General features: G+C 42.7%; 44 protein-coding genes (1 of these 44 only partly in view). 26 read left to right on the forward strand and 18 right to left on the reverse strand.

Features of this window, described 5'->3' with window-relative positions:
- Positions 1–572: 572 nt before the first annotated feature.
- The 4 genes from ACYX4W_RS03845 to ACYX4W_RS03860 all read left to right on the forward strand — a co-directional run bounded on the left by ACYX4W_RS03845 (position 573) and on the right by ACYX4W_RS03860 (position 8,747).
- Positions 573–2,912, forward strand: coding sequence for a TonB-dependent receptor (locus ACYX4W_RS03845; RefSeq protein WP_476074717.1), 2,340 nt, complete (start codon positions 573–575; stop codon positions 2,910–2,912).
- A gap of 241 nt (positions 2,913–3,153) precedes the next feature.
- Complete coding sequence (locus ACYX4W_RS03850; RefSeq protein ID WP_476074718.1) at positions 3,154–5,445, forward strand: beta-glucosidase; 2,292 nt, start codon at positions 3,154–3,156, stop codon at positions 5,443–5,445.
- Between the two features lie 11 nt (positions 5,446–5,456).
- Positions 5,457–7,163, forward strand: coding sequence for a sulfatase family protein (locus ACYX4W_RS03855; RefSeq protein ID WP_476074719.1), 1,707 nt, complete (start codon positions 5,457–5,459; stop codon positions 7,161–7,163).
- A gap of 399 nt (positions 7,164–7,562) precedes the next feature.
- Positions 7,563–8,747, forward strand: coding sequence for an MFS transporter (locus ACYX4W_RS03860; protein ID WP_476074720.1), 1,185 nt, complete (start codon positions 7,563–7,565; stop codon positions 8,745–8,747).
- Between the two features lie 42 nt (positions 8,748–8,789).
- On the opposite strand, the gene ACYX4W_RS03865 is transcribed toward ACYX4W_RS03860, so the two are convergent.
- On the reverse strand, positions 8,790–9,500 hold the full coding sequence (locus ACYX4W_RS03865) for a GntR family transcriptional regulator (protein ID WP_474834267.1): 711 nt from the start codon (positions 9,498–9,500) through the stop codon (positions 8,790–8,792).
- 210 nt (positions 9,501–9,710) lie between these two features.
- On the opposite strand from ACYX4W_RS03865, the gene ACYX4W_RS03870 reads away from it, so the two are divergent.
- Entirely contained in the window at positions 9,711–10,754 is a 1,044-nt protein-coding gene (locus ACYX4W_RS03870) for a Rieske 2Fe-2S domain-containing protein (protein ID WP_476074721.1), read from the forward strand.
- A 19-nt stretch (positions 10,755–10,773) separates the two neighbouring features.
- Positions 10,774–11,727, forward strand: coding sequence for a PDR/VanB family oxidoreductase (locus ACYX4W_RS03875; RefSeq protein WP_476074722.1), 954 nt, complete (start codon positions 10,774–10,776; stop codon positions 11,725–11,727).
- Between the two features lie 86 nt (positions 11,728–11,813).
- Here the strand turns inward: ACYX4W_RS03875 and ACYX4W_RS03880 are convergent, their stop codons facing one another.
- Genes ACYX4W_RS03880 through ACYX4W_RS03905 form a run of 6 tightly spaced genes read right to left on the reverse strand, consistent with a single transcriptional unit; the run spans position 11,814 to position 17,233 of the window.
- On the reverse strand, positions 11,814–12,947 hold the full coding sequence (locus ACYX4W_RS03880; protein ID WP_476074723.1) for an FAD-dependent oxidoreductase: 1,134 nt from the start codon (positions 12,945–12,947) through the stop codon (positions 11,814–11,816).
- Positions 12,944–13,306 (reverse strand): Rieske (2Fe-2S) protein, encoded by a 363-nt coding sequence (locus ACYX4W_RS03885; RefSeq protein ID WP_476055342.1) that lies wholly within the window; start codon positions 13,304–13,306, stop codon positions 12,944–12,946. Before ACYX4W_RS03885 ends, ACYX4W_RS03880 begins: the two co-directional genes overlap by 4 nt.
- A gap of 9 nt (positions 13,307–13,315) precedes the next feature.
- Positions 13,316–14,239, reverse strand: a complete 924-nt coding sequence (locus ACYX4W_RS03890; RefSeq protein ID WP_476074724.1) for a VOC family protein — start codon at positions 14,237–14,239, stop codon at positions 13,316–13,318.
- A gap of 12 nt (positions 14,240–14,251) precedes the next feature.
- Positions 14,252–15,409 carry an alpha/beta hydrolase family protein gene (locus tag ACYX4W_RS03895; protein ID WP_476074725.1) on the reverse strand — a complete coding sequence of 386 codons (1,158 nt, stop codon included), beginning with the start codon at positions 15,407–15,409 and terminating at the stop codon, positions 14,252–14,254.
- Between the two features lie 53 nt (positions 15,410–15,462).
- The gene (locus ACYX4W_RS03900; RefSeq protein WP_474834255.1) at positions 15,463–16,251 is read right to left on the reverse strand and encodes a cyclase family protein; all 789 of its coding nucleotides are present in this window, start codon (positions 16,249–16,251) and stop codon (positions 15,463–15,465) included.
- Positions 16,244–17,233 (reverse strand): fumarylacetoacetate hydrolase family protein, encoded by a 990-nt coding sequence (locus tag ACYX4W_RS03905; RefSeq protein WP_476074726.1) that lies wholly within the window; start codon positions 17,231–17,233, stop codon positions 16,244–16,246. Before ACYX4W_RS03905 ends, ACYX4W_RS03900 begins: the two co-directional genes overlap by 8 nt.
- A 150-nt stretch (positions 17,234–17,383) precedes the next feature.
- Here ACYX4W_RS03905 and ACYX4W_RS03910 point away from each other — a divergent pair, with 150 nt between their 5' ends.
- The 3 genes from ACYX4W_RS03910 to ACYX4W_RS03920 all read left to right on the forward strand — a co-directional run bounded on the left by ACYX4W_RS03910 (position 17,384) and on the right by ACYX4W_RS03920 (position 19,766).
- Positions 17,384–18,283, forward strand: a complete 900-nt coding sequence (locus ACYX4W_RS03910; RefSeq protein ID WP_474803097.1) for a LysR family transcriptional regulator — start codon at positions 17,384–17,386, stop codon at positions 18,281–18,283.
- A gap of 249 nt (positions 18,284–18,532) precedes the next feature.
- Positions 18,533–18,934 carry a protocatechuate 4,5-dioxygenase subunit alpha gene (locus ACYX4W_RS03915; RefSeq protein WP_474803094.1) on the forward strand — a complete coding sequence of 134 codons (402 nt, stop codon included), beginning with the start codon at positions 18,533–18,535 and terminating at the stop codon, positions 18,932–18,934.
- On the forward strand, positions 18,927–19,766 hold the full coding sequence (locus ACYX4W_RS03920) for a class III extradiol dioxygenase family protein (protein ID WP_474803091.1): 840 nt from the start codon (positions 18,927–18,929) through the stop codon (positions 19,764–19,766). The genes ACYX4W_RS03915 and ACYX4W_RS03920 overlap by 8 nt, the downstream gene beginning before the upstream one ends.
- Positions 19,767–19,858: 92 nt before the next feature.
- Here ACYX4W_RS03920 and ACYX4W_RS03925 read toward each other — a convergent pair whose 3' ends face one another.
- From ACYX4W_RS03925 to ACYX4W_RS03950, 6 genes are read right to left on the reverse strand one after another with little or no spacing between them, the layout of a single operon-like run.
- Positions 19,859–20,815 (reverse strand): aldo/keto reductase, encoded by a 957-nt coding sequence (locus ACYX4W_RS03925; RefSeq protein WP_476074727.1) that lies wholly within the window; start codon positions 20,813–20,815, stop codon positions 19,859–19,861.
- 42 nt (positions 20,816–20,857) lie between these two features.
- Positions 20,858–21,796, reverse strand: coding sequence for a Gfo/Idh/MocA family oxidoreductase (locus ACYX4W_RS03930; RefSeq protein ID WP_476074728.1), 939 nt, complete (start codon positions 21,794–21,796; stop codon positions 20,858–20,860).
- A 35-nt stretch (positions 21,797–21,831) separates the two neighbouring features.
- Positions 21,832–22,722, reverse strand: a complete 891-nt coding sequence (locus tag ACYX4W_RS03935; protein WP_476074729.1) for an amidohydrolase family protein — start codon at positions 22,720–22,722, stop codon at positions 21,832–21,834.
- Positions 22,719–23,738, reverse strand: coding sequence for an amidohydrolase family protein (locus tag ACYX4W_RS03940; protein ID WP_474857220.1), 1,020 nt, complete (start codon positions 23,736–23,738; stop codon positions 22,719–22,721). The genes ACYX4W_RS03935 and ACYX4W_RS03940 overlap by 4 nt, the downstream gene beginning before the upstream one ends.
- Positions 23,739–23,759: 21 nt before the next feature.
- On the reverse strand, positions 23,760–24,878 hold the full coding sequence (locus ACYX4W_RS03945) for a 4-oxalomesaconate tautomerase (protein WP_476074730.1): 1,119 nt from the start codon (positions 24,876–24,878) through the stop codon (positions 23,760–23,762).
- Positions 24,879–24,883: 5 nt separating this feature from the next.
- On the reverse strand, positions 24,884–25,570 hold the full coding sequence (locus ACYX4W_RS03950) for a 4-carboxy-4-hydroxy-2-oxoadipate aldolase/oxaloacetate decarboxylase (protein WP_474803073.1): 687 nt from the start codon (positions 25,568–25,570) through the stop codon (positions 24,884–24,886).
- Between the two features lie 124 nt (positions 25,571–25,694).
- On the opposite strand from ACYX4W_RS03950, the gene ACYX4W_RS03955 reads away from it, so the two are divergent.
- Positions 25,695–26,891, forward strand: a complete 1,197-nt coding sequence (locus ACYX4W_RS03955; protein ID WP_474857222.1) for a LysR family transcriptional regulator — start codon at positions 25,695–25,697, stop codon at positions 26,889–26,891.
- 10 nt (positions 26,892–26,901) lie between these two features.
- On the opposite strand, the gene pobA is transcribed toward ACYX4W_RS03955, so the two are convergent.
- Positions 26,902–28,116 (reverse strand): 4-hydroxybenzoate 3-monooxygenase, encoded by a 1,215-nt coding sequence (pobA, locus tag ACYX4W_RS03960; protein WP_476074731.1) that lies wholly within the window; start codon positions 28,114–28,116, stop codon positions 26,902–26,904.
- 127 nt (positions 28,117–28,243) lie between these two features.
- On the opposite strand from pobA, the gene ACYX4W_RS03965 reads away from it, so the two are divergent.
- Together ACYX4W_RS03965 and nhaC are read left to right on the forward strand one after the other, a co-directional pair.
- Positions 28,244–29,155: a helix-turn-helix domain-containing protein gene (locus tag ACYX4W_RS03965; RefSeq protein ID WP_476074732.1), complete on the forward strand. Its 912-nt coding sequence runs from the start codon at positions 28,244–28,246 to the stop codon at positions 29,153–29,155.
- A gap of 88 nt (positions 29,156–29,243) precedes the next feature.
- Entirely contained in the window at positions 29,244–30,650 is a 1,407-nt protein-coding gene (nhaC, locus tag ACYX4W_RS03970; RefSeq protein ID WP_476074733.1) for a Na+/H+ antiporter NhaC, read from the forward strand.
- Positions 30,651–30,763: 113 nt separating this feature from the next.
- On the opposite strand, the gene ACYX4W_RS03975 is transcribed toward nhaC, so the two are convergent.
- The 3 genes from ACYX4W_RS03975 to ACYX4W_RS03985 all read right to left on the reverse strand — a co-directional run bounded on the left by ACYX4W_RS03975 (position 30,764) and on the right by ACYX4W_RS03985 (position 32,187).
- A complete protein-coding gene (locus ACYX4W_RS03975) occupies positions 30,764–31,183 on the reverse strand; it encodes a DUF6691 family protein (RefSeq protein ID WP_474857226.1) in 420 nt (139 codons plus the stop codon).
- Positions 31,184–31,203: 20 nt separating this feature from the next.
- On the reverse strand, positions 31,204–31,632 hold the full coding sequence (locus ACYX4W_RS03980; RefSeq protein WP_476074734.1) for a YeeE/YedE family protein: 429 nt from the start codon (positions 31,630–31,632) through the stop codon (positions 31,204–31,206).
- Between the two features lie 90 nt (positions 31,633–31,722).
- The gene (locus tag ACYX4W_RS03985) at positions 31,723–32,187 is read right to left on the reverse strand and encodes an RrF2 family transcriptional regulator (protein ID WP_476074735.1); all 465 of its coding nucleotides are present in this window, start codon (positions 32,185–32,187) and stop codon (positions 31,723–31,725) included.
- Positions 32,188–32,304: 117 nt separating this feature from the next.
- Between ACYX4W_RS03985 and ACYX4W_RS03990 the strand changes: the two genes are divergently transcribed.
- From ACYX4W_RS03990 to ACYX4W_RS04010, 5 genes are all read left to right on the forward strand, one after another.
- A complete protein-coding gene (locus tag ACYX4W_RS03990; protein WP_474834230.1) occupies positions 32,305–33,105 on the forward strand; it encodes a sulfite exporter TauE/SafE family protein in 801 nt (266 codons plus the stop codon).
- Positions 33,106–33,115: 10 nt separating this feature from the next.
- Positions 33,116–33,970 (forward strand): MBL fold metallo-hydrolase, encoded by an 855-nt coding sequence (locus ACYX4W_RS03995; RefSeq protein WP_474857231.1) that lies wholly within the window; start codon positions 33,116–33,118, stop codon positions 33,968–33,970.
- Between the two features lie 11 nt (positions 33,971–33,981).
- Positions 33,982–35,655: a bifunctional protein tyrosine phosphatase family protein/NAD(P)/FAD-dependent oxidoreductase gene (locus ACYX4W_RS04000; protein WP_476074736.1), complete on the forward strand. Its 1,674-nt coding sequence runs from the start codon at positions 33,982–33,984 to the stop codon at positions 35,653–35,655.
- Between the two features lie 231 nt (positions 35,656–35,886).
- Positions 35,887–37,656: a BCCT family transporter gene (locus tag ACYX4W_RS04005; protein ID WP_476074737.1), complete on the forward strand. Its 1,770-nt coding sequence runs from the start codon at positions 35,887–35,889 to the stop codon at positions 37,654–37,656.
- Between the two features lie 174 nt (positions 37,657–37,830).
- The gene (locus ACYX4W_RS04010) at positions 37,831–38,463 is read left to right on the forward strand and encodes a hypothetical protein (RefSeq protein ID WP_476074738.1); all 633 of its coding nucleotides are present in this window, start codon (positions 37,831–37,833) and stop codon (positions 38,461–38,463) included.
- Here ACYX4W_RS04010 and ACYX4W_RS04015 read toward each other — a convergent pair.
- Positions 38,454–38,702 (reverse strand): DUF2960 family protein, encoded by a 249-nt coding sequence (locus ACYX4W_RS04015; protein WP_476074739.1) that lies wholly within the window; start codon positions 38,700–38,702, stop codon positions 38,454–38,456. The two genes, ACYX4W_RS04010 and ACYX4W_RS04015, sit on opposite strands and share 10 nt — an antisense overlap.
- Before the next feature lie 321 nt (positions 38,703–39,023).
- Here ACYX4W_RS04015 and ACYX4W_RS04020 point away from each other — a divergent pair, with 321 nt between their 5' ends.
- The 9 genes from ACYX4W_RS04020 to dpdD all read left to right on the forward strand — a co-directional run.
- The gene (locus ACYX4W_RS04020) at positions 39,024–39,818 is read left to right on the forward strand and encodes a hypothetical protein (protein ID WP_476074740.1); all 795 of its coding nucleotides are present in this window, start codon (positions 39,024–39,026) and stop codon (positions 39,816–39,818) included.
- Positions 39,819–40,108: 290 nt separating this feature from the next.
- Positions 40,109–43,162: a protein DpdE gene (gene dpdE / locus ACYX4W_RS04025; protein WP_476074741.1), complete on the forward strand. Its 3,054-nt coding sequence runs from the start codon at positions 40,109–40,111 to the stop codon at positions 43,160–43,162.
- Positions 43,163–43,167: 5 nt separating this feature from the next.
- Positions 43,168–45,663, forward strand: a complete 2,496-nt coding sequence (gene dpdF, locus ACYX4W_RS04030; RefSeq protein WP_476074742.1) for a protein DpdF — start codon at positions 43,168–43,170, stop codon at positions 45,661–45,663.
- Positions 45,663–46,628, forward strand: coding sequence for a protein DpdG (gene dpdG / locus ACYX4W_RS04035; protein WP_476074743.1), 966 nt, complete (start codon positions 45,663–45,665; stop codon positions 46,626–46,628). The genes dpdF and dpdG overlap by 1 nt, the downstream gene beginning before the upstream one ends.
- Entirely contained in the window at positions 46,625–49,705 is a 3,081-nt protein-coding gene (gene dpdH / locus ACYX4W_RS04040) for a protein DpdH (RefSeq protein WP_476074744.1), read from the forward strand. Before dpdG ends, dpdH begins: the two co-directional genes overlap by 4 nt.
- Complete coding sequence (locus ACYX4W_RS04045) at positions 49,702–50,502, forward strand: hypothetical protein (protein ID WP_476074745.1); 801 nt, start codon at positions 49,702–49,704, stop codon at positions 50,500–50,502. The genes dpdH and ACYX4W_RS04045 overlap by 4 nt, the downstream gene beginning before the upstream one ends.
- An 18-nt stretch (positions 50,503–50,520) precedes the next feature.
- On the forward strand, positions 50,521–54,930 hold the full coding sequence (gene dpdJ, locus ACYX4W_RS04050) for a protein DpdJ (RefSeq protein ID WP_476074746.1): 4,410 nt from the start codon (positions 50,521–50,523) through the stop codon (positions 54,928–54,930).
- 23 nt (positions 54,931–54,953) lie between these two features.
- Complete coding sequence (dpdK, locus tag ACYX4W_RS04055; protein ID WP_476074747.1) at positions 54,954–55,538, forward strand: phospholipase D-like domain-containing protein DpdK; 585 nt, start codon at positions 54,954–54,956, stop codon at positions 55,536–55,538.
- Positions 55,519–57,671, forward strand: partial view of a protein DpdD gene (gene dpdD / locus ACYX4W_RS04060; protein ID WP_476074748.1) — the 5' portion only. The gene runs 55 nt beyond the window's last position; 2,153 of the gene's 2,208 nt are visible here — the first part of the coding sequence; its start codon is at positions 55,519–55,521; its stop codon lies off the right edge, out of view. The genes dpdK and dpdD overlap by 20 nt, the downstream gene beginning before the upstream one ends.

A 57,671-nucleotide genomic window follows, 5' to 3' on the forward strand; every position in this document is an offset into this window, starting at 1 on the left:
TGCGCCGCCTTAGCGGCTCACACTATTGCGAAACTTCACAGTCGTCTGATAATTCAAGCGAGATGTAATGTGATCATGTCGAGGTGAAGTAAGATATGGAAAAGTAATGCGTGCCCCAATCAAGCGCTGAGCTACCTGCAGTGAATGTAACCTACGGCGTGTATTTCGTCGCTGGTCATGAAACAAATTACTTTTAACATTTCAGTAACCACCGATCCTAGAAAAAGCCGCGTTAAGGTAAAAATCGAAATTACAGATACTAAATATCTCTATACTCGATAGACGTCGTTGACGTTATTTTTTTCGATGTTTACTCGGCTCAATAAAGGAACGAAGTCCACGGGTTTAGCTGCGTTTAGAGCTCAGGTGTTAAACGTTTTGCTAAGTATCATAGTTTGCGATAGGTGGGTATCACGAAATCGGAGTGTTCAAACGTTTCTATTTGGTTAAATTCTTGTAAACCGTTGGGTGGCTAGATTCAAAGACCGCTTTGTGAAACTAGCTAGCACATAACGCACTTTAATAACGCGGCACAAATAACACTCTCGAATGACTACTGAGAAGAGGGACACATGAAAAGCACATCAAAATTTAAACAGTCAGCGCTGGTAACCCTTATAGCAGCTGTTTTTGCTCAATCAGCCGTTGCGCAGAACGCTGAAACCGAAGCCAAGGACTCTGAAGGCTTTGAAGTTATTATGGTTAAAGCACAGCGTACTTCGCAAGATATTCAGAAAGTACCGGTAAGTGTACAAACATTATCTTCTGACGATTTACAAAAACAAAGCATCAATGAAATCACTCAACTTTCAACGCTGGCGCCTACACTACAACTAGGGCAAGACAACACCTTTGCCATTCGCGGTATTGGCACTCAAGTGTTTGCAGAAACCATTGACCCGAGTGTGGCGTTGGCAATTGACGGCGTAAGCTTAGGACGAAATGCGCTTGCTGGCCAACCATTCAACGACATTGCCTCTGTTGAAGTGCTTAACGGTCCTCAAGGCTTGTTATTTGGTAAAAACGCATCCGCAGGTTTGGTAAACATTACAACAAGAAGGCCTGAGTTTGATGAATTCTCAGGTAATGTCTCATTAGAATATAACTACAGAGATACCACGCCCACAGATGCCAAAGGGCACATTATCAGAGGGACGGTAAATGTTCCTGTTTCAGATAATTCAGCGCTTCGTGTAAATCTGCTCAAATCGTCTCAAGATCCGCTTATCAAAAACGTGTTTCCTAATGACGATGTAAGAACAGACTTAGGTCAGGACAAATCGGGGATTAAAGTTAAGTACCTTTATGAAGATGGCCCCTTTTCTTTATACGCGATTGCCGATTACAACGAAAACGAAGGCACGGCTGAGCGCTACAGCCGAACCTATCGAACCGTAGATCCAAACAGTGAGTTATTGGACTTTTTTGAGCCAGACAATATTGTTCCAGGCCCTGAAAATATGACCAACAATTCAGATGGTGCAATGTTTAGCGACGTAGAGACAGGTGGAGCGCAAGTTGAGTTGGCGTATGAGTTTGATAGCGGTATAGAGCTCATTAATATTGCTGCGTGGCGTTACTTCGAAAGCGATACTAATTTGCACAATGACTTTGCATCTAGAAGAGACATTGTTGATAACCCAAATACCAACGACTACGAGCAATATTCAAACGAAGTGCGACTCGTATTCCCAAAAAATGACGATTATTCAGGGCAGGTTGGACTTTTCTACTTTAATTCTACCTCTGATATGACCAACAGCTTAGACGTTGAAGGCCCTCCTCCATTTGTTGCAGTTGGGTTCCCATTTTGCGTTGGCGCAGAGATTTCAGGACCACCCCCAGAGTGCCCGTATAGCAATGACGTTTTCTTAGGGAACGACAGCGATACTGAGCTAAAACAGGAAAGCTATGCTGTTTTTGGTCAGTTCGACTTTTACTTGACCGATAAATTCACGGCTGTCGCAGGTGCTCGCGTTACGCAAGACGACATTTCAACAGACGTTTTACAAATGCAGCGTAATTACTTTGTTGGGATAGGTGGCCCGCGTGGTCGATTCCAAGAATCAGTCGATAATACCAACGTCAGTTGGAAGCTGGGCGCTAACTATGAGTACACCAATAAGGTCATGCTGTACGCATCGATTGGGCAAGGTTATAAAGCACCTGGATTTAATACAGATAACCAAGGTAACCCTGATATTCCATTTGCAGTTGAAGATGAAATATCGACCACGTTCGAGGCCGGTGTAAAGAGCAGACTGCTAGATAACAAGGTTATCTTGAACGTGTCTGTGTTCAACACTGATTTTGATAACTACCAAGCGCAGTCGTTTAATCTAGACGCTCAAGCGTTCATTATTCAAAATGCGGCAAGCGTAACGTCCCGAGGTGCTGAGATTTCATTAAAGGCCATGGCAACTGAAAACCTCACGCTCCAATGGGACACGTCATTACTAGACGCAACGTTTGATAGTTTTGAAGGTGCATCGTGTACGCCGGATTCTGAAGTTTGTGGTCCTGACGATGCATTCTTTGACGCCTCGGGTTATACGCTACCAATGGCACCTGACATTACTTCAACGCTGCAAGCAAACTATGAACAAGAGTTGACCGAAAACATGTACGGTTTTGTGAATGCAAACGTATATTACCGCTCGGAAACGTCTTATGGAATTGGTTCGCCTCAGAGGGAGCTTGATGCAATAACAACTTTAAATTTGAGTGCCGGTATCTCTACCTACGATGGTTTAAACGTCTCTGTTTTCTGCAACAACTGTACTGATGAAAAATATCCAGTTTCTATTGGTTTTGACGCAGGTGAAAACAATGCCGGGTTAGCCTCAACCGTACAGACATGGGGACTTAACTCAATGCGTACCATTGGTATAAGAGTATCTCAAGAGTTCTAATCAACTAAAGCGCTAGGCCTGCGCCTAGCGCACTTTTCACTCATTAAAGACCCAAAAAATTCGATATCCTGTAACTATCGTTTTTAACGATAGTTACATATCCAAATTATCAACTATTTCTCACTTTGTGATTCTTTTAGCATAATTTGTTAATTTTGTTTTAAAATTTTTCGACGATGTTGCGATTTACATGGCCTGGCAAACAGGGCAAAAGCGCGCATACTGCATGGAAAAAATTCATATGAAGTTTATAAAAAGATGCTCTGTTTTGATGGTTTTTCTTTCCGTACCCACTTTTTCTTCAGCTAATACGTCAGACGAGCTTAAACTTGGCAACGCGCCAGTGGAAGACATTGTTAAAGCAATGACGCTAGATGAAAAGGTAATGCTTGTTCGAGGAACTGGCATGGCCATGGAAACCGGTGGGCCGCAAGTCGGTGTAACTAAAGATAAAGTGCCTGGCGCCGCAGGAACAACTTATGCGATAGAGCGACTAGGTATTCCTTCCATCGTTTTTGCCGACGGACCTGCAGGTTTGCGTATCTCGCCCACTAGAGATGACCATGAAGCAACCTTTTACGCCACTGCTTTTCCTATCGCCACCTTAATCGGCTCAAGCTGGAACCTTCCTCTTGTTCAAAAATTTGGGCAAGCGGTAGGTAATGAGGCCAAAGCGTACGGCATTGATGTGATGCTAGCGCCTGCATTGAATATACATCGGCATGCCATGGGAGGGCGGAACTTTGAGTATTTTTCTGAAGATCCCGTTGTAAGTGGAATGATGTCTGCTGCGTATGTTGAAGGCCTGCAATACCAGGGGGTAGGTGCAACGCTAAAGCACTTTGTTGCTAACAACCACGAATGGAATCGTGATCAAATTGATGTAGAAGTGGATGAAAAAACGTTTAGGGAAATCTATTTAAAAGGGTTTGAAATTGCCGTGAAAGAGAGCGCACCATGGGCGTTAATGTCTTCGTACAATAAAGTTAATGGCGAATATACATCCGAAAGCAGTGCTATTTTAACGGACACCCTTCGTCACCAGTGGGGGTTCGACGGCATTGTAATGACGGATTGGTTTGGTGGCGATAATCCCGTAAAGCAAATGTCGGCGGGCAACGATTTACTGATGCCTGGTATGGATCATCAAAATGCTATCATCAAAGGTGCCGTTGAAAACGGTGCACTAGAAGAGTCTGTTTTAGATCGTAACGTTAGCAATATTTTGAATCTAATCGTCAAAACCCACTCGTTTAAGAAAAGCACGGTCACCAACAAACCACCCCTTCAAGAACATGCCAAACTCGCTCGCGAAATCGCTACAGAAGGGATGGTACTGCTTAAAAATGAACACCAGGCACTACCTTTACAGGCTGGTGCTTCAGTTGCGTTGCTTGGAAATAGTTCGTATCAAACAGCGATTGGCGGCACTGGCAGTGGCGATGTTCATGAAGCTTACAGTATTTCAATTGCGCAAGGGCTTAAGAACGCAGGAATACGTTTAAGCGAGGAATTATCATTACGTTACGATAAACACATCGCAACTGAAACTGCCAATTTGCCTGTATCCCACCACCCTTTAGCGGACATGATGCCAAGCCCTGCATTAGGTGAATTAGACATATCAACAACACTAGCTGAAGCGCTTGCACAAACCCACGATGTTGCCATCTTTACTTTAGGTCGCAATTCAGGAGAGTTCGTAGATAGAGAGCGTGAAGACTTTTATCTTACAGAACATGAACAGGCTCTTTTGACTGAGCTATCACGCGCTTTCTCGGCCAAAAACAAACCTTTTATCGTTCTTTTAAATGTTGGCGGTGTAATCGAGACGCAGAGCTGGAAAGAAAAAGCTGACGCCATATTGCTTACTCATCTACCTGGACAAGAAGCGGGTAATGCAGTGGCTGATATACTTACTGGTGAAGTAAGCCCGTCAGGCAAGCTTGCATCAACATGGCCACTTAAGCTTGAAGATTATCCATCAGATAAAGGCTTTCCTGGTTTTATCACCGATAAAGAAGCAGAACCAAATGGCATAACTGGCTCTCAACCATCTAAAGTTGTTTATCAAGAGGGGACACGAGTAGGCTACAGGTACTTTGATACGGCGAACGAAGCGGTAGCATTTCCTTTTGGCTTTGGCCTGTCATACGCTAACTTTAGCTATCAAAACGTGTCTTTAAGCAGTACGTCTTTTTCAGATGAGGTGAAAGTTAAGGTAACGGTTACTAATACCGGGGAGGTGCCAGCCAAAGACGTCGTTCAGCTTTATATTGGTGCACCACAAGGCCCACAATCCTTAATTAAAAAGCAGTTGAAGCATTTCGCTAAAACAACGCTGTTAGCGCCCAAGGCGTCAGAAGATGTAGTGTTTACCTTAACCGCAGAAGATCTCATGTCGTTTAATACAGAAAAGAACGCTTGGTACGCCGAGGCCGGGTTGTATGACGTGCATCTTGCTTCTTCATCTAAAAACATTTTCTCAACCCAGCCCCTTGAGTTGAAAAGCCCCATTTACCAGCCGCTTTAAAGGAGATTGCGATGTTAAGAAAACTTATAGCGATAGCATTATTAGCGGCGAATACGTCACAGGTAATGAGCGCTGAATTTGATAAGCAACGAGACAGCGAAAAGCCGAATATCGTTCTTGTTGTGGCAGAAGATTTAAGCGCGCGTATTGGTGCCTATGGTGACGACGTTGCGCGTACGCCAAATTTAGACAGTTTGGCTAACGAAGGCGTAATGTTCAACAATGTGTATACCATGGCTGGTGTTTGCGCACCATCTAGAGCGGGGCTTATCACTGGTGCTCCGCCACACAGAGTAGGTCTTCAGCATATGCGTACTGCAGACAGAGAGTATTTTGGTGTTCCGCCTGCACAGGTCAAAGCCTATCCTGAAATTCTTCGTAAAAATGGGTACTTTACTTACAACGATATCAAGACCGACTACCAATTTGCCAAAGGTGCCGTTGGCGTGGGGCCTTTTACTATTTGGAGTGCTAACGGAAATGTTCGCAACCCTGAAGACTCGCTAGTGCCTTCGGCATGGAGAACACATGACCTGCAGGGTAAACCGTTTTTCCTAAACTTAAACCCTTTTATTACACACGAGTCAGCGCTGTTTATACCAGAAAATACGCCACCTCATTTACAGCAAATGAACCAAATTAGTGAAGGGATCCGCGCAAACTACCAATTCAGTACACCCGACTTAGATAAAATTACGGTGCCTCCTTATTTAGTCGATACAAAAGAAACGCGGCAGGAAATCGCGAGGTTTTATGAGAATATCGAGGTGATGGACCAACAAGTTGGGGCTGTCATCGAGAATTTGAAGAAAGATAAACTGTGGGACAACACCATCTTTATATTTACCACCGACCATGGTGATGCGTTGCCTCGCAGTAAGCGCGAAGGGTTAGTATCAGGTATCAAAGTACCAATGATTATGCACATTCCCGAAAAATATAAACCCGATTGGATGCCAGAAAGTGGCCAAGCAATAGACCGGTTAGTGTCTTTTGAAGACATAGCGCCAACCCTGTTGGGTTTTGCAGGCATCGAAAGGTTACCCTATATGCAGGGAATTGATTTATCTGATGACGCACCGGTCAAACGGCACTATATTTTTGCTGATCGTGCCAGAATGGACGCTGTCGACCTTCGCTCTTACTATGTACTAGACGAAAACTATCAGTACGTACGCAACTACGCTACCCAACCAAATGGCTCTGAAATTAAATTCAGAAACGTACTCTCATCAGTTAAAGCCTTGAACAATGCTAAAGCGAGCAACACGCTTACAGCCCAGCAGAAAAAATGGTTCGACAGCAAGGTGCCAGAGGAGCTTTATGACTTATCAAAAGATGCCGAGCAGCTTGTTAACTTAGCGAGCAATCCTGATTACGCCCATGTCCTGTCGCGTTTCAGAGAGCAGTTGGATAACTGGCGTAATCTTGGTAGTGACTACAACTTAATTGAAGAGAGCGTATTAATTCAAGATAGCGGAAATCGTCATGACGCGCAGCAAACAACCCTTCCTGCCGTTGCCGAGATTGATGAGATCACAGGTAAAGTTTTCATAGCCCCTAGAACAGAAGGTGCATCCATAGGCTATAGCTATGACAACAAAGTATGGCAAGTTTATGATAAAAGCTTTGTACCAGATAGTGCGCACAATAAGCTTTTCATCAAAGCGGTACGCTATGGCTGGGCAGAAAGTGAAGTTATCACATTAATGTACTAGCCACCACTAAGCTGGCTCTGCAAGGCAGCGCCAGCGCCTTCAAAGGGATCTCTCTGTAAAAAAATCTGCTACAGCCTTCTAATCCGGCTGTAGCTATTTTGGTAATTTTTCAATACCTAACTATTTGCTACCTCTTATTCCTTAAAACATTTGCCTTGCGATAAAAAGTACACCTAGCTAGCGGCGGGTCGGAGAGAGAACGCATAGCTTAGACCAGCACGTATCAATGAAAAGCTCACTCATGAATATGTCACAAGGGCCTTTTATGAGCACATACAGTAAGTATCGCAATTGCCAATACCTGTATATCGAGGCGAACAATTATCCTTCGAATCCTATGCAAATTACTATCAAGTGAGATAAGCGGTAGAGACAATAAAAACCAGAAGGGGTACTTGTATGACTGCTTTAGATAAACAAGGCGTAGCGGCGTCTAAACATGGTGTGATTTTAGTTTTAGCAGCCATTATGCCCACTATGGCAATCATTTCTTTAGTACCGGTTTTACCGCTATTTATGAAAGAATTTGCCTACATAGAAGGCGCTGAATTTTTAGTACCAATGGCAATGACAATCCCCGCGCTTTGTGTAGCACTGTTCTCTCCCATAGCCGGATGGCTATCAGATAGAGTTGGCCGAAAGCCAGTGTTGCTTACCGCGCTAATCATCTATGCATTCATTGGACTTGCACCCTTCTTCCTCACTAATTTGTTCCATATTATTTTATCTCGCGTGGTGTTAGGTATGGCAGAGGCTGCCATTATGACGGTCGCAACAGCACTCATTGCAGATTACTACACGGGTAAAGCACGTCAGCGATGGGTAACAATACAAATTGCCAGTGTCAGTATTAGTGCAATAGTACTTATTGCCTTTGGCGGTATTTTAGGAGAGCTGTTAGGCTCAAGAGGCCCTTTCTTATTGTATATTCTCGCTCTCCCCATAGCCCTCTTAGTCCACCGAGTTTTGTTTGAACCTTCCGCGTCTTCTAAAGATACCGCATCCGGCGTGAGAACGCCGTGGCGCGACATTCTTCCGATACTTATAACAACGTTATTTGTTGGTGTAATCTTCTATACCATCATCGTTAAATTAGGAGAGATATTAGCGCTATCAGCCGAGGTCTCACCAGGTGTCATTGGGGGGATTGGTGCCGCTGCGAATATCGGTGTTGCGCTAGGGTCTATCGCATTTAAAAAAGCCAAAGGGTTAACTGGCCCATCGCTTATAGCTGGTGGTCTAATGCTAGCTACTTTAGGCTATGTTGGCGCGGCGGTTTCCACGTCGTTGGTTATGACTTCTGTATCTGTGGTGATAGCCTGCTTGGGCTTTGGCTTGTTACTACCCACCACACTCAACTGGGTATTGAAAGTGCTACCAGTAAATGTTCGCGGAAAAGGCACTGGACTGTGGACTGGCGCATTTTTCCTTGGGCAATTTAGTGCGCCAATTCTGGTTACCTTACTTCAGGTAGAGTTTGGTGGTCTGTATAACGTATTGATGCTATTTGCGACGTTAGCGTTTTTGGCCGCGCTACTAGCGCTTGTAAAAACAAAGCATGCGCAGCCGCTTGTTGCAAAGTAGCCGATAATCAAGATTCTCTGCGGGCCCTCATGCTCCTAGGGCCTACATTTTTCTAGGCTTGTATAGCTTATACGTATTGGAATTAAATAAGTCGATATGATTGATAGTGGCAAGAGAGTGCTCTTTTAATAAAGCCTCCACACGCGCACCTTGGCCTTTGATCATGGCATCTGCAATAGCATGATGCTGAGTATGAGCGTATTTGAGGCGATGAAACTCTCTGTCTAATTGGTTCGGGTCGTATGCAATGGCACTTACCGAGGCGAAAGGAAAATGTTCATTTAGCTGCAACGCACTTTTAATTGACGTGTTTCCGCTTGCGTTGATAATAATATCGTGAAATGTTTCGTTCATCTGTTGATATGCTTCTATGCCAGCCTCATCAATGCTGCCATCAACAAATAGTGCATCTCCTTGTGCCAAGCACGTTTTTAGCTGTTCAATTGTGTGCTCGCTGCATCCTATCTCAACCGCTTGTCTAGCTGCTAGACCTTCAAGTACACCGCGCACTTCTACCGAATTCGTAATTTCTGTAACGGTGACTTCTTTTACTCGATAGCCTCTAGCAGGAAGCTTTTCAAGAAGTCCTTCCTGCGCTAAAGAGCGCAGCGCAATACGAACCGGGGTTCTTGATACTCCCAAGGCTTCTGCAGCTTGCGTTTCTGCCAGACGCTTCCCAGCAGGGAATTCACCCATCAATATTTTCTCTCGAAGAATACTTACTACGGCTGGGTTCGTTTTTGTCTCGCTCATAATTCACTTACATACATCGAAATTGGATCCAATTTACCGTTTTTAATCAGTGCAACTCAAGTCCTGTTTCCTGCTAATTGGCGATTATCAAGGGTGCTTAGGAGCTTAAAGGACACGTTATTTAATTATTGGATCCAATTTACGTTTAAATAACTTGATTTTAACGTGTTATGGCATATATTGGATCCAATTCTGGATGGGGACAACAATATGAAAGAAAAAATTTATCCGTTAAACACATGGTATGTAGCGTGTTATTCACATGAAGTAAATTCTGACAAACCATTAGCACGTATAATTTGCGATGTGCCGCTGGTTTTTTTCCGTGATAGCAATAAAACCGTTGCTGCGGTTGAAGATTTTTGTCCCCACCGCGGCGCACCTCTTTCTCTAGGCTATGTTGAAAATGGAAAGTTGGTGTGTGGCTATCATGGCCTAGTGATGGGGAGAGAAGGTAAAACCGACGCTATGCCCAAGCAGCGGGTAGACAAATTTCCATGCATCAAAGCGTTTAAAGTCGTCGAAAAGTACGGCTTTATCTGGCTGTGGCCGGGTGAACAAGACCTTGCAGATGAAGATGCGTTACCTAATCTATTTTGGGCCGATAGCCCTGACTGGGCTTATGGTGGTGGGCTGTATCACATTAATTGCGATTATCGGTTAATGGTAGATAACCTGATGGATCTCACCCACGAAACCTACGTGCACTCAACAAGTATCGGGCAATCAGAAATAGAAGAAGCACCAGTAAATACAAAAGTTGAGGGTGCACAGGTTGTGACCTCACGCTTTATGGAAAATATTGTAGCCCCTCCATTTTGGCAAGCGGCTTTGGAAGCTAATGATTTACCTAAAGAAGGAAGCGTAGACCGATGGCAAGTTTGTCGCTTCGACTTACCCAGCCACATTATGATTGAAGTGGGTGTTGCTGTGGCGGGAGAAGGCGGTATCAATGCGGCACCAGATAAAAGGGCTGGCAGTATCGTTGTCGACTTTATTACGCCAGAATCTGACCAATCCATACATTATTTTTGGGGAATGGCGCGAGATTTCAAAGTTGATGATACAGCACTAACTGAGCAAATTAAGCAGCAGCAGGGCGCGGTATTTGCTGAAGATCAAGAAATCTTAGAAGAGCAACAGAAGAACTTAAACTTATATCCCGATAGGCAGCTTCTCATGCTGGATATCGATTCTGGCGGTGTTATGGCCAGAAGAATGATAACCCGCGCTATCAAAGCTGAAAGCCGTTAAGTCACGGGAGATAAAGTTTATGCAAAACGTTAAGATAACACTTAAAGAAAAGCTCACCGATAACATTACAAGGCTTAAACTAAGTGCCGTTGATGGTACAAGTCTGGCGCCATGGGAACCCGGTGCACACATAGAACTGCACTTAGCTAATGGGTTACTCAGACAATATTCCTTGTGTGGCGCTTCTAACAATAGCGACTATGAAATTGCCATTCTGCGTGAAAGCAATAGCCGTGGCGGCTCATCGTTTATTCACGATGAGTTGGAAGCTGGTCATGAGCTACAAATTAGTGAACCCAAAAATCACTTCCCGTTTACCCTGCCTGCTAAGGATACTACAGTACTATTTCTTGCCGCAGGAATTGGCATTACGCCTATTTTACCTATGGCAGAGTTATGCAAAGAAAAAGGGCTGCCCTTTGAATTCAGTGTGTGTGCAACTAATGCTTCTGCAATGCCCTACGGCGACAGAATAAGGCAGTTGCCAAATACGAAGTTCTACTTTTCTAACGATACTCAGTCGTCTCGACTTAGCGTAAAGGACTATTTGAAAAGTAAATCTACCCATATGCCTATTTATGTGTGCGGCCCTCAGCGGTTTATTGACGATGTTATAGAAAGTGCACTTGCGCTTGGTTGGAATGACACGCTAATAAACCGAGAGTACTTTTCAATCGATAAAAGCAGTCTTGAAAGTGACGAAGATAAAGCTTTTGATGTCGAGATAAAAAGTACCGGTCAAATAATTCACGTTCCTGCTGATGAAACCATTCTTACCACATTAGAAGACAGCGGCATTTTTCTTCCTGTTGCGTGTGAAGAAGGGGTTTGCGGTACGTGCGTAACTAAAGTTCTGGAAGGTGACGTCGAGCATCGTGATGTGTTTTTAAACGAAGAAGAAAGAGCGGATGGCGCCTTGATGACACCGTGTTGTTCTCGAGCAAAAGGCACAAAGCTGGTATTGGATCTTTAACTTTAACAGGTTTTAGTTTTTTATATTTAAAGCAAAAAAAGCTAGCAGTAAACTGCTAGCTTTTATTTTATAAGCACTTTAAAAGTTTAGATAGGCTGTGCTAAAGCAATAATAGATTCGCGCATAATTTGTGTGTGCTCTTCTTTATCGCCACCTTCAATTTCTATCTGACATAAGCGAGCAGAGTTTTCGACAACCATTCTACAGCGCTCCCAGCGTCTTTCTAAGAACGAATTGAGTGCCTGTTCAACTGTAACATCCTTTGCTAACTCTTCAGCTAAAACGATGGCACTTTCAATGCCTATGCACGCCCCTGAAGCTAAATGCGGAGTGGTTGCGGCCACAGTATCACCAATCAGTACCACTCTTTTTCTATGCCAGGGGGCAGGTACTAAAAGATTTCCCAGAGCTCGAAAATCGATAAGTGAATTTTCATTCAGCATATCTTTAAACTGATTAACCATGGGGGCAGGGAAGGTACCCATTAATTCTTTTAGTTTTTCAACGTAAGTGGCAGGGTCGTATTTAGGTCTTTCCTTTTTGTCTTCTGTCAAAAACAAGTACATTTCATCTTTAGACATAGGGTTAACACCAACTTTCAAGTGCGGACCTACCCACATCATTGTATTTTTTACTTCAGGAAGTTTTGGCAGCACAGCGCGCCACACACCTTGGCCGATATATTTTGGTGCTTCAACTTCAGGAAATACATCTTTACGTACTTGCGAGTGCACGCCGTCTGCACCGATAACTAGGTCGTAGGTTTTGGTCGTACCGTCGGTAAAACTGACTTCTACGCCCTCGTCGGTATTAACCATTTCTTTATAGGTACAGCCTAAGCGCACATTCGCGCCAGACGCCAAGGTTTTTTCGGCAAGGATCTTTGCAAGGGTAGGTCGCATAATTGCGCCTGCGCCTGGTATACCGTCAGCGTTGGCAACAGAGGGCGTAGGGACATGCGCTAAGTGCAAACCGTGCGGCGCAAACAAATCTAATCCGTTGTGTGCATGACCTTGCTCTAAAAATTCATCCAATATCCCAATTGTTTTGAATGCTCGTAAAGTTGCACCGCCAATGCTGATACCCGCGCCGTCTGTACGCCAGTTTTCATCTATCTCTACTAAGTCTGTTTCTATATTGCGCTTTCTTAATTCGATAGCGGCGGTCATACCTGAAAAACCGCCCCCAATTATTAAAACATTGCTCACACTTGATTTCATAATTTAAAGGCCTTTATTGTTTTTTTTGAAATCCAAATTTGTTGGTTTGATTCAATTCGTATGGGTATTTTTTGAATTCGTTGATGTTTACAAGGTCCTTGAATACAAACACCCGTCGCTATGTCGAACAGCGCGCCATGTGCAGCACAAACAATATGCTCGCCTTTTACATCAGTGTACTCATGTCGCTTCCATGGAAGTGTAGTACTGTTGTAGTGAGGGCAAACATCTAAATAAGCGAAAAACTGGTTGTTTTTTCGAGTAACGAAGAACGTATCTTTACCATTTTCGCTTATTTTAAACCCTTTTGCCTTCCCTTCCTGAATCTCTTGGGTACTGCACAATAAATGTTCGTCCATAACAGCAGTCTATTTAGCAGGTGGTCCACCTGAAGGTGCCCACTTCTCTCTATGCTCTAACAAAAAGATTTGAGAGTAGTCTGGCCCCATGTTCGCTGCGCGCTCTTGCCACGTATCGTCATGCTGGTCCATATCGGCATCAAATTCCATATTGCATCCAAACGGACTTTTGAAATACCAAAACCAATTCGACCCATAAATGTGGCGACCAGGCCCCCAAAAGCTCTGATAACCTTTGTTCACCATGTTAGTACCCGCCCTGACAACATCTGTCGGGCCGCCAAGGTGGAACGTAAAGTGCTCAATACCCTTCATGTGAGGTGGGGTCTTTATAAAGAACAACGTGTGATGGTCCGTTGTCCCTGCCGGGCGCATAAACGCCCCAACACCATTAAATCGGTCAGTGGTTTTAAAGCCCAGGCGCTGCTCGTAAAACTGTTCCATAGCGGCTGAGTTAGGCACAAAATATACAACGTGAGATAACGAGTGGATCTTCGGTGGCGTTGATTCGTCTACTCCGTTCACATTCACGCCACGGTTAATATCGCCCGGCGCATTTATTTTTTCTGACCGTAAGTCTGTTGTGTTGCGAAGGGTAATTTGAAAACCTAATACAAAGCCTAAATCGTCGACAGCTTCAATACTTCCGTCAGAAAGTACTTTTACTTCTCTGTCTTTAGACAATTCGGCGTTAATGGCATCTAAACTCGCTTGATCCGGAACACCGTAAACCGTTTTTCTAATGCTAGCGCCGGTTTCTAACGGTGCAGGTAATGAAGGGTCGTCTTTCAACCGAATTTCTAGGCCGGTACCGTCTTGAGCAACAAAATTGTGCTCATCTACTTGTTTAAGCCCATAATCCAAAACGAATTGTGTTGTTGCGTGTGTGTCATCTACACCAAAGACTAGCTTGTCTAAGCCAATAATATTCATCGTTTTTTCCTTCTAGGCAGTACGCGCGTTAAAGGTTTCAGCAACCCAGTCCGCGATGTATTGACCCGCGTTAGCACTGTTATCGAAACTCGAGTGTTGAACACCACCTTCTCGCTCGGTAAAAATCTTAAGTTTGCGTTTCGGGCTGTTTACAAGCTGCTCATAGGTTCTTTCTGCCCATTTAAGAGGAATTTGTGAGTCCTTCGAACCATGGGTGACCAAAAATGGCACTTTGATCTTTTCAATTTGCCCGTCTAAGTGAACTTTCTCGGCGATTTCCATGAATTCTTCCATGGTTTCTGCACCCCATACCCATTTCACGTGCGCCCAGTAATGCGGCACTGGGAAATCACCTTCCTTTTCTAAGCGGCGCTTCTGAACATCACGCCAGTCATGGTTTGCACCCCAGCATACACCCAAGGCTAAACGTGGCTCGTTAGCGACTGCGCGGGGGCAGAAATAACCGCCTAACGATACGCCTTCCATGCCAATGCGATTGCTGTCTATCTCTTCACGCTGTTCAAGCCAATCAACAGCTGGAGACGTCCAGTGCTCGCTGTCGTAACGGGCGTGAAGGCCTTGCAGTCTTAACGCTTCACCTGTTCCAGGCTGATCTAAAATCAACGAAGAAACCCCACGCTTGGCCAGCCAACCCGGTAAGCCAACGCGATATTTCATTTCTTTGGTTGAGTCTAAGCCGTTAACCTGGATTAATACTGGGGCAGGGCCTTCTACATTTTCGGCTCTAACATACAGTGCTGATATGTGTTTGCCTTCATAAGGAATTTCCACACGCTCGCAGTTTTCTTTGCCCAGGGTAATAGATTTTTGAAAAAGCTCGAGCTGATGCTTGTACAACTCTAGGCGTCCTGGCGCTTTATGCGCTTGTAAGCGTTCGCACGTAATTAAGTACGAGGAAGCACGGTTGTATTTTTCAGCCGCTGAAAACAATCGGCCTCGGCTTTCATCTTCTTCAGCGAGCTCGACGAGTTTATTTGCCATTTTTGCCCAGGTATCACGAAATGCCTGCACACCCTCTTTGTCGGGTTGTTTTGCCGCTTCTTTTAATGGCGCACACATTTCTTCAATTTCGCCAATACGTGCACCCATTTCTATGGCAAGGTCGACTGACAGGTTCCAAACATAGTTTGTCGGGAAATATTTAAACATTGTAGTTTCCTGATTTTTCTGCGGCGCAAATGCGCCAAGTTAGCTCTGATAATTTATTTTTTTATAAATGCAACTGCGCGAACAAAGCCTGCAGAGGCGTGTTTAATTTTGTAAGGAAAACAAGAGATCAAAAATCCAGTTGCGGGCAACGCTTCTAAGTTGCTCAATTTTTCCATTTGACCGTAACCAATATCCCGACCTGCTTTATGGCCTTCCCAAATTAAGGATGCATCGCCGGTCTCGGCAAAGCGTTCACGTGTGTATTTGAAGGGAGCGTCCCAACTCCAGGCGTCAGTGCCCACCACTTTTACGCCTCTTTCAAGCAAATACATTGTGGCTTCGCGGCCCATGCCGACCCCTGCGTCTAAGTAACCTGGTTCACCAAATATCTTGCCCGCACGGGTGTTAACCACAACAATGTCCAGCGGCTGTAAATCGTGATTAATGCGTTGCAGCTCTTTTTCCACATCGCTGGCAGTAATAATGTAGCCGTCTTCAAAGTCGCGAAAGTCCAGCTTTACGCCCGGTTGGAAACACCACTCCAGGGGCAATTCATCAATACCGAATGCAGGCTTACCGCCATCAGTAGTTGAGGCATAGTGCCAGGGTGCATCCATATGGGTGCCGCTATGGGTGGTTATTGCAAGCCTTTCTGCCGCCCATGATTCGTTGCCAGGTAACTGATCGAGGGTTAGTCCCGGAAACATTGACGCCATTTCGGGCCAGCCTTCCTGGTGGTCCATGTAATCGATTTTGGGCAATAAAGGCGGTGGATCGGTGTGTGGGTTATTGTCTAACGTCACCGACAAATCGATAATTTCGTATTCTCTTGGGTTAAACATTTGAGGTCTCCAACTCTACGTTTTGGATAATGTCGCCAAATAAGCTGGAGCCATTTTTATCCAGCGCTCGCATCGTTATTGTTTCGCCCACTTTTAAGAAAGGCGTCTTGGGCTCGCCAAATTGAACAAGTTCTTTTGCGCGGAGTTCTGAAAGGCAGGCTTGGCCTTTGTTAGGTGTGCTATCAGATACCGTGCCCGAACCAATGACTGAGCCAGGTGGAAGGCTTCGTGCTACAGCAATATGTGCGATGAGTTGGTCAAATCCAAAGAACATCTTTGCGCCATCAGGTGCACCAAACCACTCGTTGTTTCGGTGGATTTCTAAAGGTGCACAGACCTTTGAATCTTGCCAATGCTCACCAAGTTCATCTGGCGTAACGGCAATAGGTGCGAAGGCTGTGTCGCCTTTTGCTTGTACAAAGCCGAACCCCGTTTTCATTTCGCGGGGGGCAAGGGCACGGAAACTGACGTCATTTAACATGACGACCAGACGAATGCTCTGCTTGGCCTCTTCTTGTGAAGCGCCTATAGGAACATGGCCGGTTATGACGCCGAACTCACCTTCAAAATCGATACCATGTTCTTCTTTTGCGGCAAAAAGTGGTTCGCGTGGCCCCCTAAACGAAATGCCAGAGCCCTGGTAAACCAAAGGGTATTTGTCGGCGCCTTCAATAGGATCTAAGTTGAAGGCTCTTTGCATTAAGTGCCCGTGATTTAAATAGCAAGAGCCGTCAAGCCAGCTCCAAGCGCGGGGTAGGGGCGCTAAACATTGCTCGGGCTTAAAGTGAGACGCATTATTCGCGTTCCCATTATTAAGTAACTGATATCGCTCGTTAAGCTTGTCATAACACGCATCCCAATTATCCAGTGCAAACTGCATAGTAGGGGCAATATCACTAACTTCTGTACACAAACTATGGTCCTTAGAAACAAGTACTAGCTTGCCATCAGGCCCATTGCTTTTGAGTGACGCTAACTTCATTGAATAAAGTCTCTTCGTAATTAAAAGTTTTAATTATTGTTAACAGAAGATGGTAGTATTCAGAGTTACTAAGCAAAAATCGTTTGTGCCGATACGTGATATCTCAAAAACCGTTGGTACAAAATAGGTAGATAAGTTCTCGGGGTAGAAATGCGGTACGAAAAACTAGACTTAAACCTGCTGGTGGCGTTAGAAGTTTTGCTAGAAGAAAAAAACATTACGAAAAGCGCTTATCGACTGCACCTTTCGCAGTCGGCAACAAGTGGTATTTTATCTCGTTTGAGGGACTATTTTGATGATGATTTGCTTGTACAAATGGGTAAGCAAATGCACATCACGCCACTTGCCGCTGAAATGCAGCAGCCAGTCAGCGAAGTGCTAAGCACTATTAGAAACCGCATTATAGATAAGAAAATAAACACACCAGAATTATCAAATCGCAATTTCAAAATTATTGCGTCAGACTATGTAATGCAGGTGGTGCTGGCTGATTTATTGGCCTACGTCACGAAAGTAGCGCCGAACATAACATTTGAATTTATGTCTACTTTTGCTGGTGATTTAGACAGCCTCGCAAAACAAGGCGCTGACCTTATTATTGCCCCTTCTGCTTTCATGCTCGATGGCTATTCATCCCAAGAAGTTTTAGATGATGAGTTCGTTTGTATAGCGGATGAAAACAACAGCAAGCTAAATGGCCATATTACCCTAGAACAATTCTCAGACATTGGCCATGTAACCATTGGCTATGAAAAAGCGAGTCAATTGAGCATAGAGAAATGGATGGTAGACTCAGATGAAGTTAACCGCCGCGTAGAAGTCATCGTCAACGATTTCTCTAGTATGTTTTTTACAGTGATAAATACCGAAAGGGTGGCCCTAGCACCAAAGCGTCTTGCTGAAATTAACGCAAAACATCTCCCTATAAAGATTTACGATATTCCGTTTAAAACGCCACAGTTGAATGAGTCTATGATGTGGCACCCAAGTTTAAATAACGACCCGCTACACAAGTGGCTGCGAGAACAAATTCTTAAACATAGGCCCTGAAAAGGTTATAAAAAAGGCCTCTAAGGCCTAGTATTGCTGCTGCCTAACTCCCACACAGCCGTTGGGCCTTTCTCAATACAGCGTTAACCGTTGTCCCATAATGGTTAGTGCTGTATTTGTACCAAAACCATGCGTTTACTCACCTTCGACAAAAATCTATGAAATGTACAAATATTGATGCGCTTTCGCCATTATAAAAGCAGGGCGCATTTATATAATAAAGGTACGTTTTAATTTGGAATACGTCTAATGACTTGGCAGAAAAAAGATTACGAGGACATTCCTGGTACCTATGTGTTCGATGGTAAACGCGCTCACCCTGCTTATGCTCTAAATAAGCTACTGTTTTCTTTTAACAACGAAGAAAACAGAACGGAATTTGATAAAGACCCTGCAGCGTATTGTGACAAGTATGGTGTTAAAGGTGAGTATAAAGACGTCGTGGTAAATTCTGATTTTCTACAAATGCTTAGATTAGGCGCCAACATATACTTCATGGCAAAAATGGCTATTCCTCGCGGCGTGTCTGTACAAGACGCAGGTGCCGCTTTTCAAGGTATTACAACGGAAGAATTTAAGCAGAACTTGGTGGCCAAAAGCGACGGTCTTATAGAAAAAATTAAGAAAAAAGGAGACTACTGGAATGGCTAAAATCATTGGTGGAATAACCAGTTCGCACATACCTGCCGTTGGCAACGCTATTACTGAAGGTCTTCAGCAAGAGCCTTATTGGAAAAGGTTTTTTGACGGGTACGGACCTGCGAAAGACTGGTTAAATGAAGTAAAGCCAGACCTGGTTATTGTTGTATATAACGACCATGGCTTAAACTTTTTCTTAGATACCGTTCCGACCTTTGCTTTAGGGTGTGCAGATGAGTATCACAATGCCGATGAAGGGTGGGGCTTAAAGCCGGTTAACCCGTTTAAGGGTAATGCACCACTTTCTTGGCATATCGCAGAGTCGCTTATTGAACAAGAAATAGATATCTGCACTTGCCAAGAAATGAAAGTCGATCATGGTTTCGTTAATCCTATTCGCGCGTTGTTTGGCGATTGCGAAGAGTGGCCGGTAGAAGCTATTCCGCTTGCTGTAAATACAGTACAGCACCCAGTACCAACTGCTGCTCGTTGTTTAAAATTGGGCAAGGCGTTGGGTAAAGCACTGGAGTCATATCCTGAAGACCATAAAGTTGTGATATTGGGTACGGGCGGCATGTCGCACCAGCTTCAAGGCGAACGAGCCGGTATTATAGACGTCGACTTTGATCTTGAGTGCATGGATAAGATAGCTGAAGAACCTGAATGGATGACGCAGTTTTCAAATGCTGAAATTATGGAACGAGCGGGAACAGAAGGTATTGAAACCATAATGTGGCTGGTCATGCGCGGTGCGCTAAAAGACGATGTTAACGTGATACACAAGCACTACCATGCACCTATTTCAAATACGGGCGCAGGTGTGTTGGTTTTAGATAACCGCTAAGATAACGCGGCGTACATAACGCCGTAAGCATAGCGTAAAACAAAAAAGCGGCGAGTACATGTGAAGTACTCGCCGCTTTTTATTTAGCAGTATTAAAATTCTTCTGTGTCTATATCAGCCTGTGCAGCGGCCGGATATCTTGGGCCTTGCACCGTTTCTTGATTAATTAACTGACCGGCGCGCACTAATATATTACTATCAATGGTTAATTCGCTCGCCCGCAAATTCTCCTCTAAATGAGTGATAAAGCGGGTGCCGGGTAAAGCGTGTATATAGTCTGCTTGTTTCAAAACCCAATGAATGGCCAGTTGCGCGGGTGTACATTCAGCTTCATTTGCTAAGGCTGCAAATTGGGTAAATATACGTCGGTTTTGCACCCAGTTTTCACCTTGGAACCGAGGCATTCCCCGCCTAATATCACCACTATCTAAGTCATCAATATGGGCAAATGTATTACTTAAATATCCACGTGCTAAAGGGCTAAAGCCAACGAAAGCAACGTCTAGTTCTTCGCATTTTTTCAGAACCGCAATTTCTGCATTACGTGTCCACAGTGAATACTCTGTTTGCATCGCGGCTATTGGATGAATGGCGTGCGCTCTAATAAGCGTTTCGGCAGACGCTTCAGACAAACCAATCGCGCCAATCTTGCCTGCTTTAACCGCATTTGCCAACGCGCCAACACTGTCTTCTACCGGCACGTTAGGGTCAATCCTGTGCAAATAGTACAAGTCGATAAAGTCGGTTTGTAAGCTTTTTAACGCATTATTAAGCGTAGCCTCTATAGCTTTAGGCGAGCCATCAATAGTGCGCTTGCCGTTCACGCCAGTCATCCCGCACTTACTGGCCAGCAAAATCTTGTCTCTGAAGGGTTTTATCCCTTTTCCGACAATGCGCTCATTTTCTCCGAAGCCATATAATGCCGCAGTATCAAAATGATCGACGCCTAAATCATAAGCCTTGTGTAGTAAATCGATAGCATCATTTTCGCTGAGTTTGCCAGAATAGGCATGGCTAAAGTTCATACAACCAAAGCCAATCTCACCCACCTGTTTACCCAAAAGGTTACGTGTTTTAATAATCGCCTCCAACTACGCTAGCTGTTGCTCAAGGTCATGAAGCACTTTATAGCAGCCCAATACGCTCGCTACGCTAGCGTTGGGTTGGCGGCCTTCTTTTATCGCGCTAATAAATTCGCGGTCTTGTAGTTCAATACCATTTAATGATACATCAACGGTAGACACATCAATTGGTTCTTCATGGCCGTTAACAAGGTCGTCGTATCTTGCGATATAAGTGCCGTTGTCGCAGATGTATCGGAAGAATGTACCTAACGGTCCTTCATTATTGAAAGATAGTGAAAGGGTACAAATGGCGCCATTTTCAGCTTGAAGCTGAATTGACATATCCATAGCAATACCCAGTTCAGGGTGAATCGGCCCCTGTACGGCGTTCGCTTTTACAATAGGCGAGCCTGCTTGGTAGGCAAATAAATCAACCGTATGAGCAGCGTGGTGCCAAAGCAAATGGTCTGTCCAAGAACGAGGCTCACCTTTCGCATTAATGTTTTTGCGACGAAAGAAATAAGTTTGAACGTCCATTTGCTGAATATTTAATTCACCCTTGCGCAAACGCTTATTTAGCCATTGATGAGATGGGTTAAAGCGGCGAGTATGACCCACCATGCATACCAAATTAGACGCTAGTTGTGCATCCATGACGGCTTGAGAGTCTTCCCAACTGTCGGCGAGTGGTATCTCAACTTGTACGTGTTTGCCCGCCTGCATGCATAAAATAGACTGCTCGGCATGCATCTGGGTGGGGGTGCAAAGAATAACGGCATCGGCATCAGAGGTTAGTGCCTCTTCAAGTGTGGTGTACACATGGGGAATCTTGTACTCATCGGCAACCGCTTGCGTTTTTTGCGGGTTTCGGCCCACTAAACCGACAACCTCAGCATCATCAATTTTGCTCAATGCATCTAAGTGCTTTATACCAAAAGCGCCAGGACCTACAACTATAATTTTCATAAAATCTTCCTCAATTTCAAAAGCAGTATCGAGCCTTAAGACCAATAAAGCTTCATTGGGTTATCAACCAAAAGTTTGCGCTGTAATCTTTCTGTAGAGGCAATAAGCGGAATGAAATCAACCAGCTTTCCGTCATCCGGCATGTGACTTTTCATATTCGGGTGAGGCCAATCTGTGCCCCAAATAACACGGTCTGGAAAGCGTTCAACCACTTCTCTGACGAAAGGGATGACATCGTGGTAACCGTTACTCGGCCCAGCCAGTGAGATTCGCTCTGGGCAACTCACCTTCGACCAAAAATTGGTGTTCTCTGTCATTAGTTTTAGAAATAACCCAAACTCTTCACCGTCTACCGGTTTACTCACGTCGGGACGACCCATGTGATCAACAACAACCGTGGTTGGCAGTGCGGTAAAAAACGAATAAAGCTCTGGTAGTTCTTGGGCTTCAAAGTAAATAACAATATGCCAGCCAAGTTCTTTAATGCGGTGCGCTACTGTATTTAATGCATCAAACGGCAGGGCATCGACTAAACGTTTAACAAAGTTAAAGCGCACGCCTCGTACGCCAGCTTTGTGCAGTGCATACAACTCTTCATCTGAAATATCAGGTTTTACGGTGGCAACGCCTCGCGCAAGTCCCTGAGAGTTGTTTAGCGCATCAACTAATGCACGGTTGTCGGCACCGTGACATGTCGCCTGCACAATAACATTTCGGCTAAAACCTAAATAATCACGCAGCGCCCACAACTGCCACTTAGATGCGTCACATGGTGTGTATTTTCGCTCAGCAGCAAAAGGAAATTGTTCACCAGGGCCAAACACATGGCAGTGCGCATCTACCGCGCCTTGCGGTAATGTAAACTGTGGTTTCGACGGTGATGGGTGCCAGTGTAACCAATCTGGATCAACGGTAAATTTGCTCATAGCCCCATTCCTTTTAGTTTGGCATCTAGTCGAGGGTATACCCTACGAGCATTGCCAGAAAATATTAACTGCTTATCTTCTGTTGGAATATCCAACGCATCAATATAGCGTTTTGTGTCATCAAAATAATTACCCGTTTGAGGGTCAATACCTCGCACTGCGCCAATCATTTCTGAGCCGAATAGAATGTTTTTAATGTCAATAACATCGAATAACAGGTCTATCCCGGGTTGATGGTAAACACAGGTGTCAAAATACACGTTTTGCATTACATGTTCATCGAGTGGAGGCTGCTTTAGCATATCAGCTAAGCCACGATAACGCCCCCAGTGATAAGGTACGGCGCCGCCGCCGTGTGGAATAATAATGCGTAGTTCGGGGAAGTCCTTAAATAAATTACCCTGCAAAAATTGCATGAATGCCGTGGTATCTGCATTCATATAATGAGCACCCGTAGCGTGGAAGTTCGCGTTACACGAGCCCGACACGTGGATCATGGCTGGTACATCTAGTTCTACCATTTTTTCATAGAACGGATACCAGCTTTTGTCCGTTAAAGGCGCTGATGTCCAATGGCCACCGGAGGGGTCTGGATTTAAGTTGCAGCCTACAAAGCCCAGCTCATTAACACAGCGCTCTAGCTCATCTATAGAGTTTTTGATTGGAACACCGGGTGACTGGGGTAATTGACACACACCAATAAAGTGTTGAGGGTATAAATCGACAACGCGCTTAATCAGGTCATTGCATGCGCTGGTCCACTGCTTTGATACTGCTTCATCGCCAACGTGATGCGCCATCGCAGATGCACGCGGCGAAAATATTGTCATGTCTGAACCACGCTCTTTTAGTAACTTAAGCTGGTTTTTCTCAATACTTTCTCGAATTTGGTCATCGCTAATATAAGGAACTTCAGGCAGCGCCTTGCCATCTTTAAACGCTTTAATTTGCGCCTCTCTGAAAAGCTGTAGTGGCTCGGGTGCAGTGGTGTAATGTCCGTGGCAATCAATGATCATGTTCGGTCCTCTTTATCGTTTTTATTCATGAGCTAGTGTAGGGTCAGAGTCGGGAGCAAACACCGTTCCCTGCATGAGCAGTCTGGCTGTGCGCAGTAAAGCGGCGCGCTTCACTTCAAATGTTTCGAATGCATCAGCATTTGCGACCTCCATGTCTACCTTGAACGCTCCCGTTGGATGCTCAATTGCAAGGGGCACAGCAGATTGCAATTCGTTATCACGTTTAGCGCAATGGCGGCGATAAAGGTCATAGGCAACGGTGCCTTTTGCCAAGCAAGCCGTCGCAACGCTAACTGAGCCTAAAACGCCAATAGCGTCGTGTACTCTGTGTGGAATAAAGGTGCGAGTATTGATATCTCCGCCATTTAGAGGGGCAGAAATGATCGTCATCTTAGGGACCGTTTTAGCCGTGACATCGCCTAACTGCATCATTTCGCCAGCCTTAAGCCTGATGGCTTCTACTTTTTGTTTTAAGGCGGCATTACTTTCTAATTGTTCCGGTGTTTCGCTTCCCTTAAGTCCCAGCGAATGGGCATCAATTAGCACGACCGGCATACCATTATCTATACACGTAATATTAATCTCTTCTACGGTATTTTGAGCGGCCCCGGTGGGGAATAAGCTTCCACAGGAAGAGCCTGCAACATCTAAAAAGTCAATATAAACAGGGGCGGCGGTATTAGGTACGCCGTCAATACTCGCACTGCCTTCGTAATTGACCACGCCGTTAGGCGTTTGAACTCTTACTACAGCGAACGTGTTGGTATTCACCATGCGAATACGTACATCGGTTGTCGTGTCCTGTGCTTTTACTAGCCCCTGCTCAATAGCAAACGCACCCACGCCGGCCAGAATGTTTCCGCAGTTTTGCGTATCGCTGACCTGGGCTTTATCTACCGCTACCTGTAAAAATAAGTAGTCAACGTCGGCTTCTGGATTAGACGACGGGTTTACAACGGCCACCTTACTTGTTAGCGGGTGACCACCGCCCACACCGTCTATTTGCCGGCTATCGGGGGAGCCCATAGCCGACAATAAAAAGGCATTTCTACGATGAACATCAAGGGGTAAATCTTTGGCTAAAAAATAGAGTCCTTTAGAGGTTCCGCCCCTCATTAGGCACGCAGTTACGGCTTTCATAAGTGCTATTGCTCACCGTGCTTTACATAGCGAAGGCCTTTAGCTGCCAGGCGTTCGCGCATATTATAAATATCCAGACCAAGCTCACCTTGTTCAAGACGTTTGCGTTTCGACTCTTCGTTTTCTACGCGCAGCTTAACCTTTTCAAACGTGTCATCTGCTTCTTCTTGTTTAACCACCACCACGCCATCATCATCAGCAACAACAATATCCCCAGGGTTTATCAAAGCACCTGCACAAACAACAGGTACATTAACACTAGCAATCGTCTCTTTTACGGTGCCTTGCGCAAACACGGCTTTAGACCACACGGGGAATTTCATGTCAGTTAAGGTAGCGATATCGCGAACACCTGCATCAATAATCAGCCCTCTTACCCCTCTTGCTTTTAACGATGTAGCCAACAGGTCACCAAAAAAGCCATCTGAACAAGGGCTGGTTGGCGTAACAACCAATACATCTCCCGGCTGACACTGCTCAACCGCGACATGAATCATCCAGTTGTCTCCCGGCGCTACTTGGCATGTAACCGCAGGGCCGGCTATTTGAGCAGGTCGATAAATAGGGCGCATATCTTGCGCTAAAAGCCCCTTTCTACCCTGCGCTTCGTGAACGGTAGCAACCTCTGACCCCTGATATTTTTCAATGGTTGACAGAGAAGGTCGTGGGCAGTCTGTTACGCAAATAGCCATTAGGGTATTCCTTTAATATTGAAGTCTCTCGATTATGGATAACTCGGCGCTGAAAAGAACGTTAGATTGCTGCCCTTTGCTATTAATTTTTTCTATAATGACTAAAAAACATTAGGGGCATACGTTGATTTTTAATACGCGTCACTTGCTTAGTGCTATGAAAGTTAGAGAGTTCGGTACGCTAACCGAAACGTCTCAGCATATTCATTTATCACAATCGGCCTTAACGCAAGGTATCAACAAGCTGGAGTCTCAGCTTGGCCACACAATTTTCGAACGCACCCAGTCAGGTATGTTTACAACAGATGTAGGCGATGTTTTTTTGAAGCGGGTAACAAGAGCGTTCGACTACTTACTGTCTTTTGCCAATAACGTGTTTGAAAAAAGTGCGAAGAGAAAGGAAGGGTTTTTACGGCTTATTACAACCCGTCAACTTATTGCATTAATTACGGTTGTAGATACCGGAAATTACACCAACGCAGCGACGAAGCTGGGTTTAACACAGCCAACGCTGGGTAAAACGATCAAAGACCTTGAATTTACGCTTGAACAAAAGTTATTTCGTCGAATTCCCACTGGTGTTGAACCAACGTGGAGAGCAAAGCAGCTTGCTCGTCTTGCTCATTTATTTGTAGCTGAAATTGAACAAGGGCAGCAGGAAGTCAACGAGTTCGTTGGGCAGCGCTCTGGCAAAATACGTATAGGCAGTTTGCCGCTGGCAAGGGCAAACATAGTACCTATGGCGGTGTTGCGGTTATTAGAGGAATATCCCCAAGCGGAAGTGAGTATCGTTGACGGCCCATATGAGGAACAACTTGTTGGCTTGCTGCAAGGGCAAGTTGATATCATTGTAGGGGCATTGCGTGCCCCTAACCTTGATAACACAATCTCGCAGCACAAATTGTTTGACGATAAACTGCACCTTGTAGCGCGCAAGCACCATCCTTCTTTAGCGGCCATAGAAGAGGGGACTTACGCTTCCAACATAAGTAAATGGCAATGGGTTATTCCCAAAGCCGGTACGCCAACGCGAAAGGTTTTTAATCGCATGTTCGAGCTTGAAGCTATGCCGGTACCCAAAGATATTATCGAATGCAGTACTATGATGGCGATCCGTGGAATCTTGTTAAAAAGCGACAGAGTAACCTTGTTATCTGCAAGGCAAGTTCAAGACGAGGTCGATGCTGGTTTGCTTTATGTAAGCCCTAACCCGTTGCCAGATAGCTGTCGAGAAATAGGCTACACACTAAGACGCGATTGGCAGCCAACAGCACTTCAAAGACGCTTCCTTGAAGTGCTAGATGAATATAAACGTAACTGAACTTCTGCGACTAATTACTTAAGTTTTCATAGGGCATGCCTACATACTGGTTGGCAATAACCTTTTTCCCTTCCTCGGTAGACGTGTAGTAATCCAGCTCAGAGTTCATGAATCGCTGAAATGTCTCTGGGCCCATATCGTTGACATGCTCATTATCGAAATTATGCAGCATGTTTGAGAGCCACCACGAAAATCGTTCGCCGTGCCATACCCTTCGTAATGCAATTTTTGAATAGTCTTCAATATGTGAGTTGTCGCCTTCAAGATAAACGCGACAAAGTATTTTGTACAAAGTTGCCACATCGGATGCTGCTAAATTTAAGCCTTTTGCGCCTGTTGGGGGAACGATATGTGCAGCGTCTCCAACAAGAAAAAGTGCACCGTATTGCATAGGTTCGCAAACAAAAGAACGCAAAGGAGCAATACTTTTTTCAATGCTTGGCCCAGTTATGAGTTTTTGGGCAACATCTGCAGGTAAGCGCATTTTAAGCTCTTCCCAGAACCTTTCGTCTGTCCAGTTTTCTACCGCGTCAGTGGCAGGCACCTGAAGGTAATAGCGCGAACGCGTAGAAGAACGTCTGCTTGCTAAAGCGAAGCCCCGTTGGCTTTTGCAATAAATAAGTTCTTCACTAACAGGCGGCGTATCGCTCAGCACTCCTAGCCAGCCAAATGGGTAAACTCGCTCGTGCTCTGTTCTTTCAGACTCAGGAATAGTTTTACGAGAAACACCGTGAAAACCATCACATCCAGCGATATAGTCGCAATTTAGCTTGTAAACATCGTCCCCTTTTTTGAAAACCACATAGGGTGATGCGGTATCAATGTCGTTCAAAGTCACATCTTCAACTTCGTAGAAGCTGGTTAATTTTGCGGCCTCGCGTGCTTCCATAAGATCTTTAGTGATCTCGGTTTGGCCGTAACACATAACAGCTTTGCCGTCTGCCAACGTTTTTAAATCGATATGGACCGTTTTATCGTCAATGGCAATCTCGAAACCATCATGCACTTCACCTTCTTTGTCCATGCGAGCACCAACGCCGGCCTCTCGCACAAGATCGGTAAACCCCTGTTCCAAAATGCCCGCTCTAATACGACTTAAAATATAATCTTTGTTTGCTCTATCTATAACAATGTTATCTATGCCTTGCTTAGCTAAGAGTTGACCAAGCAATAAGCCAGAAGGGCCAGAGCCAACAATAGCTACTTGTGTGGTTAATGTTTTCATCTTCACTACCTTTGCGAATATTGTGCAAATAGTGTGAAGTTAAATGTGGTAACAAATTATTAACTTTTCACTCATTTTATTGTACTTTTCAATCAAGTTAAAAATTGTGTTTAATATGGTTTTTAAAATGACATCGCAAATTCATCAATATCCAAACTACGACCTATATGGGGAAAGTGGGCTTATAGAAAGGCCGGGAGCGGTGCATTTGGAAGATATCTCCACGCGAAGTGAAAGCCTGGACTGGGTAATAAAACCGCACAGACATGCACATTTATTTCAAGTGTTGTACATTTTAGATGGGCAGGCAAACGTTACGTTAAACAAAAAAACATTCAGCATAAGGGGGAAATGCGCAGTAACTATTCCTATGGGGGTAGTACATGGCTTTACGTTTCAGCCAAACATTAAAGGTTTTGTACTATCTGTTACAAGCGCTATCTTGGGCGAAGAAATGCAAAATGCGCAAGACACCGCCATAAACAACCTTTTCCATTCTGCTCATGTGTTTCAAGAAGACAGTCCGCAGTTTAATAGGTTAACGCGATACTTCGTTGATATTCGCGACGAGCTAAAGCGTGCCCTACAAAATCAAGACCAATCATTGCTGTTGTTAACAAAGCTTGTGTTGTTAACCCTTCAACGACTAGCAGCAGAGCAGCAGCTTGAATACAGTGCTGGGCCACACGAAGCGCGCATATTGACCAAATTTAAAAGGCTAATAGAAGAGCACTACCTAGAGCACTGGCCCTTATCCAAATATGCCAGCGAACTATTTGTTTCTATGTCTAGCTTAAATCGCCTATGTAATAAAAATTTAGGAGAGTCACCCAAAAACATTATTCAAAGGCGATTAATTGACGAAGCGAAACGGAAATTGGTTTACACCCAACAACCAATACAAGACCTATGCTACAGCCTTGGCTTTAAGGATTACCCCTACTTCTCAAGGTTCTTCAAAAAACACATAGGCATGACGGCGGGTTGTTATCGACAATCTTTTCAAAATGCTCCTCGGCAGAAAGGCAAACCTGAATAGGTAATGACTAACGCTGCTCTTTTCTTGATCACACCACATCGCAAAGTCGTTATACTGTTCTTACCACTTAATTTTTAAGCGTATCCACGTGTCACTAACGTCGCCTCAATCTTTACCTAGCCCCAGTTTTGCTCAGTCACTGCTTTGTTTTGGCGTTATTGTCGCGTTAATAGCAGGTGGGTTGTTCGGCTTAGGTATTAGCCTTCACGCGCTCATATTTTTATGTTTGCTGTGGGCTGGGGCGAATGCTTTTAGTTTGGGGTACACGTACCTGCAAATTCGCGAATTAATGACCAGCGCATTAACCCGTGCCATGCCGGCGATTTATATCTTCATACTTATTGGAATGGTTATCGCCAGCTTTATGCAAAGCGGCACTATCTCAACGCTCATTTATTATGGGTTAAGTTGGCTAAACCCCAGTGTGTTTCTGGCAGTGGGGTTAATTCTTTGTGCGGTAATGTCGGTATCAACAGGCACATCGTGGGGAACCGTAGGGACCATGGGCGTGGTGCTAATGGGTATTGGCGCTGCCATGAATATACCGCCTCCCATTGTAGCGGCCATGGTGGTATGTGGAGCAACCTTTGGCGATAAAATGTCACCAGTTTCTGATACCACCAACCTCGCAGCAATGAGTGCGGGCTCGAACCTCTATCGGCATATGTATTCCATGCTTTATACAACGGTGCCTAGCTTCCTTCTTACTTTCGTTATTTTCTTGGTAATAGGTTTTAGTTACGCAAACCAGAATTTAAATGTTGAACAGGTCGTTGAAATTAAAGCAGCGCTTGCCACGCATTATAACCTTGCGCCCTATATAACACTGTTACCGCTACTATTGCTTACGGTACTAAGTATCAAAAAAGTCCCTGCTGAAGTCACCATGTCATTCAGCATTCTGCTTGCTGTTATCATTGCTATCTTCTACCAAAACACCAGCACCATCAGCGTACTTAACGCATTGTGGGAAAATACCCCGCAAAATACGGGTATAGAGAACTTGGACGCCCTACTAGGGCGGGGCGGCATCAGCAGTATGAGTTGGACCTTACTGCTTGCCTTAATGGCAATCGCACTGGGCGGTATATTACACGGCGCGGGTTTTTTAGCGGCGCTGTTGGCGGGCATTATCAAACGGGTGAAGCGCACAGCAAGCTTAATTGCGGTAACCATAGCCTCTGGTTTTTTGGGCAATGTGGCTATGGGCGAAGCCTACATCTCAATCATATTAAATTGTCAGTTATTCAAAGCAAAATATGAACAACAACAGCTCGACCCTGCTGTACTGTCTCGGTCGGTAGAAGAGGGCGCTACCATGACTACAGGTCTTATACCTTGGACAACCGCTGGCGCGTTCTACTCTGCCACCCTTGGGGTTGAGGTTCTCGACTATGCACCCTATGCCTTTTTCAACTATCTAAATGGCGTTATTGCCGTAACTATGGCCGCCTTGGGTGTGGGTTTATTGAAAGGGAAAACCGCAAATCGTTAAGTGAGCTATTTGCACTTTTTGTAAGTGGCAGCCATGGTTTATCCTCTAGAGGGGATAATTACGACTTTATCCCCACCAAGGGATAAAGTCGCAAAGAAAAAAGCAGTTATGTTTTATGCCGATTTAGGCTTCAACCAATGCTGCGCCAGCATACCGACAATCATCGCGCCAACAAACATCAGCACATCAGTTTGAAGCGACGCAATGGCAACTACGGCAGGGCCTGGGCAAAAACCGCTAATGCCCCAGCCAATACCAAAAGCGGCAGAGCCCAATATCAATTTAGCATCAATAGTTTTGCTAGTTGGTATATCGAACTTGTTCGCAAACATCGGCTTGTTGCGCTTGCGCACCCAGTACATACCTGGCGCAGCTACTAAAATAGCACCGCCCATTACGAACGCTAACGTGGCATCCCAGTTGGCGCTTAAATCTAAAAAGTTAAGTACACGGGCAGGGTTACTCATACCTGAAATTAGCAGGCCTAAGCCAAACAACAGCCCACAAAGTAGCGAGGCGATAATTGCTCTCATAATATTCTCTCCTCGGTGATTTACAGGTGCCTGATAATTGTGGTGGTAAGTACAGCCGCACCCATAAACGTGAGCGTAGCAACAATAGAGCGGGGGGATAGCCTTGAAAGGCCAGCCACTCCGTGGCCCGACGTACACCCAGAGCCAAGGCGTGTACCAAAGCCTACGAGTAAACCAGCTACAACCAGCCATGCCGAGCTCATTTGCGTTTGCACCTGTAAATCACCAACAAACACCATGTAAAGCACAGCAGATAAAACAACCCCTATTAAAAACGCCAAGCGCCAGTAGCGTTCAATGCCGCGCTGTGTCATCGCGCCTGCGGCAATACCTGAAATACCTGCAATACGGCCTAGGGTAAGCAGTAATAAAACCACCGATGAACCAATAAGCAGCCCGCCTGCCAAACCGGCAAGCGGCTCGAAGGGAGTTGATGTCCAGTTTTCCAATTTTCTCTCCTAAACCTACTTGTGTAATGCCTTATTCAAAAAGCATTTTCATATAAAACATATTATAAACAGCAGCCTAAATAAGGCCTGCTATTCAACTTCTATAAAATCGATGGCAAGGTGCATGGCTAGTGCGCCCTCTCTGTCTTTCACTAAATCGTGCAGTGTAAATTGGTCAAGCTCGCTGATGAATTTATCAGCCGCGTCTTGAAGAATTGACTTCAAGCGACACGCGGGCGAGATAACACATTTATTCGTTGGTGATGCAAAGCATTCTGCCAATGCCACGTCTTCTACGGTAAGGCGAAAAACATCGCCTAAATTAATTTCTTCCGCTTCTTTAGCCAGTGTAATACCACCACCGCGACCTTTTGTACCAGTGACATACCCCTGTTCAATAAGCAGCGTAATGACTTTCTTTAAATGGTTGAAAGACACGAAATACGCATCTGCAATGTCGCTTGTCTTCACGAGATGATTTTTTCGCAGCGCAAGATAGATCAAAACGCGAAACGCTAAATTAGTAAAAGTATTGATTTTCATGGGATTTATCATAAACGCTAAGTTCAACTTTCTTGATATTACAGCAGCACGAAAATTAAATATATATTTGAGATATACATTATTATATATTTTGTTCTATGATATAACAAAATGAAATAAGGTGTCGATATGATTATTCTTGGTTACATCGCTGCTGTTCTTATGGGAATGGTTTTAGGCGTAATAGGCGGAGGGGGCTCAATCCTTACCGTGCCTATCCTCGTTTACTTAATGGGCGTTACGCCAGATGTCGCCACCGGCTATTCATTGCTTATCGTGGGTGCCACAGCCGCATTCGGCGCAGTGAGGTATTTCAAAGAGGGTTTAGTTGACGTTAAAGCGTCTATTTTATTTGCTGTGCCTTCTATTATTGCTGTGTATCTAACACGGGCCTTCCTCATGCCCGCCATTCCCGAAACTATCGCTTTTCAATCGCTAACCATAGATAAAAATCTGGGCATCATGGTGCTGTTCGCCATGCTGATGTTGGCCTCGGCCGCCATGATGTTGAAAAAGGCTTACAGCAAATCGGCGCCAGCAACTCAGGTTGTTGAGAATAAACAACCCAACGTTGGGCTGATAATTATTGAAGGCGCCGTAGTTGGTGTTGTTACCGGAATACTCGGCGCGGGTGGGGGCTTCCTCATCATACCTGCCTTGGTACTTATTTTAGGCATGCCCATGAAGAATGCAGTGGGCGCGTCGCTATTCATTATCGCCTTAAAGTCGTTACTTGGCTTCATTGGCGACCTACAAACCGGAATTCAATTGGAGATGCCTTTGCTGCCGCTTATGCTGGTAGCCACGTTTATTGGGATGGCTGTCTCCACGAAGGTAGCGGGAAAACTAGACGGTGCAGCTTTGCAGAAGTTCTTTGCATTCTTCACTCTAGTTATTGCCGTTTTCATCATGACCAAAGAACTTCTTTAGGAGAACATCCATGAACGTTGAAACATTTTACGATAACAAAACGGCCACATTTACTTACGTGCTATTCGACCCCGCTTCCAAAGAGTGTGGCGTGATAGATTCGGTTGCCGATTACGATATCTTTTCGGGGCGCGCGTCAATGGAAAGCGCCGACAAAGTTATCGACTTCGTCAATCAAAACCAGCTTAAGAATAAATGGATTCTAGAAACCCACGTGCACGCCGACCACATTACGGCGGCGCACTATTTAAAGTCTAAAATTGGCGGCAAAATTGGTATTGGCTCAGGTATTAAAACGGTGCTCGATACTTGGCTAGACGTATTTGAGACGGCGAACGATACGCCGAGCGATGGCAGTCAGTTTGATGTGCTGTTCGAAGAAGGCGACACCTTCAATATCGGTGAATATGAAGTAAAAGTATGGCATACGCCGGGCCATACCCCAGCCTGCGCAAGCTTCTTGGTAGACGGCAAAATATTTGTAGGCGACACCATGTTCGCTCCTAATTTAGGGACGGCGCGCTGCGACTTCCCGGGCGGCAGTGCCGAGCAACTTTACAACACTATCCAGCGCTTCTTCACCCTGCCTGACGACACCACCGTTTACCTTGGTCACGACTACCCTAAAGACGGTGCAGCCCCGCTATCAACAGTATCTATCAAAGAAGCCAAAGAAACGAACAAGCAAATTCGCCCAGACGTAACCCTCCAGGAATATGTGGAAAAACGCGAGGCAAGAGATGCAACCCTTGCGGTACCTAAATTACTGTTACCCGCCATTCAAGCAAACCTTCGAAACGGCCAGTTTGGCGAAAAATCTGAAGGTGGTAAGCAGTTCATCAAAATTCCTGTAAATGCCATTTGAAGGGGTGAGTTATGCAATATGCCAACGTAACGCAACAGCTATCTGTCTGCCCTCAAATTTCAGTGGATGATCTGGAGGCAATAAAAGCAGCAGGGTTTAAATCTATTATCTGTAACCGCCCCGATGGTGAAGGGGCAGACCAACCTACCTTTGCAGAAATAGAAGCCAAAGCATCGTCGCTGGGTTTACCCTGCGTATATCAGCCAGTAGTTAGCGGAAAAGTAACCCAGCAAGACGCAATAACGTTTGAAGCGAATTTACAAAAGCTAGAAGGCCCCGTATTTGCCTACTGCCGAACAGGCACACGCTCTATTACGCTATGGGCAATGACCGCAACCAAAACCCTTTCTTATGAAGACATACTCTGCCTGTCACAGAAAGCCGGCTATGACCTAAGCGGGGTAGTACGACGCCTAAAAAACGGCGGTGAAACACCCAGCGACCATGCCGATCACTCTCATGCGGTAGTCATTGTGGGGGCGGGCGCGGGCGGTGTTGCTGTTGCGTCTAGTTTGAAATCGCGCTGCCCAGATTTAGATATCGCAATAATAGAGCCTAACGAAGTGCACTACTATCAGCCCGGCTGGACGCTAGTAGGCGGGGGCGTATTTAACGCTAACGACACCGTGCGCACTGTGGCTTCTGTTATTCCTAATAATGTTAAATGGATAAAAGCCGGCGTAGCGGCCTTTGCGCCAAAAGAAAACATGATTGTGGTAGACGGCTGCCGCACCATTAAATATGAACACTTGGTGGTTTGCCCCGGTATTAAGCTAGATTGGAACAAAGTAGAAGGCTTAAGCGAAACCCTAGGTGAAAATGGTGTGACGTCAAACTACCGTTTTGACTTGGCGCCGTACACATGGGAATTGGTAAAAAACCTTAAAAAGGGGAAGGCAGTATTTACACAGCCGCCAATGCCAATTAAGTGTGCAGGTGCGCCGCAAAAAGCCATGTATATGTCTTGCGACCACTGGTTTAAAGAAGGCGTGCTAAACGATATTAACGTAGAGTTCTATAACACGGGTGCCGTACTTTTTGGTGTAAAAGAATACGTGCCGGCACTTATGGAATACATTAAGAAGTACCACGCAAACCTTAACTTTGAACACCAGCTAGTAAAGGTTGATGGCAAAGCGAAAGTGGCTTCATTTAAGAAGGTGGCAAACCCAGACGCCCCGCTTGTTGAAACTGAATTCGACATGCTGCACGCGGTTCCGCCCCAGTCTCCGCCAGATTTTATCAAAGTCAGCCCGCTTGTTGATGGCAATGGTTGGATTGATGTCGACCAGTCAACGCTACAGCACAAATCGTTTGAAAATATCTTTGCCCTTGGCGACGCCATAAACGCGCCTAATGCTAAAACCGCGGCGGCGGCGCGCATGCAAGCCCCCGTGGTTGCCAATAACTTACTTTACGAGCGTGGTGTACAAACAGATAAAGCCATATACAACGGTTATGGCAGCTGCCCGCTTACTGTTGAGCGAGGCAAAGTGATATTGGCCGAATTTGGCTACGGTGGGAAAATCCTTAACAGCATGCCGGCGTGGGTATTGGATGGCACGAAACCGTCGCGCCTAGCATGGTATTTAAAAGAAAAGTTGCTTCCTCCCATTTATTGGGAAGGCATGCTAAAAGGCAGAGAGTGGCTGGCTAAGCCCGAAACTCAGCACGTGAATAAATAACGTATGGTCTACATGAAAACGCTTTAGCCCAACTGATTTGGGCTAAAGCACTTACGTGCAAACTCTTCGTTAATAATCCTTTTTTAAAACTCTTTGTGAACAACGCGCAAGCGCGCTAAAAAATCATTGCCCACCTCATTTCACACTATTCTGTTAAACTATTTTAAAAGAATGCCCGTTTAAAGCGGTACAGCATAATGGCGTCTATAAAAATAAAACAAAGGATCGTGTATGAGTAGTAATACCCGAGATGCAGCCTCATCAAAGGCTGGCACTGAACAGGAAACCGCGTTTAGCGTAATTGATAAGCCTACGTTTTTTGGCTCTCTTATTCTTCTTCTTTCCGTCACCATCCCCCTTATCATTTGGCCCGACCAAGGCGCACAGTGGGTAGCCACGGCCAAAGAATTCGTTACCAGTAAACTGGGGGTTTTATACCTGTTACTTGGTGTAGGCGCAGGTGGCTTCATGGTGTACATCATGTTCAGCGACATTGGCCAAATAAAACTGGGCGAGCCTGAAGAAAAGCCCGAGTTCTCGCCCGTATCCTGGGCCGCCATGCTGTTTTGCGCCGGCATTGGGGCGTCTATCTTATACTGGTCAATGATTGAGTGGGTGTACTACTACCAAGCGCCGCCGTTTCATATAGAAGGCGAGACTCCAGAAGCCGCAAAATGGGCCGCGGCCTACGGCATATTCCACTGGGGGCCGTTAGCCTGGGCTATCTACCTTATTCCTGCGGTACCCATTGCTTACTTCTACTACGTACGTAATCACAGCGTACTTAAAATATCCGAAGCCCTAATGCCGGTAATAGGCGAGAAAATGGCTCATGGCTGGCTAGGCAAAATTATCGATATCAGCTTTATCTTCGGCATGCTAGGCGGCGGGGCAACTACGCTTGGCTTGGCGGCACCTATGATAAACGAAGGGGTGCACGAACTATTCGGTGTACCTAAATCGCTAACTACGCAGGTGGTGGTGCTAATAACCTGTACCGCCATATTCGGCTACAGCGCGTATGTTGGCCTTAAAAAAGGCATTAAGCTGCTGTCAGACATTAACTTTTGGCTGGCCGTAGGGTTACTGCTATTTATCTTCATTGTTGGGCCCACGCTATTTATGGCTAATACCGGCTTAGACGCCCTTGGCCGGGTAATGAGTAACATCATTAAAATGGCCACATGGCTAGAGCCCTTCGCCGAATTCAACGGCTTTGAAAACACCCACTTTCCACAAGACTGGACCATATTCTACTGGGCATGGTGGCTGGTATTTGCACCAAGCGTAGGCTTATTTATAGCGCGTATTTCAAGAGGGCGTACCATTCGAACCATGGTGGCAGGCTCTATGTTCTTCGGCACCATGGGCTGCTTCTTATTCTTCATGGTAATGGGCAATTACGGCCTGTATTTACAGCTATCGGGTGAACTAGACGTAGTTACCATACTGAATCAAGAAAGCCCAACAGCGGCTATTTTTGCCATGCTGCATACGCTGCCGCTCGACTATTTAGTTATTTCTGTATTCACGCTACTGGCACTAATCTTTACCGCCACCACGTTCGATTCCATTTCTTACATTTTGGCTGCCGTAGTACAAAAAGAAGTAGACGAAGAGCCACTGCGTTGGAACCGTTTATTCTGGGCCTTTGCGCTATCTTTCATGCCCATAGTGCTTATGTTTGTGGGCGGGTTAGAAACACTACAAACCGCATCAATAATAGGTGGCGTACCGCTATTAGCCGTAGCCTTTATGTTGTGTATTGCCATAGTAAGGGCCGCAAACTATGACATGCGTTACCAGCCCGACTACTCGGTAAAAGAAATCAACATTGGTGAGTTCCCAGACGACGACCCATGGAGCGAAGAGGGCAGTTGGGACATTGACGAGGAAGGTGAGGAGGCCGAAGAAGACGTGCCTATAGCCGCAAAACCCAAACCGCGCGGGCCGAAAGACCACATTGAAGGTGACCCGCACAGCAAGCCGTCGCGACTGTAGGTGTACTGAGTAACTTATAAATAGTGATTAAGTTATAAAGCAAAGCGCTACCAAAAGGTGGCGCTTTTTTCATTTTGAAGCGGCACAATTAACTTTCACAAAAGGCGTGCTGTGTTAACGTAGCCTCCATAAATAGCCTAGTTTTTTAGCAACAACGTTCAAGCAAATAGCAGCATGTCAGAAAAGAATTACCAAAAATTCTACCAGCCACTAAGAGCTGTGAATTCAGAAGACTTCGGGCGTTGCTTTTATTGCGGCTGCGAGACTGCACGCCAAGATTTTATTCCGCCCATAAAATTTATTCACGACTGGCAAAGCGGGCACCTACAGGCCGACTTTATTTCCGTGCCTTCATGTAACGAATGCTTCGACCTATTAAAAAGCGAAAACAACGGCACCTTAGAGCCCAGAATAAACACTTTAAAAAAGCGTTTGGCTGAAAAATACAAAAAGGCCATTAGGGTATATAACCACTGGAGCATGGAAGAAATTGAAGAAATGGACGCCGCATTTCAAATAAGCCTAAAAGGCGGCATGCGATTGGGCAAAGAAACCCTGTCACGCCTTCAATTTTCTGGGTTCGATTTTGAGGTAAACGGCAGCATAACGCGGGTGGCAAAGCCGCAGCACCAAGTATTCAAAGTGTTCGATGAAGAATTTAGCAGCTTTAGAGAAGCGCTAGCCTTTGCCAGCGCCACCTACAAAATAAAGAAGAGCCGACTAAGTCAGTTATATTTCGACAACGATGAAAGCTTCGATAGGGCGATTGAGGTTTTTCACGGGTTGGTTGAGGACCATCATTCTTGACCGTTTTTTAAGAAGTACAAATCAGAAAACCCCATTTTTGCAAATTCGGTATCTCTGAAGTTTCTTACGGTTTTTTTGTCTTTACTAATAGCGGCAAGCTGCTGTTCAGTTTGCAGGAACTGAGAAAGGTCTATTCCCTCAGCATCGGCCACAGCTTCATGCATATTTTGATGGCGGCTGTAAGAAAAATTTATCTCTTTTGCCACACCTTTGAACCTATAACGTACTTTATGGGCCATGTTCTACTCACGTTGGTCGATGTAATTCAAAAACGGTTTAACCGCTATTATAAACTCAATTAGTGCTAATGATTAGCGTATTGAAAAATGAGGGTAGCAAAACCATAGTGCGATGTGTTCGATAAAGAGTTTAGTTGTTTTGGAGGAGTGCTGGCGAAAGGCGGTTCTTCATTTATAAGTGAATTATGATATATTTATCAGAAGCTTGAGATTGTTTTAGATTCTTAGTTTAGCTATTCACAAGCCGTCAAATTTAGACTATGTTTGAAAGTATGTCATAAGAGATGACATAAAATTTCAATGAAAGGCGCGTCATTAGTAATGGACTACGAAAAGTATTACGAACCTTTAAAAGCTGTTCACTCCGCTGATTTTAATCGCTGTATCTATTGTGGCTGTGAAGCCTCATGTTCAGACTATATTCCCCCCATTAATTTTATTCATGACTGGCGAGAAGCAAGCAGAGAGGCTGATTTTATATCTGTGCCTGCCTGTACTGAATGTCGAGATTTGCTTAAAAAGCAGAATATTGGATCGCTAGATTTACGAATAGATGCTTTAAAAGGGCTATTAGCAGACAAATACGAAAAGGCGATTAGAGTATTTAATCACTGGAATGAAGACGAAATACAAGAGATGGACGCTTCATTCCAAAGAAGTCTAAAAGGCGGCTCTAACCTTGGCAAAGAAGCTATTTCAAGAATTCGTTTTCCAGGTTTTGACTATGAGGTAAATGGCAGTATTACACGAGTTGCCAAACCCGAAAAAAGACTGTTCAAAGTGTTCGAATACGAATTTAATAGCTTTAAGGAAGCCCTAGAGTTTGCGTGTTCAACTTATCAAATAAAAAAGAGCAAATTAAGCCAACTCTATTTTGAAGGCGGAGAGTCTTTCGAAAAAGCGATAGAAAACTTTCATCATACGATGAAACTAAAAGAGCTTGAAAATGAGATTAAGCAGCCTTGCCGAGAATTCGCAAAACAATACAAACAAAATAGTGATTTCGTGTTGAGGGCAGCAATGAAATTCTTGATTGAAGATGAAGAACTAGATGTAAACATGGCTTTAGCCAAGCTAGGGCAGAGATATGTAAAAGATTTTAAAGCGGCTGACTAAAAAAAACGCTTATGTGCAAAAGAGTTGAATTAATACCTAATACAATTTAATCATACTGATCTATCGATAAACGCCGTTGGATCAATAAATAATTCAATGTTATTTTATTAGACTAAAGACTAACTATAAGGATGTAGAATGCGTTTTGTTGAAGTTTTAAGCGTATTGTCCAAATCACATTGTTCTAACGGTTTTAAGCAAACAGCCCTCCTCTTATCCCATCGAGCATTTTTTCGTCATGTCGACTTTTACTGTTTTAAGCAAAAAGGTGATAGAAAAGAGAAAGTAGTATGAGATTAATAATCGGTTCTCTGGTTGAAAGTAGTTCTTTCATTGGCATAGGTAAGATTTTATCAATTTCTAAGACAGACCAAAGCGCGATAGTCGGTTTTTTTACTTCTCCTTTAACTCCATTTGATAAAAAAGTCGAAGTTAAAGGGAGTGAACTAACTGGAAAAAGCAAGTTATTCGAGAAAACACCTATCTATGTGCAGTTTGGGCCACAGAAACGTTGGCGATTGGGATTCTACGATGGCGAAAGACCAAACGATAAACATTTAGTTTATTTTAATAGTAAAGAGTCAGAGATATTCGAGTTAGAGGACTTGTTCGTCCCCAATTTGTTAGAATATGCTTCATTTCCCGCGTCTAAATTTTTAGCTTCTCAGGCAACAACTGCTCATAAGCATTATGTAAACAGAACAAGTTTTATTTCCTCGTATATAGAACAAAGAGCTGCTTGTAAATCAATATCTTCTTTAACAAGTAGTGCAGTTAACTTAGAAGCCCATCAATTATCTGTCGTATTGCAAGTTCTGAAAGACTCAAATCAAAAATACCTATTGGGTGATGAGGTTGGCTTAGGCAAGACTATTGAAGCTGGCTTTTTGATCCGAGAACATATTCTTGAGCTTAAAGACAATGCTTGTGTATTGGTTATTACTCCTGCTTCCCTAATTAGCCAATGGAAAGAGGAGTTAACATTAAAATTTCATTTAGAAGATGTGCTTGGCGATGAGTTAGAGGAAGATCAAAAAGTCTTTGTCTGTGATTATTTTGATTTGCCGTTGTTTGATGTGAATGAAAATAAACCAACTATGGTTGTGGTTGATGAAGGGCATAACCTCGCTGACTTGGCATGGGATAGCGACAGTTTTGTAAATTACGAAAAAATAGTCACTTTTTGTTCAAATGCACGTTCCACAGTTATTCTATCGGGTACGCCTATTGCTGGGAATGCGAAAAGTTTCTTGGCTATGTTGCATTGTCTTAACCCGGAAAGCTACAAAATTACTGAGGCAGGTATTGATGAATTCAACAAAAAGGTAAGCGAAAGGGAGCGCTTTTCAGGGATTTATACAGCAATTTCACCAGAGTCTGACGACTTTACATTGGCTGGGATAATAGATGAATTAGAAAGTTTGGGCTTGGGGGATGCGGAATTAACGACACTGATTGAGCGTCTAAGGCCTGAGATCGATTACTTCAATAAGAATAAGGATGAGGATAAAAGAAACTCGGCAATTCATGAGCTTAAGGTGCATTTTGGTGAAAAATATAGATTGTTTCAACGTTTTATCCGTAATAGGAGAGGTAGCAAAAACGGTTCGATAGAACTACTTTTTCCGGGCCTTGGTGATTGCGCACTGTATAAATGGGAAACTGCTAAACAATTACCCTCATTAGATCAGCAATTAGATGACTATAGAGACTACCTGATTTGTGAAGGCTTTGAGCAAAAAAACCAAAGTGTGATAACTCTTTTGGACGCACTTTTAGATTCTCCAAAGAGTTTTTCGCATGAACTCGATAAATTAATTAACACTGATGATTATCAGCAGTTTTCTGAAACATTCATGATTATGAAGGAGTCGGCGCTCGTTGAACAAAACAACAAGGATGAACTTACAAAAAATGTACTTGAAGAATGGTTGGCAAAAAATGTAGATGGCAAAGTAGTTATTTTCTGCGGAAATAAAGCCTCGGCGGATCACCTTTATACATTTTTGCAAAAACATAGAAGCGATGTAGAAAGACATTCTCAAGATTTTAGGCCGCTTTTTGTTGCAGACCCCTTATTAAAAGTACTCATTACTGATGAAAAAGGTGAGGATGGGTTAAATTTACAAGGATCCTCTCGACTCGCGATTCATTACAGCATACCACGCTCTTTGGTAAGAATTGAGCAACGTATTGGTAGGTTAAATAGGTATAGTGCGACTTCGAAAAGCATGAAACCGATTGAGAACTATGTTCTTGTTCCAAATTATGAAGGTTTCATCCAAAACTGGACTCTTCTTTTGAAAGACACCATTGGCGTATTTGATGAAACAACGGCAAGTATCCAATTAGTTGTAGAAGAAGCTATCCAACTTGAAGAAGCTAACCTGTTAGCAAACGGTTTTGGACACTTAACTTGTCTTAGAAATAAGTTGGGGGGTGAAAAAGGCTTAATTGCAAAAGAGCGGAAGAAGGTAGCAGATCAGGAAGTTTGGAATGAAATGCAGATTGATCTCGCTTCTATCAAAAAGTTTGCCGAGAACATTCAGAACGTTGACCTAAATGCTGAATCTTTACATAACTCATTACAAAGTTGGATAAAACGGAGTTTAAAATTTGGTGTAACTCGTAATGAGGATTCCTCAATTGTTTATCAATATAGACTTGGAATAACTCGTTTAAATATAGACGACTTTTTACACCACTGTATTTTAGGAATGGACTTTAATAGTGGATTACGGAACCCCTCTACAAAACCAATGACACCTGACAGGGAAGTTACCGCCAAAACTGGTGCTTATCCATTGAGATATGGCCAACCTTTTATCGATACGATCTACAATTTTACTCATGCGAGTACTTTAGGACTTGTAAGCTCAATTTTGAGACAAATAAAGATAAAACTCGAAAAGCCCAAGACTTTTTTTAAGCTGAATTGGCTAGTTTCCTGTGAGTCAAATGAAGGTTCAGTTGTGGAACAGAGGAAACTTGATGCAATGTTCGAACCCCACGTAGTAACTGAGTGGGTAGATGACTCTGGGAACCTAGTCAACAATGAAGCGATACTGAAGTTGCTAGAAAAGCCGGTAAAAGCATCGAAGGATGAGCGTGATAGTGGTTATAGAGATTTTGAAGTTCAAGTATCTGGAGAACAGGATATGTGGGAATTATTCGATTCGTTTTGTTCGAAAGATGAGTGGGAGAGAGTAATTGAGAGTGCTGTCACACATAGAGAGTCTCAAATCAAAGAAAGTGAAGTGACTAAAAATGAACATTTAGACCTAATAAATAAATTATCTGTGACGCTGGTTTCCGCTTTGAGCATGACATTAGTAGGTGGATGATAATAATGCCTGAAATAAATTCATTGAAATTAAATGAGTTTGAGTCCCAGTTTTTTATTGAAGAACTGTCAAATTTTCAAATCTCCTTCAACGGTAACTTTTTCTTTGACAGACTTCTTTCAGTTGTTAAATCCGATAATGTTAGTTCAGTAGATGTGCTGCTGGCAATAAAGGATTTCTTAGTTTCAATTCATCAAACAGTCAATCAAAATTACATTAGTTTTGCCTTTCCACGAGAATTAAATGGACTTGAGTTGGATATTGCAAAAAAGGCTGGAGTGACTCAAAGGCAAGGGACTAATTTACTACAACTCGATCAAAGCAGCCTCCACAAACACGATTTCGATGTTTATACCTTGAAGAACACAAGAAAAACCGTACCCGTAAAGCTAGATGAGTGTTTAAAGAATAAGCTTGATGGACTTGGGTACAGCAAATACCAAACGGCAGGGCAAAGATTAGCTGTTCGTGCATGCCTTACAGCTAAAAAAGGTTCAACTATCTTTGTTAATTTGCCCACCGGATGTGGTAAAACTCTGATTTCACACGCCTCGATAATTTTCCAAAGAGAATTTGCTAATACCATTGTTATTCTTCCTACAGTAGGCTTGGCAATCGAGCAAGCTGCAAGAGCTAGAGAAATAATTCAACATTGTGGCATTCCTGTTGTTTCCAATTACTGTTGGCATGCAAGTTTAACTCAGGAAGAGAGAAAAGAAATAAAGTTAAACATGCAATCAGGCCGTCAGAAAGTTCTCTTTACATCACCAGAGTCGCTTACTGGCAGTTTACTTCATTTACTGTTTTCATTATCGAAAAGCGATCAAATAGCAGAAATTATTGTTGATGAGGCCCATCTAATTGATAGTTGGGGCACTAATTTTAGGCCCGACTTTCAAAAATTTGGAGCGTTGCTTGCAACACTTAGACAGGTTTCAAAAAGTAAGTTTAACACTGTCCTGATGTCGGCAACGTTTACCCAATCGAATATAGAGGCTATCAATAAAGTTTATGGCGATGGGGTAAACGAACCGATTATCGTCAACGGTAATTTTCTTCGCCCAGAAATTAAAAGCTCTGTGTTAAAAGTTAATAGGCAAGAGCATCTGACTTCAGTATGCAAATATGCCTTTTTACTACCGAAACCATTGATTTTGTACACGACAATAAAGTCTGAAGCCGAAGACGTTTATAATAAGTTAAAGGGTTATGGGTGTACCAGGATTGCTAAGTTTGTCGGCGACACAAAATATGAAGAACGAAATAATATAATAGAAAAATGGAAGAGTAACCAGTACGACATTATCGTTGCAACTTCTGCTTTTGGTGTCGGTATGGATAAATCTGATGTTAAAACAGTTTTACATGCTAGTGTTCCAGATAACATCGATAGGTATTATCAGGAAATTGGAAGGGCTGGCCGTAATGGTGACTCTGCAATAGCACTAATGGTTTATCATCATGATCAGTTATCCATTGCTCAAAATATAAACAGAGAGAATATCATATCGATCGAACTAGGGTTTGAACGCTGGATGGATATGTTTGCGCGAAGGCAGACTGTTGATAGTGATTTGTTTGAAAGTGACGATCTTTATAAGCTAAACACTTCCATTTTTCGAAAAGATTTAGAAAAAAAAACAGATACGAATAGCGAGTGGAATTGGTTGACTTTGCTGTTTATGCAGCGTGCTGGTGCAATTAAAATATATTATGAAGTCCCTAAGCCACCTTCAACGTTAGATGAAATTCATGACCAACTAAAACTTCAAAGGTTCTGGGAAGATTATTCTGAAACAATAGTAATAGAGTTGTTAGAGCCAAGAGCACTGAAAAAGGATTATTGGGAAACTGAAATTAATGAATACAGAGAAAGTGAGTTAACTGTCCAAAATGAGCGATTCAACGTTCTGAGGCATTACCTGGAATATAATTCAAAACCACTCTGTAAAACGCTTTCTAAGTACTATTCGATTAATCATATTCCCGCACAGCGCACCTGCAGAGGGTGTGTCAACTGTGAGGGTTTTTTCCCGACCGTTGGAAAGACAGCCTATCTGGATAATTACAACTCCCTGGCAACATCAACCTCCAGTTTAAAAACGCTGATTTCTAACCGGAATATGTGCATGGTTTACTTTGAAAATCACGATAGTTTCGATTGGAAAGGATTACTGAAATCAATGCTAGAGAAAAACATTATTTCGGGAATTCAAGCATCTGAAAGATTTTTAGCTGAATTCCAAGAATCTATGCCCGTTGGCTTTGATAGATTCTGGATTTCTCAAGAGTTTGAAGATGAAGCAAGCTACTGGCCAACCGCATTAATTACTGATGGAAGCGCGAAAGTGATTGATGTGCCGAGGTTTAGAGAGAATGTAACGTATTTCTTTGCTGAGCGGTCAAAAAAAGAGTCGGGCAAGGAATATCGAAATTGGTACGAAAATTATTCAACATCATTATCAATAAGTAACTTTAGAAATCTGCTAGGAAAAAACTGATGTCAGTAATAAATAATATGCACCCCGGCAGTCATATAACCTCACTGCATTTTATTGATCGTTTGGTGAACCGTCATTTACGCTCAAAGAAAAAAAGCTCAGAGTTTATATCTGTATCCGACATTCTAACATCAAGCATGCCTGACTACCTTTTTATCGCCGATGAAAAAGACGAACTAGGTCAGTTTAAAAAAAACGAGAATCCAGAAAAAAAGTTAAAGGACACTCTGACGTTCTGGAAGAGCGAGGGCCTGTGGGAAGAAGATGGTGACAATATTAAAGCTTGGTCAGAATTGTCAAGTGACGAAAACCTCGGGGAAAGAGTATCTCAAGTCTTATTCAAAAAGCGGTTGGATATTGTAAATGGAACAAGAATAGAACCACTAATAAGAGGAATGGCTCTCTTACTGAGCTTAGATTCTTTGACTTTTACTGGTGGCAGTTTTTTTACATCTACAGAAATCGAAAATATAGTTGGGAAGTATCTTCCGACTAGATCAGATGCTGGCACACGCCTGACTATTAACTCTAGTAATGAGACTAAGGCTTTTGCTAATTATGGACTTTTAACAGGTTTTCTAGAAAAAGTTACGAAAGATAAGTTTGTGGTTGACCCTACTCGCTTAATTAGGCCTGTCATTAATAAGATCTTCAAAAATTCAGATAATGTTAATGAAATGCCAGTAGAAGAATTTTTAATTCAACTAAGAGACATACTTCCTGTAATTGATGGTGGAGAATATCGCATCATAATTGAGCAACTTATTCGATCTAAGATAAAAGATTGGACACCTTTGCCTGACCATGAATTGTCGGCAAGCCTTTCTCATGCATTGTACCGACTCAACCTTGAAGGGATTATTTTTCTTATACCTAAATCTGATGCTGAAAAAACCGTGCAGTTGAAACTGCCTGGAAATAAAAAAAGGCCAGTTAGTCACATAAGATTTGGGGGAGTGAAATGAGTTTAGACAGATATTGGCCCTCCGTACAGAACGTTATAGATTGCATCAAAACTGAAGCTGAAGAACTCTCTGATGAGACATTGCTTGCTGTACATGAACCGATGAGGTTGACGAAATATAGTAGCAATACATCTGAAGAAGAGGCCACTGAGAAGGACCTATTAGAGCACTTTTTAAAGATTGACAGGCCAATTCCTATCGTTGCTGATGCAGGCCTCGGTAAATCACACCTAATAAGGTGGCTACATGCTAAGCTTAAAACAGAGAAAATAGTTCAGGAAGAGAACTGGCAGATAGTTCGAATCCCCAAGAATGCGAGTTTAAGACAGACGCTTCATCTACTTCTTGATGGTTTGGATGGGGATGTTTTCGAAAGCGCGAGGAAGCAAGTAGATGAAGTCGGGAGTACTCTTGTCGCCCGGAAAATAGCAGATCTTTTTGGTACTCATCTTAAGCATGGTATTCAGGACATTAAGGAGGAAAGTCTCCAACTTTTGGATAGTTGCCAACCTGGGTCTGCTGATTTCAAAGAGTTAGGGGAGAGGATAGCTTTTGCTACAAACCTTCCTGATTTAGTTGACGATATCCAGTTTAAATCGAGGTTCATCAGTGATGATAGCTACATTTATAATATAGCAACCAGGTGGATAAAAGGAGCGACAGAGGAAGAGTTGCGTCAAAAAGAATTTGCTTTGTCACAGAAAGATTTCGACCTTTTAATTGAAGAGATTGAAGACGATGATTTATCTGCAATCGGACGTAGAGCATTAGGGACTCTTAGACTAAAAAGTAATCCTGAGCAAAGTAAAAAGGCTTTAGAAGTAATAAATGAAGGAGTTGGCCGAGCCTCACAAACCGCTTTTCAACAGTTATTTCAATTTGGTAGTGGTAACTTCCAGGATTTATTTAAGGAAATAAGAAAGCACCTAAAAACTCGTAATCAAACTCTTGTTATTTTAGTTGAGGATCTCGCTGCAATTTCGGCTATCGAAGATGTCCTTATAGATTGCCTGTTAGAGGAGGCTAAAGATGAATTATGTACTCTGAAATCAGTACTCGCAGTTACAAGTGGTTATAGTGGTTATACAAGAAGACAAAACACTATTAGGACGAGAGCAAGGTTTGAATGGCAGATCAAAAATAATCAGGACGGTCAGGAAGAGATCCCTAACAAAATAGTCGACTTCTGTAGTCGGTATCTAAATGCGGCGCGCTATGGGAAATCTCAATTACAGGAAGTAATTAGCCTTGAGAGTTGGGATGATAGAATTCCTATATGGAATTACGAATTAGATGAGAATGATAGCCTGTGTTTGGATGCATTCGGTAAATCTTCCATACAGATCCCACTTTTCCCGTTTAATAAAGAGGCCATAGTAAATCTTGCGAAATGGTATTGTTCCAACGATTCAGGTTCGTTAATCTTTAATCCACGAGATGTGTTAAATGATATTCTACTTAATATTTTAAGATATCAACGAAACGACTACGAAGCAGGCATGTTTCCGAAGAATGTTGAACTTAAAGAGCGCAAACCAACTCTTCTAGCTGAATTGAGCAATTTGGGTCTTTCAACTCAGCAACAAGCTATAACACTCTGTTCAATCTGGTCAGATAAATCTAGCCTGGAAGCTTTGAAATCAGCTTTACCCAAAGAAGTTGCTATTTCATTCCATTTACCAGAACTTGCTCCCTACTTAGGAAGCGAAATTCATATCCCTACACCAAGCCCTATTGTTGTACCACCACAAAAACCGATTGAACCTGTGCCTCTTCCTACTCCCAATAAGTCGGATTTATTGGAGGAGCAACTTGGAAAATGGTTCAACAAAGAGGCACCAATCGATTCTAAGTTGGCGAATGATTTTAGAAGTCAACTCTATAAAATGATTGAAGAATCCCAATTTTCTGAATGGATGGGGTTTAAGAATAGTAAAGTCTTTGAAGTCGGAAAAACTAAAAGAACAGCATTAGAAGCAATTCTGAAACAGGGAGATCGTTTCCTAATTTCTATACCAGGTTCTAACAACAATATAAGAGACACGCTGATTGAATTTTGTTCGGAAGATGACTTTTTCTCTACTCAAGAATCTTTCAATATAGTTCATAGAACTGCACTAGCGATAATCCGTTATCACAGAACTAATAAAGATAATCCAGATACGGGGTGGAATTATGAAAAAGGATATGAAGATTTTGCCTATTACCAAAGTTTCGCTGAAAAATGGGTTCCAGATGTTTTAAAGATAGCTCTCAAAGCGTTACGTAAGAAATATTTAGTACGCTCAGTTGATAAGCAGTTGATGCTGTTAAGTGGTTTGGGACTAAAAGAGCAAGGTAGTCTCGAAAATACGCTTTTCATGAAAAGTGTACACATTAAAGCGATTCTAAAGGAACCGTTAAATTCTGGCTTCGAACAACTAAGGACTTCTTTGTTAGACCAATGGGACGATACGCAAAAAGTTTGGTCCAGTCTTGTGCTTATTGACAATGTTGCTGCCGACTCAGACATATTAAAGGCGGCAATCAAAGAAGCTAAAAAAAATGGAGAGGAGAAGCTTGATTCAGTATCACGGCGACTTAAGAAAGCGGCAATCGATGAAATAAAGCCTAACCTTCATAAAATAAAGATGTGTATAGGCGATTGTGACAATAAAGAGGAATTTCAAAATTTACTCGAAGAGATAAGAGGAGTTTATAAATCTATTCAAGATTTGGGATTGTATCCTGATGAAACCCTGACGCGTAAAACGGCTAATCAAGATATCAAAACGTTGCTAGAAACTTTAAGTTGGATTGATGTTAAAAATGCCATCAAGCTAATAGCCATTGAAGATGAGCAAAAAGAGATTGAGATACTTGCCAACCTTGATGGGAAACTCATCACCCTATTGTCAAAAGTTCTTTCCCAATGGGAAGCTTTTGAAAAGTTAGCATTGCCGGAAATACAATTGGTCAATAACACTGTTGGAGCAAACCGGTTAAGTTCTGTCAACCAAAGCATCAAAAATACTAACGCTGATTTAAGCCAAACACTTTCGGACTTAACCTCGTTTATGGAGTCAGATAGTAAATGAATAGTTTGAAGGAAAGAATTGCTACTTTTAAATCAGAAATAATGTTGGCAGATAGTTCCCAACAGAATGAAGTGATTATCGAGGGTAATGAGATTATTTACAAGGAACTGCGTCTTGTAAGTGACAAACTCAAAACACAGTTTGAAGTTATAAAAGCTTTGAACTTTGTGAACAAAGTATTAGAAGAGACGCCAGACTACACCACAGTTTTTTCTGATGATGGTATATATCGAAATGGCGTAAACTCTATTGTTTTCGATCGGGAGGTAGAAGAGTTAATTGGCAACGCTATTATAAAGTTTGATGAGTTTGAGCGTGCATGGAGAGAGGAGAATTATAAAGTACAACAAAAGGATTCCTATATTCATGCCCGAGAAATGTTGAAAGGATTGTTAGAAAAAATAAAAGCGGCTAATGAAGATTGTTGGCGAAAGTGGTTAGCATTGATAGATAAAAGTGTTTTTATTGAAGAGCAGGTCTTAGAAAGCCAGAAGCACAACCCAACTCAAAAAGATAATTACAAACAATTTATCAGTGATGCTTCTAATTTAGAAGCGCTGAAACAATCTAGAACAGTTGCAAAGGAAGACGCAGTTCAAATTAAAAAGTTACATGATTCAATGGTGAGTCTGAAAGCTCAATTTGATGTTTCTGATTTCCCCGAAGATGTTGCCAGGTTTTTTAAGGCTCTGAATTCTCGATTTGAACCCGCGACTTTAGATTTGCTGACCCCTCAAGTCTTAGACTGGCTTAATTCCAACAGTAAATTAACGAACTTCAAGGTAGAAAGAAAATAATTGGGGAAGTAGTCGTTTATGGTAGATGAGAAAGTACTGCGGCAAAGTTTGGATAACTGCCTGGACATAATTGAGCAGAGAGAGTTTAAGCTTTTGGCGTGGGGTGATGCAGAGGTTCGCCATACAAAGGGTGAGATACTTGAAATTATAAAGTCTCAAACTTCTCAAAATGCTCAAGATGTATTTAGAGAATTAATAAAGAGATGTTTAATCTTTTCTGTCGCTGATATTTTCTTTCCCGATGCTTACCGAAGCCGAATGGCTCAGTCGGTTTATCTTTCTAAAAAGTTGCGACAGTGGTTCCACGGACAAAGACTTCAGAATACGAAGACTCTAGTCTCAGACTTCAGATTTATACGGAGGGCGAGAAAGTACCCCCAGAGGGATATCGAACCTAATTTAGTTGTTGATGAAGTATGTAAATCGAACCAGTTGGGCGGGAACCACAGAGACGCGCTCTTTTCTATGCTTGATGGTAACCAAGAGTTAAAGCTTTCTGGATTTCAAAAAAGAGCGACAACAAGAATTCTGAATAAACTGACTAAAAAGAGTAATGTCGCTTCTGCAACTATAGTGTGTGCAGGAACTGGTAGTGGTAAAACGCTCTCATTTTACTTACCAGCGCTAGCTAATTTGGCTACCGAGCTCACTCAAAACCAAGAGATCAAAGTTAGAATCTTAGCAATTTATCCTCGAAAAGAATTGCTTAAAGACCAATTTCAAGAAACATTTTTCCAAGCGAGGAAGCTAGACTCTTACTTGCAGAGACATGACGCCCGAAAAATTAGAATCGGCACGTTTTTCGGTGATACTTGGAGTAAAAACGACTCAGAACTAGCTAATGGGAACCTTTCTTATAATATGTTGAGTTGTAAATGCTCGGGCGTATTAAAGTGGAAGTACGAGGATTTTGTCGCCAATAAGGAAGTGCTAATTTGTGGTTCTTGCGGTGAAAGAATTAATGGAGATGAGATCGCGTTAACACGAGAGTCTCCAGCGCCTGATATTCTATTTACGACAACCGAAATGCTGAACCAGCATTTAGGAAACAGTTTCTCAAACCATCTGTTTGGTGCTCGAAAAAATCAATCTATTCCTTTGGTACTTCTAGATGAAGTGCATACTTATGAAGGTTCTACTGGGGCGCAAACGTCTTATTTACTTAAGCGATGGATGAAGTATACGAATTCTTCACCACACTTTGTGGGGCTGTCAGCTACGTTAAACAATGCTTCCAAGTTTTTTGCCTCATTCACCGGTGTTTCTGATTATCAGGTTGAAGCTATTGAACCACTAGAATCCGAAATGTTAGAGGAAGGGGCCGAGTACTTGTTGGCTTTGCGAGGAGATCCCGTATCTCAAACTGCGTTACTTTCTACTACGATTCAGACTAGCATGCTGTTTCAGAGAATGATGGATACTAAAAACGACGCTGTTTCAAAAGGTACGTATGGAAGCAAACTGTTTGTATTTACTGATGACTTAGATGTGAATAACCGTTTATTTGAGATGATGGCCGATGCTGAAGGTTGGGATCATGCGTTCAAAAATCTCAAACCGACTAAAGTTCCCTTAGCATTTCTAAGAAGCGGCAAACACCCCAAATATGACGTTCAAAAAGAGCAAATGAACGCACTAGGCCAGGATTGGTCTAATTGTGAATACATCGGCCATGCTATGAATGAGCATGATAGAGCCAGAGTTTCTAGAACTTCTAGTCAAGACTCAGGGGTTGATCGCGACGCAGATATTACAGTCGCAACTGCATCACTTGAAGTTGGATTTAATGATCCAGAAGTAGGGGTTGTTATTCAACATAAAGCTCCAAGAGGAATGGCATCGTATGTTCAGCGTAAGGGACGAGCTGGGAGGGCTAGGGGAATGCGTCCCTGGATGGTAACGGTCTTATCTGACTACGGTAGGGATAGAGTTGCATTTCAGCGATATGAGGGTTTGGTAGACCCTCAGATAAAATCTAGCAGGCTTCCCGTCGAAAATAGCCACATTCAAAAGATGCAAGCATGTATGGCAACACTGGATTGGCTTAGTAGGAAAGTGGGTAAATCGCACTTGTGGTCTAACCTTAAGAATCCCGTAGGGAAAACTAATAAATTTTATTTTAAGACTCTTAAAAATGAACTTGAAGCTCTTAATAGTGATGAACAAAGCATAAAAGAGTTGAAGAAATACCTGACGGCAGCATTGAGATTGTCGGATGAAAAAATCAACCAACTCTTTTGGCAAAGCCCTCGTTCGCTAAGAATGGACTTCATACCAAATTTATTACATAAAATTGAAACTGATTGGTCCATAGATGGAACCAAGTGGAAGGGGGTTACTAAAAGCGGGTCGCCTATGCCTGAGTTCTTCCCTGCTACTTTATTTAGCGAATTGGTTTTACCCTCACTTAATATTTGTATATTGAGAGGGAAAAAAGAAGACAGAAAAAAAGAGTGGCACGAGTTACCTTTGTTTCAAGGCTTAAAGGAATTTGCTCCTGGTAGGATATCTAAAAGGTACAGTGTCAATAACAAGTCCGAAAGCGATTGGTTGGTATCTGACAGTTTTTCACCCATACCAGAAAAAGACATGAAGTGTGGGATTGAGGTTTATGACGCATTTGGAAAAAGTGCAGAGCCAATTAAACGGGTTGTTTTAGACTCGAGTAATAGTATCGAAATATTTAACCCGACTGAGTTATATACAAAGAGAGTTGAAAACAAAAACATAACAGACACTAGTAATGCATTCTTAAATTGGGAGTCAGACTTTTATGTTGATTCTGATTCTCATAAATTGAACATTCCACATAGTTCTGATTGGCTCGAACTTCTGAAGAGCGTCTGCTTTTTCAGCCACGCCCAAATGACCCCGATTGAGTTAACTCGATATACAACAGGATCAGAGGCGACTATAAAATTTAAAACAGGTGAGTCGTCCAAGGTTGACTTTTACTGGGAGAATGACGGTTCACCGGTGGGTGTAGGAAGTGTACTTTTTGTTGATGGAGTTTGTTGGGATTTTCATTTTACCGAAAAGTGCTTGATTCAACTGCTGAAAGATCCTGTTCTCCTAAGCAGCCTTCGGGCTGCTTATGTTGAAGCATTATTCAAAGAATCATCATTGTTTAAAAACCAGTTCCAAGGTGGTTGGGTTTTCGATTGCATCACAACAGCAATATATTATTTAGCTTGCTCACTAAATCGAACAATTAAGTCTGTTGTAGAATCTATTTCAGAACCCGATATTAAGAGCGCAATTTGTTCAATTCCATTGGAGGTCTTTCAGATGAAAGACTTAGATGGTGAAAATACTGAAGAGCAAGTTTTGCAGAAGGATATTATTGAATTTCTGCACAATGAAAATAACTTAGTTGCCTTAAAGCCTTTGCTTCGTTTTTTATATGAAGAAAAATTAACCACAAAACATTTCATATCATGGTTCAGAAATATACTCGCAAATACACTGTGCGGTGGGATATCTGCAACGCTCCATAGTCTTCTTCCGGATGTTAGTGAATCTGATATTAACGTCGATTACGTGTGGGCGGGGGATAATTTGAAAGTTTGGTTAACAGAAAATGAAGCTGGCGGTGTTGGTATTGTGTCTCGCTTTGAAGATTTGTATGTCAATGACCCGTTGAGCGTGCTAAATCATTTATCAAGAAGCTTTGACATCGGAGAATACGAACAAGTTAACTACGATATCCATCAGTTATTGATTCAGTTACAAAAGAACGATGAATTGTCAGATGCAATAGAGAGATTTAGGCAATCTAACTGCTACCGCGATAGGTTGGAGGCTTCAAGAGAACTTAGAACCGCTATTTCTAAGCTTGGAGTGACCCAAACACATAGTTTCAACAGTCTACTTCATACCAGATTGTTAAAAGCTGGGAGTACATCAAAAAATGATAAAGAACTCTTAGGATGGTTAAATCAATGGGAAAATATAGAAAGTCAATTTCAGTTAGAAATACCCTTAGTTTCTATGGCTTATCTAATTGCTAAAAACAATGCAATTGATGGAAAGGTCAATGAGGCAAAAGATAAAATTTTAGCACTTCTTTGGCCGAAAGGGAGTGCTATTAGGCAAGCTTCTATTCAATTCTATAACCGATTTGCGAGTGGCATAAAAGTTTTTGAAAGGCTTGCTGTAAGTCGATTGTTTGTAGACAAGGTCAAGTCTGTCGAGTACTCAACAAACTGGAAGCAAGAAGTGTCTGATGTTTTAACTTCGAAAAAACAAGGCAAAGTTGAACTACGGATGAGTTTTGAAGATGTGGATAAGCTAAATAGTATTATTTACGAAATTAACACGTCAGCGATTGAGTACTTAGGGATGTTGTTTCACACTCGAATTATCAAAATAACTCGACAAAAAAATTATTTATCAATTCATTTGGAAATAGCAGAAACAATACAATGATGGAGTTAACGTCTAGGGACATAATGACGAAATCTCTTCTTGGCAAGAGAGAATTAAGAGAAGTTTTATCGAGCATTTTTGCTGGCGTAATCATTGTGCCTCAGAATTTATGGTTGGTAACTGCATGGTTAACTGATTTTGACGTTTTGGACAATAGGTCAGGTAATTGGAGTTATTTAAACCCAGAATGGGGGGCTAGGCAGGTAAGTTTTCTTGATTTGTTAGAAACTGCAGTCAAGAGCGGATGTCACCTAAATTTAGTAGTAAAGGAAGACACTATTAACGATGCGGTTCTGTATCGACTTCGGACTAATCTTGGCAAAGAGGTTGGCTTCGGAATATGTGAAAGCCAAGAAGTTCATATAAAAGGTTTTCTTACAGAGTCATGCTTTTTAAAGGGATCTATGAACTTCACCTATTCAGGCGCTAGCAAAAATGAAGAGATGCTTTCACTCACTGGAGATGAGCATCAACTTTCAAGTGCGAGGATTGAATTTAAAGAATCCTATCACTTTGAACCTAGGGCAATCGAGCCTAACAATCCAATTATTAATGATGAACATGTTTCAAACATAGAAGATGACGAAGATGATCATGACTTCTTTTAGGCAGGGTAGTTGGCTGAAAACATTCTTCAGTTATGAGAACTTTATCGAAGTTGATAAACCTAACAGTGATGATCTGCTAAATACAGTCTATCCGTTGATAATAGATGCTAAGGACAAGTTACAGGAGAATCGCCCCTTCTTTTTGGCATCATATAGTGACAATGTTCTTTACTTCTATGGATTTAGTGACGACCGCAAAAATCTAATGGAGTTAAGAAACAGTTTACATTTTGCCTTGGGTACTTCTGATACGAGTCATTGTCGTATAATTCGGCACCCCTCTTTTGAATACGAAAAAGACGCCTTACAGGTTTTTCCGCATGGAATCGTTAGATTTGAACTCCTTGAGCACTCAAACAAAGATCAACAACTTGAAAGTGTTAAGTATGTAATTGCGAAATTACTTCAGATATCTAAAAGATTCGAAATTAAGCCAGTTTTTAACCCGAATACATCAAGGCCTGTAGGCCGCATGCTAAGGGATTTCTTTGTTGCCTGCAGGCATAAAGATTCTGATTTAATCACAGGCTATTTGGCTGAGATTAAAAACTCTGGAAAACTCAGTCATAGAAACATTCTCAGTCTCGAATTGCAGTCTCTTTATGCGCAGTCAAAATGGGAAGAAATACTTAGCCATGACTCCTTAATAGATTACGTAAGCGGAATAATTCCTAGTCGCATCTATCACATTTTAGTTAGAGCCATTGCAAAAACTTTGGCAATAGACGAAGTCCGTATTGAAGAGATGGATTTGATGTTAGTTAGGGCTAAGTTAGACAAGTTCCAGCCCTTTTTAACAAATAAGCTGGCATTAAAGAGAGAATCGAGGTTCCAAGACGATTGGAAATTTTGGGTTTTGCTGAATGTTATATTGGGCGTAGAAAATATAGTTGATGTAATCCCTGACTTTATAGAAAAGTCTTGGATTGAAAATATAGAGTCTTTAATAAAGAAGACAGCACTAACACTCAAAGTGAAGCAATCTTTCAGCGAAGAGTTCAAATCTTTATTAGCAGGCCCTAAAGACGTAAATACAGCCAGTGCTTTATTTCGCTATGCTGAAAATTGCTCGTCCAGTGAGATACCCGAAATTCTTGACTGGCTTGATAATCTGCCGCTAGAAATTAGAAAAGAGATAAAATCGTGCATTCCTCTGAGAAAAAAATGGAATGAATACGAAGACTATGTTTATGGTGTTAATGATGAATCTAAGGATGTCCAGGAAGAAGAAGTAACAAATGGCTTGCCTCATTCTGAAGTACATCCTACTTTGGATTGGAATACCTGGTTTTCTAATGGGTATAAACGTTCAGTTAACGTCGATCTTCTTATGGAATCAAAATCGGAAGGTTTCGATTTAGATATGGTTACTAATAAGATAAAGGAATGTAGTGAACCTGAGAAAATTAGAGACATATCACCGCACCTCCTAAGGTGGATTGAAGAACGAGAAGTTAAAACGGATTCAGAATTTTGGTTATCTTTAATTGAACTAATCTCAGTCGACGACCAGACTTCATTAACGACAATTCTTCTCCTTAAGGATCTGATTCATCACTTTTTGCAAACTCCCCATTCTGAAACTCAATACAAGGAAGCTTTGGATGCATTTGACTTGGTACTGACCGTAGAGTTAAGCAGAAGGTCACTTGGAGTGGTAATTGATTTCATTGAGTCCTTATTTGACTACGCAATAAAAGACGAAAATTATTTGAAATTTGGAATATGGCCCAAAATAAGATCGTTTGCAGCAGACCATTGGGATGAATATGAAGTTGATACACAAAGTGTGCTTATTTGGTTAGAAAAGCAACTTTCGCCCGAGTCCCTTTTATTCGAGAAACTTCGCTCTCAAAATAACAATGCATCTTTCAATACGAATTTTGAACGGTTAAAAGGCAAAAGAATTGGTATTTCTACTCTTACGGAGAAAGCAGGAAAACGAGCAGCAGAAATCCTTAGAACTTTGTTTCCCTCTGTTGATGTCATTTTAAACCATGACAAGGTTGCCACAGATAAGTTAAAGAGTTTGGTAAAAACAGCTGATTATTTTGTTTTTTGTAACAAAAGTGCTGCTCATCAATCATATTATGCGGTTAAAGATATAAATAAGAATATTATTTACCCAGATGG

This window comes from Alteromonas sp. ABH4_454, from assembly GCF_056311775.1.

Bases quoted from the DNA above. Each gene is read 5' to 3' on its own strand.
- ACYX4W_RS03845 (WP_476074717.1), top strand. From the start codon at position 573: ATGAAAAGCACATCAAAATTTAAACAGTCAGCGCTGGTAACCCTTATA.
- ACYX4W_RS03850 (WP_476074718.1), top strand. From the start codon at position 3,154: ATGAAGTTTATAAAAAGATGCTCTGTTTTGATGGTTTTTCTTTCCGTA.
- ACYX4W_RS03855 (WP_476074719.1), top strand. From the start codon at position 5,457: ATGTTAAGAAAACTTATAGCGATAGCATTATTAGCGGCGAATACGTCA.
- ACYX4W_RS03860 (WP_476074720.1), top strand. From the start codon at position 7,563: ATGACTGCTTTAGATAAACAAGGCGTAGCGGCGTCTAAACATGGTGTG.
- ACYX4W_RS03865 (WP_474834267.1), bottom strand. From the start codon at position 9,500: ATGAGCGAGACAAAAACGAACCCAGCCGTAGTAAGTATTCTTCGAGAG.
- ACYX4W_RS03870 (WP_476074721.1), top strand. From the start codon at position 9,711: ATGAAAGAAAAAATTTATCCGTTAAACACATGGTATGTAGCGTGTTAT.
- ACYX4W_RS03875 (WP_476074722.1), top strand. From the start codon at position 10,774: ATGCAAAACGTTAAGATAACACTTAAAGAAAAGCTCACCGATAACATT.
- ACYX4W_RS03880 (WP_476074723.1), bottom strand. From the start codon at position 12,947: ATGAAATCAAGTGTGAGCAATGTTTTAATAATTGGGGGCGGTTTTTCA.
- ACYX4W_RS03885 (WP_476055342.1), bottom strand. From the start codon at position 13,306: ATGGACGAACATTTATTGTGCAGTACCCAAGAGATTCAGGAAGGGAAG.
- ACYX4W_RS03890 (WP_476074724.1), bottom strand. From the start codon at position 14,239: ATGAATATTATTGGCTTAGACAAGCTAGTCTTTGGTGTAGATGACACA.
- ACYX4W_RS03895 (WP_476074725.1), bottom strand. From the start codon at position 15,409: ATGTTTAAATATTTCCCGACAAACTATGTTTGGAACCTGTCAGTCGAC.
- ACYX4W_RS03900 (WP_474834255.1), bottom strand. From the start codon at position 16,251: ATGTTTAACCCAAGAGAATACGAAATTATCGATTTGTCGGTGACGTTA.
- ACYX4W_RS03905 (WP_476074726.1), bottom strand. From the start codon at position 17,233: ATGAAGTTAGCGTCACTCAAAAGCAATGGGCCTGATGGCAAGCTAGTA.
- ACYX4W_RS03910 (WP_474803097.1), top strand. From the start codon at position 17,384: ATGCGGTACGAAAAACTAGACTTAAACCTGCTGGTGGCGTTAGAAGTT.
- ACYX4W_RS03915 (WP_474803094.1), top strand. From the start codon at position 18,533: ATGACTTGGCAGAAAAAAGATTACGAGGACATTCCTGGTACCTATGTG.
- ACYX4W_RS03920 (WP_474803091.1), top strand. From the start codon at position 18,927: ATGGCTAAAATCATTGGTGGAATAACCAGTTCGCACATACCTGCCGTT.
- ACYX4W_RS03930 (WP_476074728.1), bottom strand. From the start codon at position 21,796: ATGAAAATTATAGTTGTAGGTCCTGGCGCTTTTGGTATAAAGCACTTA.
- ACYX4W_RS03935 (WP_476074729.1), bottom strand. From the start codon at position 22,722: ATGAGCAAATTTACCGTTGATCCAGATTGGTTACACTGGCACCCATCA.
- ACYX4W_RS03940 (WP_474857220.1), bottom strand. From the start codon at position 23,738: ATGATCATTGATTGCCACGGACATTACACCACTGCACCCGAGCCACTA.
- ACYX4W_RS03945 (WP_476074730.1), bottom strand. From the start codon at position 24,878: ATGAAAGCCGTAACTGCGTGCCTAATGAGGGGCGGAACCTCTAAAGGA.
- ACYX4W_RS03950 (WP_474803073.1), bottom strand. From the start codon at position 25,570: ATGGCTATTTGCGTAACAGACTGCCCACGACCTTCTCTGTCAACCATT.
- pobA (WP_476074731.1), bottom strand. From the start codon at position 28,116: ATGAAAACATTAACCACACAAGTAGCTATTGTTGGCTCTGGCCCTTCT.
- ACYX4W_RS03965 (WP_476074732.1), top strand. From the start codon at position 28,244: ATGACATCGCAAATTCATCAATATCCAAACTACGACCTATATGGGGAA.
- ACYX4W_RS03975 (WP_474857226.1), bottom strand. From the start codon at position 31,183: ATGAGAGCAATTATCGCCTCGCTACTTTGTGGGCTGTTGTTTGGCTTA.
- ACYX4W_RS03985 (WP_476074735.1), bottom strand. From the start codon at position 32,187: ATGATAAATCCCATGAAAATCAATACTTTTACTAATTTAGCGTTTCGC.
- ACYX4W_RS03990 (WP_474834230.1), top strand. From the start codon at position 32,305: ATGATTATTCTTGGTTACATCGCTGCTGTTCTTATGGGAATGGTTTTA.
- ACYX4W_RS03995 (WP_474857231.1), top strand. From the start codon at position 33,116: ATGAACGTTGAAACATTTTACGATAACAAAACGGCCACATTTACTTAC.
- ACYX4W_RS04000 (WP_476074736.1), top strand. From the start codon at position 33,982: ATGCAATATGCCAACGTAACGCAACAGCTATCTGTCTGCCCTCAAATT.
- ACYX4W_RS04005 (WP_476074737.1), top strand. From the start codon at position 35,887: ATGAGTAGTAATACCCGAGATGCAGCCTCATCAAAGGCTGGCACTGAA.
- ACYX4W_RS04010 (WP_476074738.1), top strand. From the start codon at position 37,831: ATGTCAGAAAAGAATTACCAAAAATTCTACCAGCCACTAAGAGCTGTG.
- ACYX4W_RS04015 (WP_476074739.1), bottom strand. From the start codon at position 38,702: ATGGCCCATAAAGTACGTTATAGGTTCAAAGGTGTGGCAAAAGAGATA.
- ACYX4W_RS04020 (WP_476074740.1), top strand. From the start codon at position 39,024: ATGGACTACGAAAAGTATTACGAACCTTTAAAAGCTGTTCACTCCGCT.
- dpdE (WP_476074741.1), top strand. From the start codon at position 40,109: ATGAGATTAATAATCGGTTCTCTGGTTGAAAGTAGTTCTTTCATTGGC.
- dpdF (WP_476074742.1), top strand. From the start codon at position 43,168: ATGCCTGAAATAAATTCATTGAAATTAAATGAGTTTGAGTCCCAGTTT.
- dpdG (WP_476074743.1), top strand. From the start codon at position 45,663: ATGTCAGTAATAAATAATATGCACCCCGGCAGTCATATAACCTCACTG.
- dpdH (WP_476074744.1), top strand. From the start codon at position 46,625: ATGAGTTTAGACAGATATTGGCCCTCCGTACAGAACGTTATAGATTGC.
- ACYX4W_RS04045 (WP_476074745.1), top strand. From the start codon at position 49,702: ATGAATAGTTTGAAGGAAAGAATTGCTACTTTTAAATCAGAAATAATG.
- dpdJ (WP_476074746.1), top strand. From the start codon at position 50,521: ATGGTAGATGAGAAAGTACTGCGGCAAAGTTTGGATAACTGCCTGGAC.
- dpdK (WP_476074747.1), top strand. From the start codon at position 54,954: ATGACGAAATCTCTTCTTGGCAAGAGAGAATTAAGAGAAGTTTTATCG.